Below are 53,027 nucleotides of genomic sequence, written 5' to 3'. Positions count from 1 at the left end.
GGGCGGCCACCAGGGCGGTGTCGGAGCCGTTCTGGCCGTAGAAGCCGCCCGCGAGGGTGCCGCCGGTCCAGGTGAAGGTGTCGTTGTCAGCGCCAGCATCGATGTTGCCGGCGACAGAACCTGCGACCAGGTTGATCGAGTCGTTCCCGGCGTTGGTCAGGATGTTGCCCATCAGGGTTCCGGCCGTCGTGACGGTGACTGCCCCCGTCTCATCCAGGATTGCAGTGCCGGAGCGGGTGCCGTCGAGCACGGCGCTGCCTGCGATATCGATCGTGCCGCCGCCGGCGCCGGAAGTGTGTACTGCTGCGGCCGTGCTCCCCGAGCCGCCGATTGCAGTTCCAGCCGCCGATACGACATAGCGGCCGGTTCCGCCCGACTTGGCAGATATGCCGTTGCTGTTGGTGCCAGTTGCCGAAGCCGCGAGGCCCGCAGCTTGAACAACCGTTGCCGTGCCCGCGCCGGCCGTGCCGGCCGCGAGCCCGACTGCGTCGTTTCCGTTGGCTGTCGTGCTGCCGCCGCTCTGTTCCACCGTGGCATTGCCGCTGCCGCTCGCAACGGCGCTGACAGCCCCGCCGGGACCGTTGGTGACGATCGTGCCGCCGCTTTGCACGGCACGGGCATCACCGCTACCTAAGGTTTGGGCGACGATGCCGGCGTTGACGAAGGTCGTTGATAACGCGGCGGCCGTGCCGCCGGTCTGCGTTGCCGTAGCGCTGCCATTGCCGCGGGCTAAGGCATAGACGACGTGCGATCCGTTCGTGGTGATGGACCCGCCATTTTGGGTGGCAATGGCGGCACCGGTGCTGTAAGTTTCGGCGAACAGCGCGACGCCGTCTCCTCCGGTCCCGCCCGTCGAAATCGAACCGGCGTTCTGGATCGCGGTTGCGCTGCCGCCACCGTCGGCGCGGGCGACCACGCCGAAGGAGCCCTGTCCGACACCGGTGATCGTGCCACCGTTTTGAACTGCCAAAGCGTTGCCGCCTGCCTGCTGATAGGCTTGAACCGCGGAGATCGGAACACCTGCAGAGCTTGCCTGAACCGTGATGTGCACATCTCCATTGATCTGGACTTCACGTGTTCCGACACCTGCGCCGCCTCTGTTGGCGACACCGATCAGCCCGACTGTCGGCTGAACCGTCACTGTGCCCGCGGTCCCGTCGACGATGAGCTTCACGTCTTGGGCCGAGTAGAAAATGCCGCTGGAAAAAGGGCTGGCATCCGTCGCCGGCGTCGCGTCGCCATTGCAGGTGACGGTTCCTCCCGCCGCAACGGTTCCGCACTCGCTGGCGGCCCAGGCGGACGACGCGCCGCCGAAGGCCGCTGTGGCCAAGACAACTGCGCCGAGCGTGGCGCTTGAGGACTTCTTGCCGCGCGCGGCGCAAACCTCGCTGGCTGCCACCCAGGCGCCAAGCGCCTCATTCCAAATGCTTCTAAATGACCTGTTCATGTAATGACCCTCGCTCCAAATTAGTCCAAGCGATGCGGTCGATCCGGAAACCATTTCCGGCAACCCACTGCTGTGGCACGCCGACTTTTGCGGCAGGCGTGGAGACTATTGGCTGGGTCGAATAACCTGAAGGTATTAGTTCACAAATGCCAGGTTTTAATTAACAATTCGGAGCATCGGGTTTTCCATTAGGAAATACTTCACGGCCCAGCCAATAACCGGCGCGGCCATAAATTGCCTTTTGGCCCCAAGATGTCAACAACTTCGTTAATATTTAAGTAGCAATGACAGTAAATTCAGATATGTAAATATTCACAGGACAGTAACTTGTGCAGCCTGGTTGGTGGTTAGCCGATTCGTGTAGTCCAGCGCCGGTGAGAGGCCTTGGAGCGGCTGCAAACACCGGCGGGCGAGCGGTAGCGGCGTTGTTGCAAAAAAGCTACCGCATCACGTACTTGCCGAAGTCCTCGTGTGGGGGCCGCAATTGCCGCCGAGCCCACCATGCATGCCTCTCCAAGGTCAATGTGACCGCACGAAAACGAAAGATGGGTTATCTAGGTACGGTGCACAACAACGCCCCTAGAAAAAAAGACGCCCGGGAACACCCGGGCGCCGGCTGTCATTCATGATCCGAATTTGTCAAAAATCCGTCAGACCCTCCGTTTATTAAATTTTTTACATTGAATAATTAATTAGATGATACCTAGAAGAATTAATTAATATTGCGGGATCAGTGCCCGCGAATGCTGAATAAGACCCGCCTCTACGGCATGCGCATTGGCCGCCGCCCACCCCAGCCGCCCTGCATCATTCGCGCGACCCGTGCCAGCCCGCCGGTTCCGCTGGCCGCGCGGCCAACCAGGGCACCGCCTGCCGCGCCCGCCAACACCCGGCGCACGAGCGACCGGCTGCGCCCGGCCGTCAACAGCAGCAGAACGCCCGCGCCCAGCACCGCGAGGTGCTCGCCTGGAAAGTCCGGTCGCTGCGCATCCATCTTCTTGACTGCTTCGATCTTGGATCCGATGTTCATTGGAAGCTCCTTTTCTGTACGAACTTCTTCATATCAAGCAAGGCGATGCACCGGTGTAGGCGCCGGTCACGTGCAACGCGCCGAATCGGGCGTACGGCGTTGTTTGTCAGGGTTTTCACATAGAGGAAGACCACAAACGCCCGCGCGGCCCGTCATACAGGCGTCACGAGCTATTAAAACAATAGCGTTCACTACTTTCGCGAGGATCGTTCCTCGTAAACGCTATATCTAGCCCGACTCTTGCTAAGCAAAATCCTCGACGGATTCACGTCACCCATGATCGAGGACATCGAAGCAATGAACCTTTTGCGTCTCCGGCAGCCGATGGCTGCGTTGGTGTTGGGCGGCACAGCAGCATTCTTCGGGGCGATGACCACGTCGGCCCATGCGTTCTCGAACCCGCCCATCCAAATGGCGCAAGGCGTCGAATACATGTGCGGGGGCACGAGCAAGGCCGAGGCTTCGTTCATGCAGATGGTGTCGCCGCGCTGGGCCGCGACCATCGAGTTCGGCATCAACGACAGCACGCAGAAGAGCAACTTCCCGGTGCGGGCCGCGGTTCAGGTGCGCGAAAAGTACACGGGCCGCCCCATCATGGAGGCGCAGTCGAACGGCCCTTACATGCTTGCCCGGCTCGATCCCGGTGCATACGACGTGAACGTGACGCTCGGCGGCCTGACGATCACGCAGACGCTGACCGTGATTGCCGGCGTGCCGGCCCGCGCGGTCTTCATGTGGCCGTCGAATTTCGACATGGCCTCGGTGCTGCCGCCCGCGCCGCAAACGCAGGCGTTCGCGCAGACCTCCGCCGCGCGCTAGGCGCGTTTACTCCCCGGCCTCGGTCGGGGCAGACGCCGGTCCTTCCCGTTAAGCCTTGTCTAAGCCGTGCGCCGCACAGTGGCGCCGTGGCCTTCCGCCACGCAGACAAGGAAGAAAGGATTCAGACCATGACCACCCTGATTTCATTTCGCAGGCGGCCCCTTGCGGCCGCCGCGCTGTGCGGTGCCGTTCTTTTCGCGGCGCTTTCTTCGGCGCATGCGGCAGTCAACCCGCCGATCTACATGACGCACGGCGTCGAATACATGAGCGGCGGCATCGGCAGCGACGAGGCCAAGCTGATGGAGACCGTGGCGCCGCGTTGGCCGGCCACTTTCGAATTCGCCATCAAGGACCACAAGGGCGCCGAGTTCGCGGCGGACGTCCACGTCACGGTGCGCGACAGCCGGGGTACGGCGCTGATCGACAACGTGGTGTCGGGCGGCCCGTTCATGGTGGCCCGGCTCGACCCGGGCACCTATGAAGTGGAGGCTCGCTTGCTTGGAAACACGCTCAAGCAAACGCTGCACGTCTTGCCGGGTACGCCCGCCAAGGTGGCATTTGTGTGGCCGGCGGGCACCGACATGGCATCTGCCGGCACGCGCACGGTGCAGTAGAACGCGGGGCGGGCTCCCAGGCCCGCTGCCGGAGCATGCATTCCTGCGCCGGTTTCGTCCGCAACGCCTGCTATCCGGGTGAAACACGCTATAGAAAAAATAGCGCGCCGCGGACCAGCCGGCGTCTTGAATGCACGGCATGCGCCTTGCAGATGTTGCCTCCCGGGCAGTGCCCGTTCCCATTGCCCCCATGCCGATACGTCCCCTGAGCGTTCTGACCGCGCTCCTGCATGTCTACATTGCGCTGCGCCTGGTGCCCGCGCTGGCCATGCTCACCCCGGCCTGGCCGCTGGCACTCGTCGCGCTTGCCGTTTCAGCCTTCACGATTCCGCTGCCGTTCATCTCCCGCCGTTCCGAGCGCAACGCCTCCCTGAAGGACGCGCTCAAATGGACCGGGCTGATCAGCATGGGCTGGTTCTCCTCGATGTTCGTGCTGACGCTGGTGCGCGATGCGGGCCTGCTGCTCACGTGGCTGGCAAGCGCCCTGGGGCGCGTGCAGGTGCCCTGGAGCGCAGTGCTGCCGTGGAGCGCCATGGCCGTGCTGGTGATCGCCACGCTGGCCTCTTTTGTCGGTTTTCTCAACGCGCGCCGCACGGCGGCCGTCAAGCGTGTCGAGGTTCCCATTCAAGGGCTGCCTTCCGCGCTCGAGGGCTTCACGATTGCGCAGCTCAGCGACATCCACGTGGGGCCGACGATCCGGAGCGACTACATCCAGCGCATCGTCGATGCGGTGAACCGGCTCGGCGCCGATGCCATTGCGATCACCGGCGACCTGGTGGACGGCACCGTGGCCGAGCTGCGCGAGCACATCGCGCCCTTGGCCGGGCTGCGCGCGCGGCACGGTACTTTTGTGGTGACGGGCAACCACGAGTACTACGCCGGCGCGCATGCATGGATCGATGAACTGCGCCGGCTCGGGCTGAAGGTGCTGCTCAACGAGCACGTGGTGCTGCAGACGCGCAATGTGCGCGGCGCGCAGAACGACGAAGAACTGTTCGAAAGCCAGTTGGTGCTGGCCGGGGTGACCGACTTCACCGCCGGCCATTTCGATCCCTCGCACCAAAGCGATCCGCATCTTGCGCTGTACGACGCGCCGCCACTGGTGCACACGCGCGTGCTGCTTGCCCACCAGCCGCGCAGCGCGCCGCTCGCGGCACGGGCCGGCTACCAGCTGCAGCTGTCGGGCCACACGCACGGCGGGCAGTTCTTTCCGTGGAACCTGTTCGTGCCGATGCAGCAGCCCTTCACCGCGGGCTTGCACCGGCTGCACGACATGTGGATCTACGTGAGCCGCGGCACGGGCTATTGGGGGCCGCCCAAGCGCTTTGGCGCGCCGTCTGAAATCACGCTGGTCACGCTGGTGCCGGCGCGCGGCTGACGGGCGCGCTGCCCAGTCAGGCGCGCAACTCGGCCAGGCGCCGGGCGTTCGACGTGGCCGTCGCGTGGATCGGCTTCAGCCCTTCGCGCGCAATGCGAACCGCCGCACCCGAGAGCTGGCCGGCCGAGCTGACCGCGAGGGTCGTGGCCTTGATGAAGGCGTCGCCTCGCACCGCCGCCTGTGCGGGCGTGATGCTGCCGGCCATCGAAAGAAAAGCTCCCGCGCTCAAAAACCATTGCTGCAGCACACGGCTGGGCAGCGACACATGGCTGCTGTGCCACTGCCTGACCATGGCGGCGCCTGCCTTGCCCGCGGCGGCGAGCTTTTCGTCGCCCATGAGCTGGAACTCGGCCAGATCTGCCGCGCTGGGGGCGAGCCCCGCCTTGGCCATGCGTTCGGTGCGCATGTGAATCACCGAGCCGGAAGACAGCAGCATTTCCTGGGTCTTCAAGGCCACGTCGGCCCACAACATCAGCGGGCTGGCCAAACGGGCAGCAGAGGTAAGAGACGACATGGGGCGAAGACCGATCTATGGGGGGATGAACGAACACCCACTATAGGCTTCGACGGCGTAATTTGTTGCAGTGCAACAAATTCAACTCTGCAGGAATGTTGAACAAGTCCTACCTTTTGACATGGCAATAGCCTCGCGCGGCGGCGCGGAACGGGGCGGAAAGTAATTATTTCCTTCCTTTCCATCATTTGCTTTCAAAACCCACATCATGAAAGTACAACCGTCCGCGTCCCTCGGGGCTGCCGTGTTCGCAGGCATTCTCTGCCTGCTGGGCACCGAGGCTCATGCGTTCGAAGACAGCGCACGCGGCATCTATTTCGAGGGCGGCCGTGCACCGCATGGCGACAAAGGGGCCACCAATTCAGCCACCGTGGGCGTCACGTTGCCCTGGTCGTTGCGCCAGCCGGTGCACGAAGGCGCGCTGACTTCCTATTGGGACCTGTTCATCAGCCAGTGGCATGCGCCGGCGCTCGGCAGCGGCTCGCGCAACTACACGCAGATTGGCGCCATCTACACCTGGCGCTACCGCTTCGGCGGCGGCAGTTCCCCCTGGTTCGCCGAAGGCGGCGTGGGCGGCACGGTCATGGACCACCTCTACAAGACGCCCGACCGCACCTTCAGCACCGCATTCCAGTTCACCGAGGTGCTGGGCGTGGGACGCAGCTTTGGCGAGAACGGCCGGCATGAACTCACGCTGCGGCTGCAGCACTTTTCGAACGCCGGCATCAAGAAGCCGAACCCGGGCGAAAACTTTGTCCGGCTGCGCTACACCTATCACTTCTAGAAAAAGAACAAGAACGCTCAGCGCGTGGTCGCGCGCAAGCGCCGGGTGCGCAGTTCGGTCACGAAGTAGGCCACGGTGGCAACGGCCAGCGGCAAGAGGTAATAAAGCCCCCGGTACACCAGCAGCACGCCCAGCAGCTTGCCCTGCGGCACCTGGTGCGAGAGCAGGGCGATGAACACCGCTTCCAGCACGCCAAGGCCCGCCGGCACGTGCGTGACCACGCCCGCCACCGCGGCGACCAGCAGCACCGCGAGCACCTGGTGGTAAGCCACCTCGCCCTGCAGCAGCACCCAGATCACGCCGCCGATGAGCGACCAGTTCAGGCACGACATGGCCAGTTGCAGCAAGGCCATGCGCAGCTTCGGCACCTTGAACAGATATCGGTGGATGCGAAAGACGCGCCCGCTGGCCACCGCGCACAGCACCAGATAGGCCGCCGCCAGCAACAACAGCACCGCGCCAAGAATGCGCAGGCCGCCGTTGTCGATCTTCCATTCGTCCGGCAACGCCATCGGCCAGAAACAGAAGGCCGCGCCCGCCACCACCAGGTAGCCGAGCCAGTTGGTCAGCATGCTGAAGCCGAGCACGCGCGTGATGGTGTCGTTGGAAAGCCCCAGGCGCGAATAGAGCCGGTAGCGAAACGCGACGCCGCCCACCAGCGAACCCAGGTTCAAGTTGAAGGCATAGCTGATGAAGGTGACCCCCATCACGCTTGATGCGCGGAGCCGGTGGCGGGTGAGATACCGCCCCAGCAGGTCGTACGTGCTGTAGGTGGCAAAGCTGCCGGCCGCCAGCGCGCCCGCCAGCAGCAGCGTTGAAGCAGGCAGCGCGCGCATGGCGTCGAACACTTCTTGCCAGTCGATGGCGCGCGCCTGGTTTACGAGCAGCCACGCAATCAGGCCGAAGAAACCCCACACCGCGATGCGGCGCACCCAGGGCCACCACGGGCGGTGCGCGAGGCTCATGGTGCTCATGGGAAAGCCGCCGCGCAGTTCGCAGCCTGGTTCGCCCGGTGATCAGCCCGCCGGGTCATGCCGCTTCCGTCGTCTGGGTGGCACCGTTGTCGCCGGTCTTCTCGCGCTGGTCGCGCTTTTCGGCAAGGTCGGTGGCCTGGGCCAGCGTGAGGCGCGGCACCTGGCGCGGCAACCAGCCCAGCCACGAGGGATACCAGCGCAAGAAGTGGAAGATGAAGAAGCTGCGCACCAGCCGCCAGCCGCTCCATTCGCTCTCCAGGTCGTCCTCGCGAATCAGCTTGCAGCTCTCGCGCATGAGCGTGTCCATGCGCTGCCACAGCAACTCGTTGAACGCCTTGTCGCGCGCGATCACGTTGGCTTCCAGGTTGAGCGAGAGGCTCAGAGGATCGAGGTTGCTCGAACCCACGGTGCTCCAGTCGTCGTCGATCAGCGCGATCTTCGCGTGCAGCGGTCGGTCGCAGTATTCGAAGATGCGTACGCCCGAATGCAGCAGGTGGTGATAGAGCATGCTCGCCGCCGTCTTGACGATCGGCATGTCGGGCTCGCCCTGGAGGATGAGCCGCACATCCACGCCGCGGCGCGCGGCGCGTCGCAGTTCCTTGATGAGCCGGTAGCCCGGAAAGAAATACGCATTGGCAATCACGATGCGCCGTCGCGCGGCGCGGATGGCGGCCAGGTACTGGCGTTCGATGTCGTTGGTATGGCGGCGGTTGTCGCGCGTGACGAACATCGCCTCCACTTCGCCCACGTGCTCCCGCGCCACAGGCGGCGCCTGCTTGAGGCGGCGCCGAAACCAGCGCGGCCCCTTGTCGCCGAGTGCAATGGCACGCAGCACGAACTGGTGGATCTGCGCCACGATCGGCCCGCGGAGCTCGACCGAGTAGTCCTGCTTGGCCTTGGGGCCGAAGTCGAGCAGATGGTCGGCCGAATAGTTGATGCCGCCGACGAACGCCAGCTCGCCGTCGACCACCACGATCTTGCGGTGCATGCGGCGAAACACGTTGAGCCGCTGACCCAGGATGCGCTTGCCCGGATCGAACACCCGCATCTTCACGCCGACCGAGCTCAGGCCTTCGATGTACTCGCGCGAAAGATCCGGCGAGCCGAAGCCGTCGACCAGCACATCGACCTTCACGCCGCGCTGGGCCGCCGCGCGCATGGCGGCATGCAGCGCCATGCCAACCTTGTCCTCGAAGAGGATGAAGGTCTCGATGATCACCTCGCGCCTGGCCTGGCGAATAGCGTCGAACACGCGCGGAAAGAACTCCTCGCCGTTCTCCAGCAATGAAATGCTGTTGCCACCGACCCAGCGGGCTCTCTGGTCCATGTCGGCCACCATCTTCAAAGGTCGATGTTCGCCACCAGCGGCGCATGGTCCGACAGGTGCGACCAGGGCTTGCGCGGCAGCACCACCGGCGCATGAACGCCCGCGTTGCGAACATAGATGCGGTCGAGCGACAGCAGCGGAAAGCGCGACGGAAAAGTCTTGGCGGCCGCGCCGTTCGCACTCACGAACACTTCGCGCAGTGCGGCGCCTTCTTCGAGCACCCGGTGGGCGCGCCCGCGCCAGTCGTTGAAGTCGCCCGCCACGATCAGCGGCGCATCGGCGGGCACTTCGTCGCGCACGATATGGCACAGCAGCTCCAGCTGCTGCTGGCGGTGCGCCTCGGCCAAGCCCAGGTGGGCGCAGATGGCATGCACATCGATGGGCCGGCCGGGCAGCCGCAGAACGCAATGCAGCAGGCCGCGCTTTTCAGGGCCGGCCACCGACACGTCGTGGTTGCGGTAGTGCACGATCGGAAACTTGGACAGCACCGCATTGCCGTGATGCCCGCGCGGGTACACGGCATTGCGCCCGTAGGCGAACTGCGGCCACATGGTGTCGGCTAGAAATTCGTAGTGCGGCGCCTCGGGCCAGTTGTTCACCTTGCGCGAGTGGCGCGAATGGGTGCCGAGCACTTCCTGCAGAAACACCACGTCGGCGCCCACCGTGCGCACCGCATCCCGCAGTTCCGGAAGGATGAACTTGCGGTTGAGTGCGGTGAAGCCCTTGTGGGTGTTCACGGTCATCACCTTGAGCGAGGTCGGCGCGGCGGCGGCGAGTGGAATCGGGGAGGAAGACATCTGTTCTGCGGTTGTACGTTGCCGCGCCGCCCGCGCCTGTAGGAACGCGCCACCTTCTTGCCGCCTTTGCCTCCGGCCTTCGCGACAGGGGGGCCGGCTCCTACAGGCAGGCCTGCCGCACCCCGACACAGGCGCCATGACGGGCCTCCTACGGTGAATTCAGGGCCGGGTAACGGCCCGTCTTCTTTCTACTTCGTTCATCCGCAGAGACAAGCAAAGGAACACACCATGAAGCACGCAGTCTTTCACGCCACGGTGCTGGCCGGCCTGATGGCCGCCGCCGGCGCCGCCATGGCGCAAGCCACGTCGATACCCGCGCAGCCCGATCCGGCCGTGGGCGGCCAGGCCAGCACGCAAACGCCCTCCGGCGTGCCCAATCCGCCGCAACGGCCCGATGCGAGCATGCCCAATTCGCGCGAAGCGGTGAAGGCCGAGGCCCGCGCCCACAACCGCAACAACATCAACAACCCGGTGCCCAAGGGCGAGGCCAGCACCACGGTGAATGCGCAGCCCAACGCCATGCCGCAACCCACGGGTGCGATGTCGCGCGCCGAGGTCAGCCAGCAGGCCCGCAAGACCAAGCCGCAGTTCGGCCAGAAGGGTGAAAGGCCCGATGTGCCGACCAACCCGACCGAGAAGACCGGCACGCCGCAATAAGCGCCTGTGTACGAAGAAAGCCCGCCATGCACTGCTGCATGGCGGGCTTTTTCATGCGTGCGCCTTGTCAGGCGCCTTCAGGCGCGGCGTTCAGCTCTTGGCAGGTGCCGCGGTGTGGCCGGCGTCGCCATGGCCGTGATGACCGCGGTGGCCGCGATGCCCGTGCATGCCGGCATGCACCGTTTCCGCGTCGAAGGTCTTCTGCTGCTCGGGCGTCAGCGCGGCATAGAAGGTCTTGGTGGCTTCGGCGCGCTTGGCGAACCTTGCGCTGCGCTCGGCCTGGCGGGCCTGCATGCGCTCCAGCCGCTCGGGCGTGGTCAGCTTGGCAAATTCCGCGCGGTCCATGCGCTGCGGGCGGGCACCGGCCGGCGGCTGGGTGGCCGTCGTGAAGCTGGCCCATGCGCTTTCTTGTGCGGAGGTCAGCTTGAGCTTTTCCTTCAGCGCGGCCAGGCGCTTGGCGCGGTGCTCTTGCATGCGCTCCATGCGCTGGGCGGGGTCCATGCGCTTGTGCTGCGCCTTGGGTGCCGCGCCGTCGGCTTGCGCAACGGCGGCGGGCGGGGTGGCGGAGGTCGCGGGCGCAGCCGGGGCCTGTGCAAAGGCGCCCGAAGAGGCGAGGGCGGCCGAGCCGAGAAGGCTGGCCCAGACGATGCGTTGGCGAAGAGAGATCATGAGAAGTGCTTCCTTTCGAAGAAGCCCGCCGCCAATGGGCAGCAGGTGAAGCGAAGTGTGGAAGACCTCTGTATCTCCCAGGTGAGCCGAAAGTGAGCGTGCGCAAAGAATCATGAACCGAACGGGCTCCACCGCTCGAAGCGTGATTTATTTGGGCCTTGGAGGCTTCAATCCACGGTCGGGCGACTGCAGCTTGCCGGTGCGCATCTCGCCCACCGCCAACGCCACGGCGCGCGCCACGTTGCGCACCTCTTCCTGCACGTCTTCGTCGGCGTCCAGGGCGTCGTGGCTGGTGGCATAGGGCTCGTAGTAGCCGATGTAGCGGTCGAAGCGGGCCTGCGAGCCGGCATCGATCAGCCCCATCCAGTCGAGCCAGTCCGACAGGTTGCGGCGCACGCTCTCCACGCCGGCCACGTCGCCGTGCACCACCACGCCGTAGACGCGGCCTTCAAGATGCTTGGGATAGCCCCAGCCCTCGAGTTCGAGCGCCTTCGCTTCTTCGGGCTTCTTGCCGTGGGTGCTGGTGGGATCGGGATTGCCGCCGTCGGCGCACACCAGCCGGTCGATCATGAGCTTGAGCGGGCTGGCCGACTGGTACCAGTGCGTGGGCGTGAACACGATCACCCCGTGCGCGGCCACCCAGCGTTCGTAGATCTCGTTCATCCAGTCGCCGGTCTGGCGCATCGAGTGGTTGGGATAGCAGCTGCAGGGCCAGTGGCACAGCGGCATGGCGGTGGAAACGCAGCCTTTGCACGGATGAATGTGGCGCCCGTAGTCGGAGGTGAGCAGGCTCAGGTCGAGCACGTCGGCCTCTATGCCGCAGCCCTCGAGCACCTCGCGCGCGAGCTGCACCAGCCGCCACGTCTTCGAAATTTCGCCGGGGCAGGTGCCGTCGTTGCGCGGCGAGCCGTTGACCAGCAGCACGCGCGACCGCGTCTGCGGACTGCGCCAGGACGCCTGGGCCGCATCGATGCGCGCCTTGGCTTCGAGCCAGTCGACGGAGAGGTCGTAGTCAGGGTCGGCATAGCCCGGGCCGGCCTTGCGAGTGACGGGCGCCTTGCGGCCCTCCTGGTAGGCCTCCCAAGCGACGAGTTCGATGCGCTGCAGTGCTTCTTTCTCGGCTTCGAAGGCGGGGTCGCGAAACGGCTGCATGAAGCGCTCGTGAAACTGCTCGCGCTTCAATGTCTCGGGTGCCTGTCCCTTGCGGACTTTGGGGGCTTTGGTCGCGGCTGTCGGAGGGGGCGTGCTGGAGGGCATGACGGCAATCTATGCCGAGCCCGCGCGCCTGTGACCTGCGGACGGTGCCGATTTTCGGTAGGCCTGCGACTACAGCGTCATCCGAATTTGCCGTTCTGAAAATCGTGCACCGCTTCTTTCACCTGCTCCTGCGTGTTCATCACGAAGGGGCCGTATTGGGCAATGGGCTCGTTCAGCGGCTTGCCGGCAATCAGCAGCACGCGCGCAGGGCTGTGGTTGGTGGCACCCGCGCGCAGCACCACGCCGTCGCTGCCCGGGTCGTTCGCCAGAATAGCCATGCGGCGCGTCGGCACCTCGCTGCCCGCAATCCACACCGACTCGCGGTACACATACACCAGCGCGTTGTGGTCGTCGGGCAAGGGCTGCGCAAACTCGGCTCCGGGCGGCAGGCTGAGGTCGAGGTACAGCGGCTCGGTTTGCTCGCGCCGCACCGCGCCTTCGATGCCGTGGCTTTCGCCCGCGATCACGCGCACGTGCACGCCCGCGGCGGTGGTGTATTCAGGAATTTCCTCGCTCTGGATGTCGCGGTACCAGGGCTCTCGCATCTTGTCCCTGGCCGGCAGGTTGAGCCAGAGCTGAAAGCCTTCCATCAGGCCTTCTTCCTGCTCGGGCAGCTCGCTGTGCACCAGCCCGCGGCCGGCCGTCATCCATTGCACGCCGCCGTTTTGCAGCAGCCCCTCGTGGCCTGCGCTGTCGCGGTGGCGCATGCGGCCCGCAATCATGTAGGTCACGGTTTCGAAGCCCCGGTGCGGATGGTTGGGAAAGCCGCCGATGTAGTCGCCCGGGTTGTCGCTGCCGAAGGCGTCGAGCATCAGGTAGGGGTCGAGCCGCTTCTGCAGCGGCTGCTGCAGCACGCGGGTGAGTTTGACGCCGTCGCCATCGCTGGTGGAAACACCGGCCACGATGTGGTCGATGCCGCGCGGCGTGGCCACGGGATCGGTGGGGTGGTTTGCGTTCTTCATGCGGCCATGGTGGCACTAACGCCCCGACCGCGCCACCCGTGGGGGTGCCGGTTTCAGGCTACGAAATCAGCGCGGCCACTGCTGCCGCTGCCAGTAGCGGTACTGCCACTGCGTGGAAAAACCGGCGCGCCGGTAGAGCGCATGGGCCGGCATGTTGTGCGCATCGACCTGCAGGAACACGCGTTCGAAGCCGCGTTCGAGCGCGGCCTGCGCCAGCCCGGCCAGCACGCGTCCGGCCAGGCCCCGGCCGCGCTGCGACTGCTCGGTGCGCATGCCATGGACGCTGGCCCATCCGTGGCCGAAGGCCATGGCGCCCGCCGCGACGGTGCGGCGCCCCTCGCGCACGCTGGCGTAGAGCGAGCCCTTGGCGCGGGACAGCGCCCGCACGCGATGCGCGCCATCGACCGGATCGAAGCCCTCGCCGAGAAACAGCGTGGCCCAGGCATCGTCGGGTGCGGCATCGACGTCGGCCAGCGCCGCGTCGGCCGGGGCCACCTGCCGCATGCGCCTTGCCGAGCCGATTTGCACGCAGGTGGGCGAATCGCCCACGTAATGCCGCTGCTCCAGTTCGGCCCGCAATGGGTCGAAGCAGGCGGTGTCGGCCAGGCGGAACGCGGGCACGAACTGGTGGCTGTCGTAGCGGGCCTCGATGCGGTCGAGCGTGCTGTCGCTCACGGCCCCCCGGTGCAGCGGAACGGCCGACCTCGCGCGCTTGACGGTGCCATCGTCGAACGGCAACAACCAGCCGTCGAGCTCTTCGACCGCAAGGGGCGACACGGCGGCGACGGTGGCGCGCTCGATGGCTTCGACCTCGTCAGTCTCTCCGAAGGTGCTGGTGTCGTTCATGGGGTTGCCTCGGGTGCCGCGAACTTGGCGGCCGCCACGCTCTTGAGCAACGCCTCGCGCTGGTTGCGGCTGATGCCGCGCACGCTCTCGGCCACCCACTTGGTGCGGTCGGGGTCGATGCGGCCGTCGCGCCGCCATTGTTCGAGCACCGCATGCGGCTTGTGCAGCATGGCCGCGAGCCACACGGCCTGCGCAGGCTCCAGGTTGCGAGCCGGACGCTTGAAGTAGCGCCGCGCGGCGGCTTCGGCGCCGCACAGGTTGCCGCCCCAGGGCGCGTTGTCCAGGTACAGCTGCAGGATGCGCGCCTTGCCCAGCGTCTGCTCCATTTCGACCGCATAGAGCAGTTCGCGCAGCTTGCGTTCCGCCGTGCGGTCGCTGCCCGTCACCAGCAGCTTGGCCAGCTGCTGCGTGAGCGTGCTGCCGCCGCGCTTGGTCTGGCCGTCCTTCTGGTTGTTGTCGAGCGAGGCGACGATTTCCGCCAGGTCGTAGCCGGCATGGGTGAAAAAGCGCTGGTCTTCGGCCGCGATGACGGAGCGCGCCAGCCAGCTGTCGTTGGCCAGCTTCGACGGCGCGCCGCAGCCGGTGCGTGCGCCGAGCATGGCTTCGGTGCCCAGCCCTTCGACAGTGAACTGGCTGACGACGGGAACCACCGCGAACGTGCCCTCGGGCAACGCGACCTGCCCGCGAAGCGCCAGCGTGCCGCCGATGCGCGCGCGCTGCAGTTCAGGCAGGTTGGGCGCAAGCACCGCGTACCAGCGTGCAATGGGTGCGTCCTTGATGTCGGCGCTGAGCAGCAGGTTCTTGGGCGTGAGGCGGCCTTCCCACTGGCCGTGGATCACGGCCGACGCATCGGCGCTGCGGGGCGTGGCTTCGAGGATGCCCGTCAGGGTGTTGCCGTCGCGCTTGACGGTGGCAAGCAGGCCTTCGACCCGGATCGGCTGCGTGCCGAGCGCCGGAATCTCGACCGTGCAGGGCGCGCAGCGCAGTTCGAGCGCGCCGGCCTCGTTCTTCCAAGCGAAATGCACGGTGCCGAAGCGGGTGTCGAGCGCGTGTCCGTCGAGGTGCGGCGCAAGCCACGGGGAAGTGGCCAGGCGCACCGCCGTGGGCACGCCGACTTCGAAGCCCAGCGGACCGGCCTTGACCGTGCTGCGCCATTCGCCCGGTGCGGGCGCGAGGGCGAACTTCACTATCAGGAAGATAGCTATCGCTGCAGTGACTACAAGGGCCAACAGCCCGTAAATCGCAGATCTCAGGGTCTTGTTCACACAACTCTCACAAGGGTCTCGCCACCGTGACGGCTTGCCACGGACCGGTCGACTGCCCGCTGGCCGCCGCCCAGTACCAAGCTGAAGTGTCGGTGAAAGCAGTGCCTTCGGCATCGACGATGCGCTCGCAAACGCGGAACTTTTGCACGCCGTGCATTTGCGCAACAAAACAGCGCCACAAACGCTCCTGCGCATCGCGTTCCAGCCGCGCCTGCTCGATGCGATAGCCGAGCGCGCGATAGCAATCGGCGGCCGGATGAAGCATCCGCGTCGGGGTGTTCACCGCGCGCATCACGATCATTTGCGTGCCATCGGTCATGCGGCCGATGGCGCCCGGAAAGCGGTCGGCAAAGCGCTGCTCGACATCGCCCAGCGCCATCGGCCGCAGCGGAACGCCGTCCCATTCGCGCGGCCACTCATGCGATGCCGCGGCCGCCACGTGTTCTTGCGGCACACGCAGCGCCGCGGCTGTCGACCACAGCAGGCACAGCAGCATCGCGAGCGCAAAGCCCGTCTTGTGGCCGATGCGGTTGATGAAGTGATTAGCGAAAAAGCTTTCAAAGAACCGTGTCGACATGGCGGCCTCCCTGCGTGGTGATCATTCCGGGAATCGGCTGGTCGGCAAGTCCGGCAGAAGTGCGTTCCGGCACCATCAGGCGGGCGATGCCGCCGCACACGGCCGCCAGCACCACCAGGCCGAGCATGTTGTGCGCCCACGGCGCCAGCGGCTGCCCCGCGCCTTCGAAGGCAATCAGCACGCTGTTGCGCACGATGTTGCCGCCCAGCACCAGCAGGCCGACCACCGGCAGCCGGCGCAAAAAGCCGCGGTCGCTCTGCCGTGCCCAGAGCGCCACCGCGCAGGCCGTGAAGTAGCCGAGCCACACCATCTGCACGCCGGAGCACGGTGCATCCACGATGACCAGCCGCCCGTCGACCACGAGGCTGCTGCCCTCGCGCGCCACGCTGAAGCCAGGGGCCAGCAGCCAGCGGCTCGCCTCGGCCGTGACCACGCGCAGCGGATAGCCGGCATAGAACTGCAGCGACGACAAAAGCGGCAAGGCCAGCACCGCCAGCCCCACGACCGGCAGCGCGGCCACGCGGCGCGGAAGAAAGGCCAGCAACCCGCACGCCAGCGCCAGCACCGCCATCAGGCTTGCCGCGAGCGGCGGCAAGGCGGGCAGGGCGCCGGCGCCGGTGCGCAGCAGCGTGGCCAGCAAGGTGCCGGTGGCCGCCAGGGCCAGCCAGCCCAGCCGCGGCGCGGCGCGCAGCTCGCGCCGGCGCTGCCATGCCAGCGCCGCCAAGGCGGCCAATGCCAGCAGGCCCAGCGGATCGTCGGAGCCGTCGCGCATGCGCCGGACCATCCAGGCCCAGGTCGGCGCGAGCGCTGCGAATTGCAGCGCCAGCCAGAAGGCGGCCGGTGCGCGGTCGATCTGAATGCCCCAATCCACGATGCGCGGATGGCGGTGGGCAAGTGCGGCCAATGACATTTCTTTTTTCCCTTTCTGCCGAGCTCAGGCCGTGAAGCGGCGCGGATCGTTGCGGCGCGCACGGCGGCGCAGCATGGCAAGCATCGACAGCACGACGGCAATCGCGCCCAGGGTTTCGGGTTCGGGCGTGCTCGGCACTTCGGCGCCGAGTGCGAGCTCGCTCACGCCTTGGGGCAGGGGCAGCGGCTGGTTCACGTCGACGCTGTTCTGCGGCGCAACGTTGCGAACTACCTTGTCGACCGCAATGAAGCTGGTGTACTGCGTCAGCAGGCTGTACTTCAGGCCCAGCTCGGTAATGCGCTCCTTGAAGGCGGCGCCGCCTTCGAGCGTTTCCTGGTCACTCAGGCTCTGGATGCGGTGGCGCGCCCACAGCGTGCGCAGCGCGGCCGTGTCCTGGCGCAGTTGCGGGTCGATGCGCAGTTCCTGGCGGTACGGGCCATTGGCGCCCTGGCCTTCGACGATCACGCGGCCACGGGCCTTGCCTTCGGCATCGGCGCGCCACTTGCCGAACACGATCACCGGGCGTTCGCCCAGCACGTCGGGCAGCGCTTGCGGCTCCACGTCGTACACGTCCAGGCCGCCGAAAGTGACCTTCACGTTGGTGAGCACCGGCGACTCCACCATGCGGCGGAAACGCGCGGCCTGCTCCGGCGCCTGGATCGGGTCGGTGATGATGAAGGGCTCGCCCATGCCGGCACGCGCAATGCCTTCCATCAGGCTGCGGTTCACCGACGAACCGATGCCGAACGCGAACACATTGGCCTTCGAAAGGTTCTTGCGTACCAGCTCGAAGGCCTCGCGCTCCACGGTCACGTAGCCGTCCGTCACCAGCACCACGGTGCGCGAAACGTTCTCTTCCTTGGGTTCGGCATACACACGCTTGAGCGCCGGAATCAGTTCGGTGCTTCCACTGCCGCTGTAGTTCTGGATGGTGGCCAGCGCCTGCTCGATGTTGGCGCGCGTGGCGGGCACCGACTTGGGCGAGAGCATCTTGTTGCTGCCCGAGAACAGCAGCACGTTGAAGGTATCGCTCGGGCGCAGCCCGCCGATCAGGCGCTCCAGCACCGTCTTGGCGGTGTCCAGCGGAAAGCCGTGCATCGAACCCGAAATGTCGACCACGAAGATGTAGTCGCGCGGGGAGATGGCGCTGGCGGCCACAGCCTTGGGCGGCTCGACCATCGCGAGGAAGAAGTTTTCTGCGCTTCCATCGGCGTTCTGCCCCTGGCCCTTGAAGAGCATCAGGCCCGATTCGATCTTTTCACCTGCAAGCCGATAGTCGAGCACGAAGTCGCGGTTGTCCGCGGGCCGGCCGTCGGCCGCGAGCGCGACTTCGGCGTGCCGGTCTTCATCGCTCTTCTTCACCTCGATGGTGTGCGACGACGAGCGCACTTCCTTCAGGCCCATCGGCGTGTCGATGCTGGCCTTGAGCGTGAAGCGGGTGCTGGGCGCCACGCCCGCACGCAGCGTGGGCTGCGCCACCCATTGGGCCTGCGCGTTCTCCGACTGCGGGCTGTTGTAGCGCGGGCCCACCACGGTGGGAAACACGAAGGCGTAGTTGCCCGACTGCGGCACCAGCAGCTCGGTGTAGCGCAGTTCCACCTTCACGTCGTCGCCGGGCAGGATGTTGGCAACGTTCATCTGAAACACGTTGGGCAGGTGCTGCTCGAGCAGCGCGGCGGTCTTGCCTTCCTTCTTGGCGGTGTCGTATTCGATCTGCGCCTGCTGCTTCTCGCGGATCTGCGCAGTGATGAGCCGATCGGCCAGGCGCACGTTCAGGCCGCTCACCGCGGCCTTGGTCGAGCCCGGAAAAACATACTTGGCTTCGATCGCGCGCTGGCCTTCGTTGCGGTAGGTCTGCGTCACGGTCACGTCGGCAATGACGCCCGAGATCTTTACCGATACCTCGGTGCCTTTGAGCGGCAGGCGGTCGACCGAGGGGTCGTCGCTCTTCACGAAGAAATACGGGCTTTCGGTCTTCAGCCGCGGGCCGGGTGCTTCCTGCGCATGCACCGGGTGCACGCTGAGCGCGACGAAGCCAGCGGCGGCCAGGCTCACGGTGGCGAGCCAGAGCCAGCGGCCGGGGCGGGTGGAGATTTGGGCGTCCATGGCGGTGTGGAGTGGTGTCCGTGCGAACTTGCACAGCCGCAACTTTCGACGCCGCGCGAGAAGGAAATTGGAAGGCTGCTTGAAGTGCGGCAGCCGGTTGCCGCCTTGTGTGAAGCCTGTGTGAAGTCAGCCGGCGGGCGTGCTTCACACAGCCTTCGGGTTGCACCGCGAGCATCGCCGCTTCGTTATCGAAGAGGAGAAAAAAACATGTTCCAGTTGTTCAAGGCCTTGCAGAGTTCCATGCTGGTCAAGGTGGCCGGCCTGCTCTTGCTCACGCTCCTGCTGTGCATTCCGCTCGCCGAAATAAATTCGATCAACCGAGAGCGCGGCCGCAGCCAGCGCGAAGCGGCCGAGGAGCTTGCCGCCACCTACGCAAGCGCGCAGACCATGGTCGGCCCAGTGCTGCTGGTGCCTTATGTAGAGCGATGGGTGGAACCGCTGCGCGATGCGCAAGGCAAGGTGATCGGCCAGGAGGCGCGCAGCAAGGAAATGGCCCACGCGGTGTTTCCCGACAAGCTGCACATCGAAGGTTCGATGACGCCGCAAGAGCGCTATCGCGGGATTTTCAAGATTCCGTTCTACACCCTCAACGCCACGCTCGGTGGAGGTTTTGCGGCCTTCGATCCCAAATCGGTGGCGCACAGCGAAGCCGATTCCCGCATCGAGTTCAAGGCACCTTTCGTCGTCTTCTATGTGAGCGACCTGCGCGGGCTCGACGGTTCGCCTTCCATCGCGATGAGCGGCGAGGGCCTGCGCTTCAGGCAGCGCGTTCCCGGCCTGGCGGACAACAGCTGGCTGGCCGATGGAGTCCACGCGCCGCTCACCGGCGCTGCGCTCGCCGCCTGGGAATCGAAGGCACCGCTGCCCTTCGAGATGAAGCTCAGCCTCGTCGGGCAAGACACGCTCTCGATGGTGCCGATTGCCGAAGAGACCACCGCCCACCTGAGCTCGCCATGGGCTCATCCGAGCTTCGGCGGCCGCTTTCTCGCGGCGAAGCGCGACGTGACCCCGCAAGGCTTCGATGCGCACTGGCGCGTGTCGTCGCTGGTGACCTCGGCGCGCGAGCAGGTGCGCGCCGGACTGTCTGACCGAGACGATCGCAGCGCCGCTGCCGTCGTCGCCACGGCCGCCGCAGCAACAGCCGCCCACGCGCCGCGCAACCTCGGCCCGCTGCAAACCTTCGACGTGTCGCTCGCACAACCCATCAACGTGTACTCGATGAGCACGCGCGCCGGCAAGTACGGTGCGCTCTTCATCGGCCTGGTGATCATGGCCGCCTTCATGTTCGAGCTGTTCCGCAGGCAGCGCATGCACCCGGTGCAATACGGGCTTGTGGGCCTTTCGATTGCGCTGTTCTTCCTGCTGCTGCTGGCGCTTTCCGAGAAGCTGGCGTTCTGGCTGGCCTATGCCAGCGCGGCCGGCGCCAGCGTGCTGCTGCTCGGCATTTATTTCAGCGCGGTTTTGCAAAGCTGGAAACGCGGCGCGGGCTTCGGAGCCTATGTCGCGGTACTCTATGGCGCGCTCTACGGCCTGCTGGCATCGGAAAGCAATGCCCTGCTGCTCGGCGCCCTGCTGACATTCGGCATGCTGACGGTGCTGATGCTCGCCACGCGCAAGGTCGACTGGTATGCGTTGTCCGCCGGGAACCCCCGACCGCCCGAGCCAGTCGTACCTGAAGTGGCTCCGTCCGTGTAACTGACGCTACCGACTGTTTTTCCTTTAACTACTGAATTTCCATGGACGATTCCTCTCCTTCCACCGAACCGGCGCGCTCCGAACGCTCGATGCGGCTGCGGCGCATCGCGCGGTGGAGCGCCATCGTGGGCGGTTCGGCCGCGCTGGTTCTGGTGGTGGCCGCCGGCGTGGCGGTGGCCGTCATCTCGCCCCGGCTGCCCGACATCTCGGAGCTTGCCGACTACCGCCCCAAGCTGCCTTTGCGCGTGTATTCGGTCGAAGGCACGCTCATCGGCGAATTCGGCGAGGAGCGCCGCACGCTCACGCCCTTTGCCAACGTTCCGAAGGTAATGAAAGACGCCGTGCTGGCGGTAGAAGACGCGCGCTTCTACGACCACGGCGGTGTCGACTACAAGGGCTTTGCGCGTGCGGCCGTGGCCAGCCTGAAGGGTGGCCGCAAGCAGGGCGCCTCGACCATCACCATGCAGGTGGCGCGCAATGTGTACCTCAGCTCCGAGCGCACGCTGAGCCGCAAGACCTACGAGATCTTGCTGGCCCTGCGGCTCGAGCAGCAGCTCACCAAGGACCAGATTCTCGAGATCTACCTGAACCAGATCTACCTGGGCAATCGCGCCTATGGCTTTGCGGCGGCCTCCGAGGCGTATTTCGGCAAACCGCTGCAGAACATCACCACGGCCGAAGCCGCCATGCTGGCCGGCCTGCCGAAGGCGCCCGGCGCCAACAACCCGGTGGCCAACCCGCGGCGCGCCCGCGCGAGGCAGCTCTATGTGATCGACCGCATGCAGGAGACCGGCTTCATCACCGCCGAGCAGGCGGCCGAAGCCAAGAAGGAAGAACTGCACCTGCGCGATGCCGCCGATCCGAACCGGCTGCATGCCGAGTACGTGGCCGAGACGGTGCGCCAGATGATGTACGCGCAATACGGCGACAGCATCTACACCAGCGGCATGAAGGTCTACACGTCGCTGGTTGCGGCCGACCAGGCGGCGGCCTACAAGTCGCTGCGCAAGGGCATCATGGACTACGAGCGCCGCCAGCCCTACCGCGGGCCCGAGCGCTTCATCGACCTGCCGGACGACGCCAAGGAAGCCGACGAGGCAGTGGACGACGCGCTGGCCGAGCACCCCGACAACGGCGACGTGATGGCGGCAGTGGTGCTGGAGGCCGGCCCCAAGGAAATCAAGGCCGTGCGCGCCAACGGCGAAACCGTGCAGATCACAGGCGAAGGCCTGCGGCCCGCGCAATCGGGCCTTGCGGCCAAGGCGCCACCCAACATCAAGATCCGCCGCGGCGCGGTGATCCGCGTGGCGAAGACGCCCAAGAACACCTGGGAGATCACCCAGCTGCCCGAGGTCGAAGGTGCGTTCATTGCCATGGACCCGCGCACCGGTGCCATCAAGTCGCTGGTGGGCGGCTTCGACTTCGGCAAGAACAAGTTCAATCACGTCACACAGGCCTGGCGCCAGCCGGGTTCGAGCTTCAAGCCGTTCATCTACTCGGCCGCGCTCGAGAAGGGCTTTACGCCGGCCACCATCGTGAACGATGCGCCGCTGTACTTCGAGCCGAGCACCCCCGGCGGCCAGCCCTGGGAACCGAAGAACTTCGACGGCGGGTTCGAAGGCCCGATGCCGCTGCGCACCGCGCTCATGAAGTCGAAGAACCTCGTGACGATCCGCCTGCTGCAGTCCATCGGTGCGCCGTATGCGCAAGACTGGATCACCAAGTTCGGCTTCGACAAGGACAAGCACCCGGCCTACCTGCCGATGGCGCTCGGTGCGGGTTCGGTCACGCCGATGCAGATGGCCACCGCCTATTCGGTGTTTGCCAACGGCGGCTACCGCGTCAATCCGTATCTGGTCACGCGCGTGACCGATCTGCGCGACAAGGTGCTGCTCGAAACCGAACCGCCGGTGCTCGACGAATCGCGCCGCGCCATCCCCGAGCGCAATGCCTTCATCATGGATTCCCTGCTGCAAAGCGTGGTGAAGGGCGGCACCGCCGCACGCGCCTACCAGGCGCTCAAGCGCGACGACTTGTTCGGCAAGACCGGCACCACCAACGATTCGTTCGACACCTGGTTTGCGGGCTTCCAGCCCACCACCGTGGGCATTGCATGGATCGGCTACGACACGCCGCGCCAGCTGGGTGTGCGCGGCGAAACCGGCGGCAGCCTGAGCCTGCCGATCTGGATCGGCTACATGCAGACGGCGCTGAAGGGCGTGCCGGTAAGCAAGATCGCCGAGCCCGCGGGCGTCGTCAACATCGACGGCGAGTGGTACTTCGACGACTTCGCGCCGGGCCGTGGCGTGGCGAGCCTGGGCGTCGAAAACACCGAAGCACCGGCGCCGCCGGCCGAAGAACTCTCGGGCGTGCCGCTGGGCCCACCGCCGCCGCCCGAAGAACGCAACCGCATCCTCGAATTCTTCCGGTAAGCACAAGCGCGGGACGGGCGGGCAAAGGAGAGGGCGGTTCCGGGTCTCTACACTCGGTGCTGCCTTCCGCTCCAACTTCCCACGCTCTCATGGAAATTCTTACCCTGGTGACGTTGTTCGTCATCGGCGCCTACATCCTCAGGTCCCGCGAACAGCGACAGCGCATCGCGCTGCTCGGAAGCCATCTGGGCAGATACCAGATCGAAAGGCTCATGGAAACCCTCACCGAGGGTTACCTGCGCTGCCTGGGCGAAGACGACGCCGACCGGCGCCAGCAGATCTGGAGCCTGCTCGATTCCACCGAGGAAAAACTCTCGGGCCAGTTCGACAGCTTTGCCGCTGCGTTCGCACGGGTCGACGCGGCGGATGCACGCGTGAGCAAGCTGCCGTTGGCCATTCCCTTCGCGCACAAGCTCTTCCCGGCCGCCACCTTCGACCTGCGCGAAGCGCTCGTGATCCATGCGCGCGGCATTTCTGAGGTGATGCGCAACGAAGCGGGCCGCACGCCGAAGGCGAAAGCCTTCACCATGTCGGCCGAGCTGTTCCTGATGCAGCACACCTGCCACTGGTTCTGCAAGTCGAAAACCGTCGCGTCCGCACGCATGCTGGCGCGGCACAAGACCTCGTACGAGCAACTGCTGGAAGCAGTGAGCCCGGCCACGCGCCGTGCCTACGGCACGCTCATCGGCCGGTGAACCTTGCCAAAGCCTTCAGTGATGCGAAGAGTGGTGCGATGAAGGCAAAAGCGGCAAGGTGAGCGTGGCCACCGCGCCGCCACGCGCCGCATTGCCGAGCTCGATGCGCCCGCGGTGCAGTGCGGCAATCTCTTTCACGAAGGCCAGGCCAAGTCCAGTGCTTTTTTTCTGGTTGTGCGGCCGCGCCAGCGAATAGAACTTCTGGAAGACTTTTTCCTGCGCGTAGTCTGGAATGCCCGGGCCGCGGTCGCGCACGGTCACGCGCGCGAGCTTCGAGGTGGTCTCCAGCGTGAGCAGCACCTCGCTGCCCTGCGGTGAAAAATCGATGGCGTTGTCCAGCAGGTTGCTGACGGCGCGGCGCAGCAGGAACGGATCGCCTTCGGTACTGGCATCGGTGCGAATGTTCACGCGCACGCCGATGTTTCGCTTGGCCGCGGCAGGCTGTGCGCTGAGGGCAACGTCCTCGATCAGCGAAGCCAGCGCCACCGGCTCGGTGCGGTCGAGGCCGCGCCGCGTTTCGAGCGCGGTGAGCTCCATCATGCGGTCGACGATTTCCTGGATGCGCTGCGTTTCGCGTTCGATGTTCTTCAGGAAGCGCTCGCGCTCCGCATGCGGCATCGACGGCTCCTGCAGCAGCTCGGCCGCGCCGCGAATCGCCGAAAGCGGGCTCTTCACTTCATGCGTGAAGGTCTGCACGTAGTCGGCCACATAGTTGCGGCCCGTGAGCGCATCGCGCATTTCGCTGAAGCCGGTGCGCACCGCATCGACCGCGCGCCGCGCCATGCGCGAAACGCTCAATTTTTTCTGTGCGCGTACCCAGGTCCAATAGTCCGATATCAAGCCGAACGGCCGCACCAGCCAGACCGAGACGATGATCGCCAGCAGCAACAGCGCCAGGCCCGAACCCACACCCACCCACAGCGTGCGGGCGCGCGCGTCTTCCACAAACTGGCCGAAGCTCTGCACCGGCTTGCCGACGCTGACCATGCCGACGATCTCGTTGTTCCAGCGGATCGGCGCGCCAACGTACATCACCGACGTGCGCGGGTCGCCATCGACGTCGCGCGAGGTGCGCGCGCCGTACAGCCCGGCGAGCGTGCGGTTCACGTCGCTCCACTGCGAGTAGTCGGCGCCCAGATGCCTGCCGAGCGAATCGAACATCACACGGCCGCTGCGGTCGGTCACGTACACGCGCAGCTCGACGCGGTTCTTGTGCAGGTTGTAGATCTGGGCCGAAAACTCGCGTGCGTACACGGAGCGGAACAGCGGCTCGAGCCGCGCGGTGTTGATGGCGCCCGCGATCACTTCCTGCTCGACCAGGCTGGCGATGAGTTGCGAGGTTTCGACCAGCGACTCTTCGGCCGATTCGCGGTAGCGCGGATCGATGTCCGACACCACGCGGTAAAGCAGGAACGCGATGCCCGCCGTGTAGATCAGCAGGATGCCGATAAAAATTCGTGTGCGCCTGCTCACGACGCGCTGAGAGGCAATTCTTCGTTCAGCGCATAGCCGGTACCGCGCAGCGTGCGGATCGGCTCGACGTCGGGTGCCACGGCCTTGAGCTTGGCGCGCAGGGTTTTCACGTGCGCATCGACGGTGCGGTCGAAGCTGTCGCTCGCGTCGTCCCAGACCAGTTGCAGCAGCTCGTCGCGCGTGAAAACGCGGCCCGGCCGCTGCACCAGCAGCCGGAGCAGCCCGTATTCGTAGCGCGAGAGCTCGAGCAGCCGTCCGTAGTAGCGGATCTGCATGCGCTCGTTGTCCAGCGCAAACGGCATTGCGGGGGGTTGAGAGCTCGCTGGAGCCGCCGCACCCGAATTTTGAGGGGGTACCCCGTTGTTCGTCCCCACGGGACCTCCAGGGGCCGCTCGTGCGCTGCGCCGCAGGATGGTGCGCACCCGCGCCACCAGTTCGCGTGGAGAAAAGGGCTTGGCGATGTAGTCGTCGGCACCGAGCTCCAGCCCCACCACGCGGTCGATTTCGTCGCTTCTCGCGGTGAGAAACAGCATCGGTACCTCGGCGCCGCCTTGCGACTGGTTCAGCGCGCGCAGGCGCTTGAAGAGCTCGAATCCATTGAGGTCGGGCAGGCCGACGTCCAGTATGGCCAGTGCCGGCGGCTCCTGTGCGAACTGCGCGATGGCTTCCTCGGCCGTTGCGCACCAGACCGGCGTGAAGCCATCGCTCTTCAGGACGTATTGCAGCGTGTCGGCAATGCCCGATTCGTCTTCGGCGATCAGGATCCGGGGTTTGAAACTCATCCCCGGATGTTAGCGAGGGGGCGCCGTCCGGCGAGGCTGGTTTTGCTGCGTGGCGCCGAGGACACGGCGCGGCCTTTCGAGGTCTTTTTTTCCGGCGCGGCGTTGGCTCTGTATCTTCTTCTTATCTCTCTTATTCAAATTAGTAGTAGTAGATAAGGGTCGCACCTGTCTGTGGACATGCCGCTTTTTTCCTTGTGTGACAGTCACTTGTCATACCTCTGTCACTGTGCGCAGCCGCGCTTCCGTGCTGTCGCGCCAAAAGGAACAACATTGCCGGGCGCGTCCGCCCTGTGGATAACCGCCTGCTTGTGCCAGAACTCTCCCCAGAGTTGTCCTTTGACAGGGTTCCGGAATTCTGCGAAAGACGGTTTCCAGCGCAAGAAATTCATTGCCGCTTATTTAGGCAGACTGTAGATTTGCCTTGTAAATCAAACACTTAGCTTTCTCCTACAAAGAAGTGCGAGTGTTATCCACAGAGTTGCCCAAGCTTTGTGGGGAGAACCGCAGCGGAACCTTCGCGCGCGGCGCCGAACGAACTTTGTCCTTCAACCAGCGGAATTTCCAACGTGACACCTACCGAAACCAAGGCCATCGTGACCCTCAGCCTCCTGGCTGCCTTTGTCGACGGCGAAAAGCACGAGCGCGAACGCGCGGAAATCAAGCGCATTGCCGAAGGCCTTTCGCAGGCGGATGGCGTGAACCTGCCCACGCTCTACCAGGACGTGCTGATGAAGCGGGTGTCGCTGGCCTCTGTGGCCGGCGAGCTGCAAAGCACCGAATCGAAGCAGCTGGCCTATGAAATGGCCGTGTGCGTGTGCGATGCGGACGGCACGCAATCGGAAGCGGAGCGCATGTTCCTGGCCGATGTGCGCACCTCGCTCGGGCTCGATGCATCGGCCGCGCAGTTCTCGCGCCAGGCAGAAGAAATTGCCGCGGTTCCGGTGGCCGCGACCGGTGCCGCAGCGGCAGCGGCGCCTGTGCCCACGGCCGGAGCCGTCGCTGCGCAATTGCCCGACAGCGCCGAGCTCGACAAATCGATTCTCAACGCGGCCATCCTCAACGGTGCGCTCGAGCTGCTGCCGGAAACGCTCTCGACCATGGCGATCATTCCGCTGCAGATGAAACTGGTCTACCGCATCGGCAAGGCTCATGGCTATGAGCTCGACAGCGGCCACATCAAGGATTTTCTGGCGACGGTCGGCGTGGGCCTGACGTCGCAGTACCTGGAGCAGGCCGGGCGCAAGCTGCTCGGCGGCCTGCTCGGCAAGATGGGCGGCGGCATGTTGCGCGGCCTTGGCAACCAGGCGGTGAGCTCGGGCATGAGCTTCGCTTCGACCTATGCGCTGGGGCACGTGGCCAAGCGCTACTACGCCGGCGGCCGCACGCTTTCCACGCAGATGCTGAAGGACGCCTTCGCCGGCGTGATGCAGGAAGGCAAGGGCCTGCAGACCCAATACCTGCCAGCTATCCAGGAAAAAGCCCGCACGCTCGATGCCGGCAAGGTGCTGTCGCTCGTAAGAGGAGCCTGAGTATTTTCCAGGAACACCGTGGAACCGGCTTTGCCGGGCCACTGGTGTTGCCCCCGGCGAGGGGGGTGGCGCAGCGACACGAAGTGCGCGAAGCCTGGGGGAGAGCCTATTTCGCGAGGTCGTCCAGGATGGGGCAGTCGGGGCGCGCGTCGCCATGGCAGCAATGCACCAGGTGCGCGAGCGTGCTGCGCATCGACTGCATGTCGGCAATGCGCTGCTCCAGTTCGTCCAGGTGCTTTTGCGCCACGCGCTTCACGCTCGAGCTGGTACGCCGTCGGTTGTGCCACAGCCCGACGAGCTCGGCAATTTCTTCCATCGAAAAACCAAGATCGCGCGAACGCTTGATGAAACGCAGCGTGTGGATGTCGGCATCGCCGTACTGCCGATAGCCGCTTTCGGTGCGCGGCACCGCGGGCAGGAGGCCCAGGCCTTCGTAGTGCCGCACCATGCGCGCGGAAACGCCCGAAAGCCTTGCGGCCTCGCCAATGGAAACGGTTCCGAAGCTGTTGCTCATTGCACCTTGTACCCGGCATTCTCGATCGCGGCGACGATGTCCTGCCGCGGCTGCGTGCTCAGCACGTCGACGTGGCCCGTTTCAAGATCCACCGTTACCTGCGCCTTGGGGTCGATGGTTTGCACCGCGTTCTGCACCGCGCTCACGCAATGGCCGCAGCTCATGCCCGATACCTGGAATTTCTGGCTCATCTTTCTTGCTCCTGTTTGGAAGTTGAATCAAGGAAGTCGCCAGTTTGAACCCTCTCACGATGTCAATGTCCAGTGCAGGGGCACTGTGCTTTAGTCTTGACCTTGCCATGATGTGAGACTTTACCTTCGGTGCATGGACAATCAGCAGCACTACCCCTTGAACCCCATGAGCACCCTGGATCTTTCTGTTGGCGGCATGACCTGCGCATCGTGCGTGATGCGCGTGGAGCGCGCGCTCAAGAGCGTGCCCGGCGTGCAGGACGTGAGCGTGAACCTGGCCACCGAATCGGCCCGCGTGGTGGCGGCCGATGGCGAAGACATGGATGCGCGCCTGCGCCGCGCCGTGCGTGCCGCGGGCTACGAGCCGCGTGCGGCCGGCAATGCGGCCGACGAAGCCGCGGCGGTATCGCCCTGGCACGGCTTCGGGCCCGTGGGCATCGGCCTCCTGCTCTCGGCTCCGTTGCTGGCGCCCATGCTGGGGGAACCCTTCGGGCAGGACCGGATGCTTCCGCCGTGGGTGCAACTGCTGCTGGCGGCGCCGGTGCAGTTCTGGCTTGGCGCGCGGTTCTACCGTGCAGGCTGGCATGCCGCAAAGGCCCGCACCGGCAACATGGACCTGCTGGTGGCGCTCGGCACCAGCGCGGCCTTCGGGCTGTCGCTCTGGCTCTGGTGGCGCGCGGCCACGGGCGACCATGCGGGGCATGGCTCCGCTGTGCCGCACCTCTACTTCGAGGCATCGGCCGTGGTGATCACGCTGGTGCTGCTCGGAAAATGGCTGGAGACGCGCGCCAAGCGGCAGGCCACATCCGCCATTCGCGCGTTGCAGCAACTGCGGCCCGAAATTGCGCACCTTGTCGGCCAGCGCGGTGAAACCGATGTACCGCTGGCCGAGGTGATGGTGGGCGACCGGCTTGCAGTGCGGCCAGGCGAACGCGTGCCGGCCGATGCGCGCGTGGTCGAAGGGCGCTCCGAAGTCGATGAATCGATGCTCACCGGCGAGCCGCTGCCGGTGGCCAAAGGCCCGGGCGATGCGCTGACGGGTGGCGCCGTCAACGGCGACGGCCGCATGGTCGTCGAAGTGAGCGCGGTGGGTGCCGAAAGCGTGCTGGCGCGCATCATCCGCCTGGTCGAAGACGCGCAGGCCGCGAAGGCGCCGATCCAGCGGCTGGTGGACCAGGTCGCGGCGGTGTTCGTGCCCGTGGTGCTGTTGATTGCGCTCGCCACGCTGGTGGGCTGGCTGCTCGCGGGCGCCGGCATCGAGATTGCAATGATCCACGCGGTGGCGGTGCTGGTCATCGCGTGTCCTTGTGCGCTGGGCCTCGCGACGCCTGTCGCGGTAATGGCCGGAACCGGTGTCGCAGCGCGTCGCGGCATTCTCATCAAGGATGCGCGTGCGCTGGAGCTCGCGCACAAAGTCGACACCGTGGCGTTCGACAAGACCGGCACGCTGACCCTTGGCCGGCCGGTGCTGACCGCGCTGATTCCCGCGGGAGACCTTGGCGACGAAGCCGGACTGCTGGCAACGGCGGCCAGCTTGCAAGGCGGCAGCGAACATCCGCTTGCGCGTGCCGTATCGGCGGCTGCGGCGCAGCGCGGCTTGCAGGTGCCGGCCCTGGGCGCCATGCAGGCAATGCCGGGCCGCGGCGTGCGCGGTGAAGTGAATGGCGAGAGCTGGGCCATTGCAAGCCTGCGCTGGTGCGCCGAACTAGGCGTTGTTCCCGATGCGGCGCAAGTCGAACGCCTGCATGCGCAGGGTGCCACCGTGTCGGCGCTGCTGCGCTTCGATGCGGCGGGCGCTGCGCAGGTACAGGCGCTGCTGGCCTTTGCCGACGAGCCGAAGCCAGAGGCTGCGCAAGCGGTTCGCACCTTGCGCGCGCGGGGCCTGCGCGTGGTGATGATCTCGGGCGACAACCAGCGTGCGGCGCAAGCCATGGCCGCACGGCTGGGCATTGCCGCCGCGGATGTGCGTGCCGACGTGCTGCCGGCCGACAAGGCGGCACAGGTCAGTGCACTGCGCAACGACGGCCACGTGGTCGCGATGGTCGGCGACGGCGCCAACGACGCACCCGCATTGGCCGCGGCCGATGTGGGCATTGCAATGGCGCCTTCGGGCGGCGGTACCGACGTGGCCATGGAGGCCGCGGGCATCACGCTGATGCGCGGCGACCTGGCGCTGGTGGCCCAGGCGCTCGACCTTTCGGCGCGCACGGTGGCAAAGATCAGGCAGAACCTCTTCTGGGCCTTTGCCTACAACGTGGCCGGCATTCCGCTCGCGGCCTTCGGACTGCTGAGCCCCGTGGTGGCGGGTGCGGCCATGGCGCTGTCGAGCGTCAGCGTGATGGCCAACGCGCTGCTGCTGCGGCGCTGGAAGCCTTGAGGCTCCGACGCTTGCTGCTGGTGCTTCAGTCGATCAGCAGCGCGAGCAGCTGGTCGTCGATGTAGTCGGCTTCGTTGGCACGCTTGTAGAACTTGCGCAGAGTGCCTTCGTATTCGAAGCCCAGCTTCTTGTAGAAGCGCAGCCCCGGCGTGTTGTCGCTTTCTACATAAAGCTCGATGCGCTTCACGCCGTCGGCCTTCAGGTGCTCGATGGCATCGCTCACCATCGCGTGGGCGATGCCTTTGCCGTGCAGCGCCGGATCGACCGCGAGCGTACCGAAGCAGGCCACGTGCCGCACGCGACCGGGATAGCGGCTCGCCCGGTAGAAGCCCGCCACGCGTCCGTCGTGTTCATAGATGTAGAAGCTGCGGCTGTCGACCAGCTCTTTGTAGATGCCACGAAATTCATCAAGCGGCATCGGGTCGTAGCCGAGGAAAGGCACGACACGCTCGTGCATGTAGATGGTGAAGACCGCCTCGAGATCGTGAGGTGTTGCGAGCCTGCGCATGGTGACGGGGTTGCCTGCGGATGCGGATGAGGTCGCCAGCATACCGAGTCCGCGCCCGGGCCCGAGTTCCGCGTTGAAACGGCTGGCGCTTCAGCGATGCGCGCGGCGGGAAGCAATCAGTACGGCGTTGGTGCCGCCGAACGCGAATGAGTTGGAAAGTACATGGCGCAGGTTTCCGGCGTCGCGCGCATCGCCTCGCACCAGGTCGAGATCGAAGGCCGCATCGGGCACGCGCAGGTTGGCAGTGGGTGGAAGCATGCCGCGCGACAAGGCGCGCAATGCCGCCACGAGTTCGATTGCACCTCCGCCGCCGAGCACATGGCCATGGATGGCCTTGGTGGCGCTCACCGGCGTGGCGTTGCCGAACACTTCGCGGATGGAAGCGGCTTCCGCGGCGTCGCCTGCCCGGGTGGCGGTGCCGTGCGCATTGATGTGGCCGACCTGCGAAGCGTCGATTCCCGCGTCGTGCAATGCCGCCCGCATGGCGCGCACCTGGCCAGCGACGTTGGGGTTGGTGATGTGCGTGGCGTCGCAGTTGGTTGCATAGCCGGTCAGCGTGAGCGCCGTGCGGTCGGCAATGCCGCGTGCCAATGCGTGCGCTTCTGACTCGAGCACCAGCGCGGCGGCTCCCTCGCCCAGCGCAAAGCCCGCGCGGTCGCCCGAAAACGGCCTGCAGGCACTTTCGGGCGCACCGGGCGGCAAGGGGGCGGTCACGCGCATCGCATGCCAGCTGGCCATCACGCCCGGCGTGAGCATCGCGTCGTGTCCGCCCGCAATGGCCACGTCGATCCAGCCGCCGCGGATGGCGCGCATCGCTTCACCGATGGCCACCGCCGAAGAGGCGCAGGCGCAGGCGTATGCAATGGCGGCGCCTTGCGCGCCGAACTGCAATGCGAGCTCTGCCACTGCCGCATTGGGCATGACGGTGAGCACCGTCGTCGGCCGCATGCGACGCTGCTCGGCGTAGAGCGCCTGCGTGGTGTCGTCGAAGGTGCCTGCGCCGGCCAGGCCGCTGCCCCAAAAGATGCCGAGGCGCGTGGGGTCGACGCTGCCGGTGTCCAGGCCGGCCTCTGCAGCGGCGTCGTGCGCGGCCGCGAGCGCCATTGCAGTGCCGCGGTCGAGCGGCAGGCGCGAGTTGCTTCGCATCTCTTCCGCGTTGAACTCGCAGGCGGCCGCGGCAAGCTCGATGGGGTCGAGGCCTTCGATGCAAAGCGTTTGCGCGCGCACCGCCGAGCGTGCATTGAAGAGCGCATCGTCGAAGGTGTCGGCGGTGCGCCCGAGCGGCGTGACAAAGCCCAGACCCGTCACGAACACCGGCGCACCGGCCGGTTGCATCGAACGGGGCCTTTCGTTGCTCACGCGTGCACGGCCGCCGACGACTCGGCGTCGCACCTGATCTGCTCTTCGATCGCCTCGCACAGGCTCTGGAGCGTGATGCCCGCTTCGCGCGGATCGAGCCGGTCTTCGGGAAGGCGCAGATGGAAAGCGTCTTCCACCGCGAAGACGAATTCCATCAGCCCGAGCGAGTCGAGGCCGAGCTCGGACAAGGCCGTGGCGGGCGCGATGGCCGCTCGCTCGACTTCGAACTTGCCCACCAGGATGGCCGTGATGTTGTTGAAGATCAGTGAAGACAGGGAAGAGGACATGAAACGTTTCTTTCAGGCGAAAAAGCTGCTGCGGGTGAACGAGGCGGCGGAAGCAACCGACATGCCTGGGATGCCCGACGTGCTCGGCATGCCATGTGCCACGGCATCGGCAAAGGCCACTGTTTCGCGCGCCACCTGGTGGCGGTCGTTGTCGATCGTGATCATGTGATAGCTGTCGGGCAGCACCACGCTGCGAAATGCCTTGCAGCGCAGGCCTCGCGCAAGGATGTCGAGGTTGGCCACGCTGGCCACTTCGTCCTGCCGTGCATGCAGCGCGAGCACGCTGGCGCACTGCACGCGGCGAAGGTTGCGCCTCACATGGCGGATCAGCCGGTCATGCTCGCGCAGGTGACCGACGCCGATCAGCGCGCTGCCGGCACTCGATACCTTGCGCTGGCGCAGTTCGCGCTCGATCCAGGCGCGCACGCGTTCGTTCTTCACACCGTAGGGTGGGCGCTCCCGGTACTGCCAGAGCCGGCCGAGCGGGGTGTACAGCGCGAGCGGCAGCAGCATGTGCGTGCGCGGAATGGCCCAGCCGTCGAAGCGCAGCGTGGTCGACATCAGCACCAGCGCGTCGACATCGCTGCCGCAGCGGATGGCAGCGCCGAGCGCAAGCGACGAACCGGCCGAAATGCCGACCAGCAGCACACGGTCATGCTGCGCGCGCAGCATTCTGACCTGCGCTTCGATGGCGTCGAGCCAGCGCTCGTACGGTGCGGCGTGCTGCACCGGCGCGGCGGCATCGAACGAGTAGCCGTCGACGCGCATCGGATGCACCGGATACCCGCTGCCGCGCAGGGCCGATTGCACGGTCAGGAGCTCGTCAGGTGTGCTGCATAAACCATGCAGCAGCACGATGGCCGTGCGGCGCGCTGCGGGTTGCTGTCGTATGCTCATGCCGCGTTTATCGCCGCTGGGCACTGACGGGCCGCTGACCCTCCTTCGCGCAAGAATAGGCTTCTCAACCCACTACACACACCATGCGAATCCTGCTTGTCGAAGACGATGCCGTACTGCGCGACGTGATGCTGCGCAGCCTTGCGGATGCCGGCCATCGGGTCGACGTGTCTGCCAATGTCGAGGACGCCGACCACCTCTGGCGCGTGCAGCCCTTCGATGCGGTGCTGCTCGACCTGAACCTGCCGGCCACCGCAAGCCCCACGAGCGGCCTGGCCAGCGGCCTGACCGCCCTGCGCCAGGCACGCGCGCGAGGCGACCGCACGCCGGTGCTGGTGCTCACGGCGCGCGGCCGCACCGAAGAACGCATAGCGGGCCTCGACGCCGGCGCCGACGACTACCTGGGCAAGCCCTTCGATCTTGCCGAGGTCGAGGCACGCCTGCGCGCGCTCGTGCGCCGCGCCAAGGGCACCGAGGACATCGTGCTGCTCGGGCACCTCAAGCTCGACCGCAAGGCGCGCCGATTTTCAACCGCGAACGGGCCGCTCGACCTGCCGGCGCGCGAGTTCGAAGTGCTGTGGGAGCTGATGAGCCCGCCGGGCCGCACGGTGAGCAAGCGGGCGCTGTCCGACAAGCTGTCGAGCTTCGACGAATCGCTGGGCGACAACGCACTGGAGGCCTTCATCTCGCGGCTGCGCAAGAAGCTGGTCGGCTCGGGCGCGGGCATTCGCACGCTGCGCGGCATCGGCTACCTGCTCGAAGCCGAAGTGTGAGCCGCACCGCACCCGCCGTGCCGCGCCGGCAGAAGGCCGCGCCTTCGCTCACGCGCCGCGTGCTGCGCAACGTGCTGGTGCCGTTGGCGCTCACCTGGATGCTGGGCGCGGTGATTGCGCTGGTCATTGCCAACTACTTTGCCGAGCAGGCCTTCGACCGCAGCATGCTCGACGACGCCTATGCGCTCTCGGCCAACGTGCAGGCGGGCGAGCGCGGCATCGAGCTGCTGCTGTCGCCGCGGGAAGTGGCCACGGTGCTGTTCGACCAGGTGGACCAGGTGTATTTCGCGGTGCAGCGGCTCGACGGCACATTGATCTCGGGGCAGGCCGGCCTGAACGCGCCGCTGCCGGCGGAGGGCGCACGCTTTCGCTTCTCGGACGTGAACCATGACGGCAAGGTCTTGCGCGCCGTGGTGCTCGATCACGACGCCGATCCCGGCCTGCTCATGCCCTACCGCGTGATCATTGCGCAGACCACGCTCAGCCGCGCGGCGCTGGTGCGGCAGCTGCTCGGTTTTGCGCTCACGCCGCAGGCGCTGCTGCTGGTGCTGCTTGCCGTGTGGCTCTGGCGTGGCATCCGGCGCGATTTGCGCCCGCTCGGCGAACTCCAGCAGGCGCTCGACCGCCGCGACGTGTACGACCTTTCACCGGTGGCGGTGGTCGAAACCTCGCGCGAAGTGCAGCGGCTGGGCAATGCGGTCAACGCGCTGTTCGAGCGGTTGAACCACAGCGTGCGAGCGCAGCGCGAGTTCGTGGGCAACGTGGCGCACGAGTTGCGCACGCCGCTCGCCGGCATTCGCGCGCTGGCCGAATACGGCCTTGCGCAGCACGATTCCAAAGTGTGGCGCGAGCAGCTTGCGCGCGTGGCCGAAAGGCAGGCCCGCGCAAGCCATCTCATCGACCAGCTGCTGGCGCTGGCCCTGGCCGACGAAGCACGCACCGGCCTTGCGCGAGAACCGGTGCGGCTCGACGTGCTCGCAGAACAAACCGTGCTGCGGCACCTGGCCCGCGCCGACACGCGCGGTGTCGACCTGGGGGCGCGAGGCCTCGACGAACGGGTGACGGTGCTGGCGAACGAAGCCCTGGTCGAGGGCATTCTCGACAACCTGATCGACAACGCGCTGCGCTACGGCGGGCACACCATCACCGTCGAGCTGGCAGGCCGCACCCTGAGCGTGATCGACGACGGCCCGGGCATTCCGCTCGAGGCGCAGCGCGACCTGATGCAGCGCTGGGCGCAAGGCCCGGCGGGCCAGAAGCTGGGGCAGGGCTCGGGGCTGGGCCTGTCGATTGTGGCGCGCTACGCGGAGCTGCTCGGCGCCGAGCTGCGGCTCGATGCGGCCGAGCCCTCGGGGTTGCGGGTGAGCGTGACCTTCGCGGAGATTCATCACCGTCCTCTGCAGGACGACTACGAGGGCACTGCGCCAGGCGGTGTGCCCGGTTCGGCCTCGTAGAGTTCCAGCGGCAGGCCGTCGGGGTCCGCAAAGAACGTGAAGCGACGACCCGTGTATTCATCGATGCGCAGCGGCTCCACTGCAACGCCTTGCGCGGCCAGTGCTTCGGCCGCGGCCTGCACGTCGGGCACTTCGAAAGCCAGGTGTCGCAGGCCTTGCGCTTCGGGCCGGGTGAGGCGCGGCGGTGCGTTCGGAAAAGAGAACAGCTCGATCTGCGAACCGTCGGGCAGCGCGAGATCGAGCTTGTACGAACTGCGCGCCGCGCGGTAGTTTTCGGCCACCACGCGCAGGCCCAGCACTTCGGTATAGAAGCGCTTGGACACCTCGTAATCGCCGCAGATGACGGCGACGTGATGCAGTCTTCCGAGTTGCATGGCGCTCAAGCCTCGAGCTCCACTTCGCCTTCGATCTCGACCGGGATATTGAACGGCAGCTCCGCCATGCCCACGGCGCTGCGCGCATGGGCACCGACGTCGGGCCCGAAGAGTTCAAGCACGAGGTCCGAGAAGCCGTTGATGATGGCCGGCTGTTTGTCGAAGCCCGGTGCCGAGGCCACCATGCCGAACACGCGCGTCCATGCGGTGATGCGGTCCAGGTCGCCGAGCGTGCGCTGCAGGCTGCCCAGCATCGCCAGCGCCGTCAGCCGTGCCGATGCGTAGCCTTGTTCGACAGTGAGTTCGCGGCCCAGCTTGCCGAGCGGCGCGGCAATGGTGCCGTCGGCGTTGAGCGGGCCGTGGCCGGAGATGAGCGCGCGGCTTCCGACGATGCGCACGAAGCTGAAAGGCAGCACCACGCCGGGCGGCGGCGAGACCGGCGGCGGCAGCACGAGGCCGAGGGTTGCGAGTCGCTGTTCGATGCGGGCCATGGCGTTTGTCTCCTGCGGCAGATCAATGTGCCGCCGCATCTTGCCATGGCCTCGCGCCGCGTTGCGAACTCAGGCCAGCGCGGGATAGTCCGTGTAGCCCTTGGCGCCGCCGCCGTACATCGTGGCCTTGTCCACTTCATTGAGCGGTGCGTTTTCGCGCAGGCGGCGCACCAGGTCGGGGTTGGCGATGAAGGGCTTGCCGAAGGCCACGAGGTCGTCGCCCTCCTTGACGGCTTCATCGGCCAGCGGCTTGTCGTAGCCGTTGTTGACCATCCATGCGCCCTTGCCGCCGGCCTGGCGGTAGGCAGCCTTGAGTGCCTCGTAGTCGAACGGGCGGTCTTCGATTTCGCGCGGGCCGCCGGTGGCGCCTTCGATGATGTGGATGTACGCCAGGCCGAGCGGCGCGAGCTGCTTCACCACGTAGGTGAAGAGCGGCTGCGGATCGGAATCGTGCACGTCGTTGGCGGGCGTGACGGGCGACAGGCGAATGCCGGTCTTGCCGCCGCCGACGGCATCGACCACGGCGCGCGTGGCTTCGAGCAGCAGGCGGGCGCGGTTCTCGATGCTGCCGCCGTAGTCGTCGGTGCGCTTGTTGCTGCCGTCCTTCAGGAACTGGTCGAGCAGGTAGCCGTTGGCGCCATGCAGTTCCACGCCGTCGAAGCCGGCGGTTTCCACCGCGTTGCGCGCGGCGGCGGCGTAGGCGTGGACGATGCCGGGCAACTCTTCGGCGTCGAGCGCGCGAGGCTCGGAGGTTTCGACGAAGGTCGGCACGCCATCCTTGATGAGCACGGTCTTCGTCTTGGCGGTGATGGCCGAGGGCGCGACGGGCTTGCCGCCGTCAGGTTGGAGTTCGGTGTGCGAGACGCGGCCCACATGCCAGAGCTGGACCACGATCTTGCCGCCCTTGGCGTGCACCGCGTCGGTCACGCGCTTCCATCCGTCGAGCTGTTCGGTGCCGTAGAGGCCCGGCACGTCGGCATAGCCCTGGCCCTGGTGGCTGATGGCGGTGGCTTCGGTGATGAGCAAGCCGGCCGAGGCGCGCTGCGCGTAGTAGGTGGCGGCCATCTCGGTCGGGATGGCATTCGGCGAGCGGTTGCGCGTGAGCGGTGCCATCACGATGCGGTTGGCGAGTTGCAGGTCGCCGGCTTGTACGGGGTCGAAAAGAGAAGGCATTGCGTGAACCGGAGATTGCCGGAAAGAGTGGGACAGAGGCCGCGAGGCTAAGCCCGCGCGGCCAACCCTGCTGCGGCACGGTTGCCCGTTTGCTGCTAGGCGCCTGGTGCGGCATGGTCTGCCGGGGTGCTTGCCTCCAGCAGCGCGAGCCATTCGGCGCCCACGCGCATCGGCAGCGCGAGCAGGATCTGTCCCATGCCCTTGCCGAGTGCATCGTTGCGCAGCGATGCCATGCCCCCGCCGCCCAGCGCCTGTTCGCAGACGAAGTTGAAGGAACAGATCCCCGGCACTTCGTAGCGTGTGACGGGGCCCTTGACCAGATGCGCGAGCCATTCGGCCACGCGCCCCTCGGTCAGTTGCTCGCGCAGCAGCGGCAGCAGGGCAGGATGGCGCGCGATGACGCCGATGTTGGAGGTGTCGCCCTTGTCGCCGCTGCGCGCCCAGGCGAGTCGGATGAGCGGGACTTCGACGATGCCGGCATCGCCGTCGAAGGATGCAGCCTGCGGTTCGGCAATGCTCGGCGGCGGCGTTGGCGAGAACGTCTCTTCGCCGGCAGCCGGCCCCGCATCGCGCGGCACTTCGATGCGCTGCCCATCGATCGCCACGCGCGCTTCCACCTTCGACTTGTCGAGCAGGAACGCGTACTGGCGAATCGACGGCGACACCGGCGAGCGCCCACCGCCGGCCCCGGTGGTGCCCGGTGCCCACGAAGTGCCGGCCGGGGCCACTTCGCGCGCGAAGAGCTCCAGCGCTTCCTTGCGCGGATGCGTGACCGCAATCCGGAGCACAGCCTCGCGCGTTTGCGTTGCGCACGCGTGCGGCCCGTAGCAAGACTCCGCGCCAAGCACCTCGAGCTGCGTGCCGCTGTACGGACCGAAGCCATGCTGCGCAAACAGCGTGCTCGTGCGCGCGAGGATCGCCTCGCCCGTGCGTTGCGCCTTGGCCACCGCATCGAAGCCGACGATGGTGAGCTGCGATGCGGCCTTGAACCCATCCACATAGGTGGCGCAGACCTTGTAGCTTGCGGTGGGTGCGCGGCCGCGCGCGCCGTGCACGCGCACGCGGTGTTCGCCCGCCTGTTCGATGCGCACCTGCGTGAAGTCCGCCACCACGTCGGGCAGCAGGTAGGCCGAGGGGTCGCCGATTTCATAGAGCATCTGCTCGCCGACCACCGCCGGCGTCACCTTGCCGCCGGTGCCCGCGGGCTTGGTGACGACAAAGCGGCCGTCGGCATGGCACTCGACGATCGGGTAGCCGATGTTCGGCCAATCGGGCACAGTGTCCCAGTCGGTGTGCAGGCCACCCGTGGCCTGGCAGCCGCATTCGATGATGTGGCCGGCGAGGCTGCCGGCCGCGAGCAGGTCGTGGTCGCCGGGCTGCCAGCCGAACTCGTGCATCAGCACGCCAAGCGTCACGGCCGAGTCGACGCATCGGCCGGTGATGACCACCTGCGCACCCCCATCCAGAGCTGCCTGGATGGGCCTTGCGCCCAGATACGCGTTGGCCGTGAGCACGCGCTCGGGCAGCGGTGCGCCGCTTTGCAGTTCGCGCACCGCGGGCTGTTGCTGCCGAAGCTGCGGCAGAAGCGGCAAGACGTCGTCGCCGCTTACCACCGCGATCTTCAATGCAATGCCTTGCTCGGCGGCGAGTGCGGCAAGCGCATCGGCGCAGCCCTGCGGATTGACGCCGCCCGCGTTGCTCACCACGCGGATGCCTTGCTGCACGACGTCCTTCAGCACTGCCTTCATCGCAACCGAGACGAAGTCGGTTGCGTAGCCGAGCTCCGGCTTCTTGAGCCGCGCACCCGCGAGGATCGACATGGTGAGCTCGGCCAGGTAGTCGAACACCAGGTAGTCGATCTGCCCGCTGGCCACGAGCTGCGGCGCCCCCACGCTGCTGTCGCCCCAGAAGCCCGATGCACCGCCGATGCGCACGACGCGGTTCATCGGCCGCTCCACTGCGGCTTGCGCTTTTCGCGAAAGGCAAGCTGGCCCTCCGCCGCGTCTTCGGTCAGTGCAAAGAGGCCGATCTGGCTTTCGGTGAACGCCATCGATTCCTCGAAAGCCATCGCTTCGATTTTCTTCATGGTGTACAGGCCGCGCCGTATGGCGGCCGGCGACTTGTCGAGCAGGCGGCCGAGCAGCCAGTCGACCGTTGCATCGAGGTCGTCGCTCACGTGGTTGACCAGCCGGTACTCGAGCGCCTGTGCGGCGGTGATCGGTTCGCCGGTGATGCACATCTCGGCCAGCACGCGACGCGGCAGCAGGTTGCCGAGCACGCTGAGCACCTGCGCGGGAAAGAGGCCGACCTTGACCTCGGGAAGCCCGAACACGGCCTGGCTGCTGGCCACGGCCATGTCGCACATGCCCATGATCCCCATGCCGCCCGCCATGCAGGCGCCGTTGACGCGCGCGATCAGGGGCACAGTCGATTGGCGTGCCTGGCGAAAGAGGTTCGCAAAGCCCTGGTGAGGCTCCGCATAGTCGAACTTGAAGGAGGTGCCGCTCTGCAGGTCGGCGCCGGCGCAGAAGGCGCGCGTGCCGCTGCCGGTAATGACGACGGCGCGCACCGCGCGGTCCTGGTTGGCGCGCGCCAGTGCGTTCGACATTGCCGAGAGCACGCCCGCGCTGATGGCGTTGCGGCGCTCTTCGCGGTCGATGGTGAGCCACATCACGGGCCCGCGCATCTCCTCGCGCAGTTCCTCGCGCAGTTTTGGGGCTGAAGGGGCTTCGGCCATCGTTTGGGTCCTTCGTTGCAAGGTCTGGAATTCGACCCCCTAGCGTGGCCCGAAAAAAAAGCCGCAACATGCGGCTTGTGGCTGAAGCGGCCCGGGTTTTCCCTAGAAGGCCGAACCGCTTTCAGGTGCGTTCTGAGCGCTTCTTCTTACTTCAGCAGGCCTTCGGCCTTCATTGCCTCCTGAACGGCGGGGCGGGCAGCAACGCGCGCGTGCCATGCCTGCACATTGGCGAAGTCCGAAATGTCGACGCCGGTGGGCTTGGTCCAGTTGGTTACGGTGAACAGGTAGCCGTCGGCCACGCTGAAGTGGTCGCCCATCAGGTACTGCTTGTCGGCGAGCTGGCCGTCGAGCCACTGGTAGCGCGACTTGAGCTTGTCCTTGAAGATGGTCTTGGCTTCTTCGGGCATGGCCGGGTTGAACAGCGGGCTGTAGCCCTTGTGCATTTCGGTGCCGATGAAGGTGAGCCACTCTTGCAGGCGATAGCGCTGCAGCGTGCCGGCGGCCGGCGCGAGGTTCTTGGTGGGCGCGAGATCGGCAATGTACTGGACGATGGCCGGGCCTTCGCGCAGGCGCGTGCCGTCGTCGAGCTCGAGCAGCGGCACATAGCCGAGCGGGTTGATGCCGTAGTAGTCGGTGCCGTCCTGCAGCTTGTGGCTCTTGGTGCTGGCCAGCACAGGTTCGAAGGCAAGGCCGGCTTCGTGCAGCGCGATGTGGGGCGAAAGCGAACAGGCGCCGGGCGAGTAATACAGCTTCATGCGAGGAATCTCCGAAGGATGTGGATAGCGAAAAATCTTTGGACCGCCTGCATGCTAGCGGGTTTCACGATGCGCGTTTTGTCCTACGGCTGCTCGCGCGCGCCGACTATCGGTGCGGCGGCGGGCCCTTTCTAAGCTCGCCGCAACGGTGGGGTGGCCCACCACAAGGAGTTTCAGATGTTGAAGTACGCGATCATCTTTGCGGTCATCTCGCTGGTGGCCGGTGTCCTGGGCTTCGGCGGCGTTGCTGCCGGCGCGGCCGGTATTGCCAAGCTGCTGTTCGGCCTGTTCCTGGTGCTGGCGGTGATCTTCGTGGTTCTTGCGGCGCTGGGAATCGGGGCAGTCAAAAAGGCAATCGATTGATGCACGGCCTTCTTCCGCGGTGGCCGCGTGCGCGTCCGTTGGGCGTGCTGCTGCAGAGCCCGGCCCACCGCGTGATGCGGGTGCTGCTGGTGACGCAAACGCACTGGCAGCTTCCTGAGCACCGCTCGCGCCGCCGGCGCGCCTGAACCCCGATCGACAACAACAAACCACCCAAGGCGCGCATGCACATCTCCCATATCGAGGCGGAACTCGGCTACGAAGTCAGCGCGCCCGCGCACATGCAGCTCAACATCGAGGCTGCGCAGGCAGGCTCGCAGGCGGTGATCAGCGAAGCGTTGACCATCGAGCCGCCGACGGAGGTGCAGGTGTATTGCGACGAGTCGAGCGGCAATCGCTTCGTGCGCTTCGATGCACGGCCTGGCCCGCTGAAGATCCGCTACAAGGCGACCGTGCAGCGCAGGCAGGTCGACGTGCCGCTCGATCTGCAGGAGGTGCCGGTCAACGAGGTGCCGAACGAAATACTCCACTACATGATGCCGTCGCGTTACTGCGAGTCGGACCTGATGTCGCGCTGCGCACAGCAGCTCTTTGGCGATCTCGCGCCGGGCATCGGCCGGGTGCAGGCCATCGTCGATTGGATTCACGACAGCATCACTTATGAGCCGGGCAGCAGCGACTCGACGACCACCGCACGCGAAGTGTTTGTGGAACGCGCGGGCGTGTGCCGCGACTTTGCGCACCTGGGCATTACCTTCTGCCGCGCACTGAACATTCCGGCGCGGCTGGTGGTGGGCTACGTGTGGTTCGACGAACCGCCGCAGGATTTCCACGCCGTCTTCGAAGCCTGGCTCGGCGGTCGATGGGTGCTGTTCGACCCGACTCGCATGGCGCCGGTCGACCGGCTGGTGCGGGTGGGCACCGGGCGCGATGCCAAGGATGTGGCCTTCTGCACGATATTCGGCGCCGTAGCGATGACGGGCAAGACGCTGGTCATTCGCGAGCTGCAGGACGAGAGCGTGGCGCCGCCGGCCGAGCCCGAGCCCACGGGTGCGCTGGTGGGCATCGAAAAGCCGGTGCCTGTGGTGGAACTGGCGGCCGCTGCCGATTAGGCCTTGTGCAGCCTTGTTTGTTTGCTATCAAATATATAGCACAAGCAAGATGATGAGCATGGGTCCGAGGCTTTTACAAAGCAATTAACCACGTTGCCCCCATTCCAGGCGCAAAGCAGCACCCCCGATTAAAATTGGTGCCCCCTTTGCGCAGCGCACGCGTCAGTGCGCCCCTCTCTCATGCTGTATCCCGAAGAATTCGATGTCATCGTCGTTGGCGGTGGCCATGCCGGCACTGAAGCCGCGCTTGCTGCTGCCCGCATGGGCGCCAAGACGCTGCTGCTCTCCCACAACATCGAGACGCTGGGGCAGATGAGCTGCAATCCATCCATCGGCGGCATCGGCAAGGGCCACCTGGTGAAAGAGGTCGATGCGCTGGGCGGCGCGATGGCCATTGCAACCGACGAGGCTGGTATCCAGTTTCGCATTCTCAATTCAAGCAAGGGCCCGGCCGTTCGCGCGACCCGCGCGCAGGCCGACCGTGTCTTGTACAAGGCAGCGATTCGCCGCCGCCTGGAGAACCAGCCGAACCTGAGCCTGTTCCAGCAAGCAGTAGACGACCTGATGGTGGAGGGCGACCGCGTGGTGGGTGCCGTCACGCAGGTGGGCATTGCCTTTCGCGCGCGCACCGTGGTGCTTACCGCCGGGACTTTTCTCGATGGCCGCATTCACGTCGGCCTCGACAACTACCAGGCCGGGCGCGCGGGCGACCCGCCGGCCATCAGCCTGTCGGCGCGGCTCAAGGAACTGAAGCTGCCCCAGGGCCGCCTCAAGACCGGCACGCCGCCGCGGCTCGACGGCCGCACCATCAACTTTTCGAAGTGCACCGAACAACCGGGCGACGGCATGCCAGGCGGGGCAGGGCCGATGCCGGTGTTCAGCTTCATGGGCCGTGTCGACATGCACCCGCAGCAAATGGCCTGCTGGATCACACACACCAATGAGCGCACGCACGACATCATTCGCTCCGGCTTCGACCGCAGCCCGATGTTCACCGGCAAGATCGATGGCGTCGGTCCGCGCTACTGCCCGAGCGTGGAAGACAAGATCAACCGCTTTGCCGACAAGGAAAGCCATCAGATCTTTCTGGAGCCCGAAGGCCTGACGACCAACGAGTACTACCCGAACGGGATTTCGACCAGCCTGCCGTTCGACATCCAGTACCAGCTCGTTCGCTCGATGCCCGGGCTGGAGAACGCGCACATCCTGCGGCCGGGCTATGCCATCGAGTACGACTACTTCGATCCGCGCGAGCTCAAGAGCAGCTTCGAGACCCGTGCAATCAAGGGCCTGTTTTTTGCCGGCCAGATCAACGGCACCACCGGCTATGAAGAGGCCGCGGCCCAAGGTTTGTTTGCCGGCATCAATGCCGCGCTTCAATGCCGGGGCGAAGAGGCTTGGCTGCCGCGCCGCGATGAAGCGTACTTGGGCGTGCTGGTCGACGACCTCATTACAAAGGGCGTGACTGAGCCGTATCGCATGTTCACCAGCCGCGCGGAGTTCCGGCTGCAGCTGCGCGAAGACAACGCCGACATGCGCTTGACCGAAGCGGGGCGCAAGCTCGGCTTGGTCGGCGACGAGCAATGGGATGCTTTCAGCCGCAAGCGCGATGCTGTTTCACGTGAAACACAACGGCTCAAGTCGATCTGGGTGAATCCGCGCAACTTGCCAGCGGCGGAGTCAGAGCGCGTGCTGGGCAAGGCCATTGAGCATGAGTACAACCTGGCCGATCTGCTGCGCCGTCCCGATGTGAGCTACCAAACATTGATGTCGCTCGACGGTGGAAAGTACAGCGCGGCCTCGGCGCTCAGCGAAACGGAGATCGAGCAGATCGAAATCTCGGCCAAGTATTCCGGCTACATCGAGCGGCAGCACGACGAAGTAGAGCGCGCTGCGCACTTCGAGAACCTGCGGCTGCCGGCGGATTTCGACTACAGCCAAGTCAAGGCTCTGAGCTTCGAGGTTCGCCAGAAGCTCGACAAGCACCGGCCCGAAACGCTGGGCTTGGCTTCGCGCATCTCGGGCGTAACGCCCGCTGCAATTTCGCTGTTGATGATCCATCTGCGAAAGGGCGGCCACAAGGCGTTCAACCGCGACGCCGCCACGGAAGCGACTGCAGAATCGCAGCCCACCCAATGAGCGCGCCCATCGAAACGCTGCGCCAAGGCGCGGCAGCCTTGGGCACCGCTTTGTCCGACAAGCAGGCGGAACAGCTGCTGGCTTACGGCACGCTCATGCTCAAGTGGAACAAGGTCTACAACCTGACGGCCCTGCGTGACCCGGCCAGCGTGCTGACTCACCATCTGCTCGACAGTCTGGCGGCGGTAATGCCGCTGCAGCGTGAGTGGGCAGGGAAGGGGAAGCTGCTCGACGTCGGATCGGGCGGCGGGTTGCCGGGCGTGGTGATCGCCATCATGCGGCCGGATCTCGATGTGAGCTGTCTCGACGCCGTCGCCAAGAAGGCGGCCTTCGTTCAACAGGTGGCTGCCGAGCTTGAGCTGCCCAATCTGCGCGGCCTTCATGCGCGGGTCGAGTCGCTCACCGGCAGCTACGAAATCATCAGCTCCCGCGCCTTTGCTTCGCTTCCGGATTTCTTCAACGGATCGAAACACCTGCTGGCGTCCGGCGGCGTTTGGCTGGCCATGAAAGGCAAGGTACCAAGCGACGAACTTGCCGTGCTGCCCCAAGGCACTGCAGTGTTTCACGTGGAACAACTGACCGTTCCGGGCCTGGATGCGGAGCGCTGCATCGTCTGGGCGCGCAAAGAAACGGCCTGATCCGGCAAAAAAGAAGCGGCGGCGCTGGTGAAAGCCGGCACCGAACGCTCCTTGCGGCACCTGCCTCGCTTAGACTCGACGCCTCCCCCTGGCTCTCTTTTTCGAGGCAAATCCCATGTTCGGCATTGCTGACTACGGCGCATTCGTTGTTGCCATCGTCCTCTTTCTCCTGATTCCCGGTCCGGGCAACCTGGCGCTGATTACCTCGACCAGCAAAGGCGGAATCCGCGGCGGACTGGCGGCCACCTTCGGCGTGATCATTGGCGACCAGTTCCTCATGTGGGCGGCGGTGGCGGGCGTGTCGGCTGTGCTGGCTGCTTACCCGACCGCCTTTGCGGCCGTGCAGTGGCTGGGTGCGGCCTACCTTGCCTGGCTCGGCTTCAAGATGCTGCTCGCCAAGCCCGGCGCAGCGCCGATTCTCAACATTCGCCCCAGCCACTTCTTGCGTCAGGCGCTGATGATCACCTTGCTCAACCCCAAGGCAATCGTGTTCTACATGGCCTTCTTTCCGCTCTTCGTCGATCCGGCGCGCCACCAGGGCGTGGTCACTTTCGGCGCCATGGCGGTAACCATTGCAGTGCTCACCTTTCTGTACGGCCTCACGTCCACGCTGCTCACGCACTTTCTGGCCGAACGCATCCGTGCCAATCCGCGTATTTCAGGCGCCCTTGAAAAGCTCGCGGGTGTCTTTCTGATTGCCTTCGGCGTCAAGCTCGCCATTTCCCGCTGATCTCCACATGGCCAAGATTTTCTGTATTGCCAACCAGAAGGGCGGCGTCGGCAAGACCACCACCACCGTCAACCTTGCCGCCGGCTTGGCCAAGGTCGGCCAGCGGGTGCTGATGATCGACCTCGATCCCCAGGGCAATGCAACCATGGGTTCGGGCATCGACAAGCGCCAACTGGAAATGACGGTGTACGACGTGCTGCTCGAATCGGCCTCCGTGGCCGAGGCGCGCGTCAAGGCCGACAAGCTGGTGGAGGGCGGCTGCGGCTATGACGTGCTGGGCGCCAACCGCGAACTGGCGGGCGCCGAGGTGGAAATGGTGGCACTCGACCGCCGCGAGAAGCGTCTGCGCACCGCGCTGGCCGCCGTTGGCGCCGAGTACGACTTCGTGCTGATCGACTGTCCGCCGAGCCTGAGCCTGCTCACGCTCAACGGCCTGTGCGCCGCCCATGGCGTGATCGTGCCGATGCAGTGCGAGTACTTTGCGCTCGAAGGGCTGACCGACCTGGTCAACACCATCAAGCAGGTGCACGCCAACCTCAACAAGAACCTGCAGATCATCGGCCTGCTGCGCGTGATGTTCGATCCACGCATCACGCTGCAGCAGCAGGTGAGCGAGCAGCTCAAGTCCCACTTCGGCGACAAGGTGTTCGATACGGTCATTCCGCGCAACGTGCGGCTTGCCGAGGCGCCGAGCTACGGACTGCCCGGCGTGGTGTTCGATCCGGCCGCCCGCGGCAGCCAGGCCTTCATCGCCTTTGCCAAAGAACTGGTCGAGAAGATGCCGCCCGCCAGCGCATTCGCCTCGGGCGCGGTGGCGCCTCCTATCGCAGAGGTGGCGCCGGTCGCCCCGGCCGCGCCCAACTTGGCGATTCCCGACGACGTGCTGGCTCCGGCGGCCACGCCCGATTCCGAAAAAAGCATCTGACGCCGTCCGCGATGGACGTGTGCATTCCCATTCGTAGCAAATGACAATCCCCCGCATCCTGTTGCTGCCGGGCTGGCAGAACAGCGGCCCCGGCCATTGGCAAACCCGTTGGGAGTCGCTGTATGGCGACCACCGTGTCGAGCAGCATGAGTGGATGCACCCCCTGCGCGGCGACTGGTCCGCACGGCTCGAGGAAGAAGTGCTGGCGGCTCCCGGCCCGGTGGCCTTTGCGGCGCACAGCCTTGGCTGCATCCTGGTGGCCGCCTGGGCTGCGCACTCGCGCAACACGCACAAGGTGCGCGGCGCATTGCTGGTCGCGCCCGGCGACCTCGAACGCGACGACCTGCGCCAGCTGATTCCCGGCTGGGCGCCCATCGTGCGCAAGCCGCTGCCGTTTCCGGCGGTGCTGACCGCCGCCAACGACGATCCGTACTGCGACGCCAAGCGCTCCCGCCAGATGGCGGCCGACTGGGGCGCGCGCTTTGTCGACGCCGGCGCGGGCGGCCACCTGAACGCCGAGTCCGGCCTGGGCGACTGGCCCGAAGGCCGGCAACTATTGAACGAAATCTCGAAAGACAAGCACTGATGGCGACCAAGAAACCCAAGGGTCTGGGGCGCGGCCTCGAAGCGCTGCTCGGCCCCACGGCCGCACCCGCCGCCGACAACAGCAACGGAACGGAAGAGGGCGCCGCGGCGCAGAACCCGAACACGCTGATGCTCGACCAGATGGTGGCCGGCGTTTACCAGCCGCGCACCCGCATGGACGAAGGTGCGCTGTACGAACTGGCCGAGAGCATCAAGGCGCAGGGCATCATGCAGCCGATCCTGGTGCGCCGACTCGACGAGACATCTGCCGCCGCCAAGAACGCCGAGTACGAAATCATTGCCGGCGAGCGCCGCTTCCGGGCCGCCAGGCTGGCGGGCCTCGACCGGGTGCCGGTGCTGGTGCGCGACGTGCCCAATGAGGCCGCGGCGGCCATGTCGCTCATCGAGAACATCCAGCGCGAAGACCTCAACCCGCTCGAAGAAGCCCAAGGCCTGCAACGCCTGGTCTCGGAGTTTGGGCTCACTCACGAAGCTGCCGCACAGGCAGTGGGCCGCTCGCGCAGCGCCGCCAGCAATCTGCTGCGCCTGCTGAACCTGGCGGAGCCTGCGCAGCAGATGCTGATGGCCGGCGACATCGATATGGGCCACGCCCGTGCCCTGCTGTCGCTGGACCGCGGCACGCAGATCACCGCCGCCAACCAGATTGCCGCCAAGAAAATGTCGGTGCGCGAGGCCGAGTCGCTGGTGAAGCGGCTTGCCGCCGAGTTCACGCTGACCCCATCGCGCCGCGGCAACGACGGCGAAAAGTCGCGCGACCTTCAGCGCGTGGAAGAAGAGCTGGCCGACCTGCTCACCGCCGAGGTCGAGGTCCGCATCAAGAAGCGCAGCAAGCGCGGCGGCAAGGTCGAGGAGAGCGGGGAACTCGCCATTCACTTCGGCTCCATCGAGGCGCTCAACGGCCTGATCGAACGCATCCGCCGAACGGCCTAGCCAGCGGGCTGCGGCTCGGACTTTTGCGCAATTGTTTCTTGCAATCTTTTACGCGTATCCTCTCCGCTGATTTTCAAATCGCAAATCTCGAGGAGAGGGAGTCCTTCATGAAATTCAACAAGTTTCCGGTCGCGGCCGTGGCCGTGGGCGCGCTGCTGCTGACCGGCTGCGTGACCACCGACATGCAGATGGGCAGCCAGTCTGCCAAGACCACGGCGACCGGCAGCGCTGCCGGTTCGGCAACCGCAGGCGAGAGCAGCCAGCTCGAGCGCTGCGAATCGCCGCTCGGCACCGTCTCGCTCATCGAGAACGTGAACTCGGGCTGGTACACCATCCTCACCGGCGAATACCGCCTGCCGCCCACGGCCAACCTGCTGCGCCTCTTGGTGCAGCAATCGAACTGCTTCGTGGTGGTCGAGCGCGGCGCAGCGGGCATGAACGCCATGAACCGCGAACGCGCGCTCATGCAATCGGGCGAAATGCGCGGCGGCAGCAACTTCGGCCGCGGCCAGATGGTGGCTTCCGACTACGGCCTTTCGCCCGAGATCGTGTTCAGCAACAGCGACGCGGGCGGTATCGGCGGCGCCCTGGGCGGCCTGGTCGGCGGCAACCGTGGGCGCGCCCTGGCTGCGGTCGGCGGCAGCATGCAGACCAAGGAAGCCAGTGCGCTCCTGACGCTCATCGACAACCGCTCCGGCGTGCAGGTTGCGGCCTCGGAAGGCAGCGCCTCCAAGACCGATTTCGGCGCCTTCGGCTCGGTATTCGGCGGCCGTGCCGGCGGCGGCCTCGGCGGCTACACCAACACGGCGCAAGGCAAGGTAATTGCCGCGGCCTTCATGGACGCGTTCAACCAGATGGTTCGTTCGCTGCGCAACTACAAGGCGCAGACGGTGCGCGGCCAAGGCCTCGGCGGCGGTGGTCGCCTGGGCGTGGACGGCGGCGCTGCGCCGTCGCAGACCTCGGCGCCGGCGGAGCAATCCGCGCCGGCCCGCCGCCGCAGGTAACGCACGGCCATCGGTCGACAAAAAGCCCGGCGCTCTTGCGAGTCGCCGGGCTTTTTTCTTGTTCTTGAACTGATCAGAGCGCGAAGATCTTGCCTGGATTCATGATGTTCTTGGGATCGAGCGCGCGCTTGATCGTGCGCATCATGTCGATGGCGCCCACACCCGCTTCCGTCACCAGAAAGTCCATCTTGTGCAGCCCCACGCCGTGCTCGCCGGTGCAGGTGCCTTCGAGTGCCAGCGCGCGGCTCACCAGGTCGTGGTTGAGCTTCTCGGCCTTCACGCGCTCTTCGGGAATGTTCGGGTCGAGCAGGTAGCCGAAGTGGAAGTTGCCGTCGCCGACGTGGCCGACCAGGAAGTAGGGGATGCCGCTGGCATCGGCCTCGGCCACCGAGTCGAGCAGGCAATCAGCCAGGCGCGAGATCGGCACGCAGGTGTCGGTGGAGATCACGCGGCAGCCGGGGCGCGACTGCACGGCCGCAAAGTAGCTGTTGTGCCGCGCGGTCCACAGGCGGGTGCGTTCTTCCGGCGTGCTGGCCCATTCGAAGGCGTTGCCGCCGTGGCCGCTGGCGAGCTCCTGCACGGTCTCGGCCTGTTCCTTCACGCCGGCCGGCGAGCCGTGGAATTCCATCAGCAGCATCGGCTCTTCGCGCAGGTTGAGCTTGGCGTAGGCGTTCACCATGCGCACCGTGTTCACATCGATGAGTTCCACGCGGGCAATCGGCACGCCGAGCTGAATGGTTTCGATGGTGGTGCGCACCGCGGCCTCGATGCTCGGAAACGAGCAGATCGCGGCCGACACGGCTTCGGGCAGCGGGTAGATGCGCAGCGTAACTTCGGTGACCACGCCCAGCGTGCCTTCGCTGCCCACCATGAGGCGCGTGAGGTCGTAGCCGGCGGAAGATTTCTTCGCGCGCGTGCCGGTGCGAATGACGTCGCCGCTGGCCGTGACCACCTCGAGCGCGAGCACGTTCTCGCGCATGGTGCCGTAGCGCACCGCATTCGTGCCGCTCGCGCGCGTGGCCGTCATGCCGCCGATGGAAGCGTCCGCACCCGGATCGATGGGAAAGAACAGGCCCGTGCTCTTGATCTCTTCATTGAGCTGCTTGCGCGTGACGCCTGGCTGCACCGTGACCGTGAGGTCGTCTGCGTTGACCGACAGCACCTTGTTCATGCGCGACACGTCGATGCTGATGCCGCCCTGCACCGCCAGCAGATGGCCTTCGAGCGATGAACCCACGCCGAAGGGGATGACCGGCACGCTGTGCTCGCTCGCGAGCTTCACGGCGTCGGCCACGTCCTGCGTGCTTTCGGCAAACACCACGGCCGAAGGGGGCGGGGCGTCGAACGACGACTCGTCGCGGCCATGCTGCGTGCGCACCGCCATGGCCGTGGAACAGTTGGCGCCGAAGCGGGCCTTCAGCCCCTCGATGAGGGCGGCGGGCACGTCGCGCAGATGAAGCTCCGGCAGCAGGTGCGAGGTTTGGGTCGGGGCGTTCATCGGGTGTCTCCTGAATGATGTGGATGCGGGGGCTCTGTTCGGTCATTTTACGGAGCGAGCACCATAATGCGCTTCGGAAAAAGCCATGAACCCTACGACGCTCGCTGCCCTTGCAGCATTTCCCTCACTGCTCGAAGCCCATTACGCGATCATTCCGGAGGCGCACCGCCACTGGGCCCCGCGCTCATGGGACGGCGTGCCCAGCGAGGCGTTCACGGCGATCGAGCAGCTGTGCCATGTGCGGGACATCGAGATCGAGGGCTACCACGAGCGCTTTCGCCGCACGCTGCAAGAAGACAACCCCACGCTGGCGTCGATCGACAGCGAACCGCTTGCCATCGAACGGGCCTACGGCAAGGCCGACGCGGCACAGGTGCTGGCCGAGTTCCGCATTGCACGCGCGCGGACCATGGAAATCATCTCGCAGCTGAGCGACGCGCAACTCGCACGCCCGGCCGTGTTCGAGGGCTACGGACCGCTCACCATGCGCAGCCTCATTCATTACCTTTGCAGCCACGACCAGCAGCATCTTGCGGGCCTGCAGTGGCTGCTCGGCAAGATCGACGCGTCCAGGGTCGGGCCGTAGAAAAACACAAGAACAGGAGCGCCCATGGGCAACCGACTTTCGCAGATTGCGACCCGCACCGGCGACGATGGCACCACAGGCCTCGGCGACAACACCCGCGTGCCCAAGGATCACTTGCGCGTGCATGCCATGGGCGACGTGGACGAACTCAACTCGCAGATCGGCCTGCTGCTGTGCGAACCCATGCCAGAGCCCGTGCGCGAGCTGCTGGTCGACGTGCAGCACCAGCTCTTCAACCTGGGCGGCGAGCTTTCGATGCCGGGCTACACACTGCTGAAGGCCGATGCGCTGCTGCAACTGGACAACGCCCTTGCCGAGCACAACGCCGCCTTGCCGCGCCTGGCGGAATTCATCTTGCCCGCAGGCACGCGCGCGGCCTCGCTCGCGCACGTGTGCCGCACGGTGGCACGGCGTGCCGAGCGCGCGGTGGTGGCACTCGGTGCCACGGCCGAACTCAACGACGCATTGCGCCAGTACCTCAACCGGCTCAGCGACCTGCTCTTTGTGCTTGCACGTGTGCTCAACCGCATGAATGGCGGCGACGACGTGTACTGGAAGAGCGAGCGCATGGCGCGCGCAGCGGCCGCCGATGCCAACGACGAAGGAAGCCCATCATGAAGAAGATGCCCGTCCATGCCCACGCCCTGGCCATTGCGGCTGCAGCGGCCCTGCTGCTGTCCGTGCCCACCGTGCATGCGCAGAGCGCGGACAACCCGCCCAAGGCGGAGCGCGCCCACACGCTCAATCCGCCGCCGCGCGACAGCAAGGTCGTCAACAGCGTGCAGCGCGGCACCAACGCCGCGGGCCGAGGCATCGATCGCGCGGAAGACGCAACGCGGCGTGGTGTCAACAACGTATCGGAAAAAGCGAGCCGGCCTGTGCGCCGAGTGGGCGAGTCCTTCGGGCGCAAGCTGGCGCCGGGTTCCACCGGGCGCACTGCGCCGCCGCCTGTGGGGCCGCAAGGGAACGCGCCCTGATTGAAGCTCCTTCCGGGGCGGTTTCGTCTTGAGGGTGTGCGGCGCGCTTCGTTCGTGGTGCGCACCCGCCGACGGGGTACCTTTCTCCGCGAATGTCCCCCGGCCTGCGGCCTCCTCCTTTATTTCGCTGCG

Annotated in this window: 54 protein-coding genes; 25 read left to right on the top strand and 29 right to left on the bottom strand. The window is 66.1% G+C overall.

The genetic code is table 11. The features are described 5' to 3' along the window. The coding region (locus tag V9L21_RS24920; protein WP_337315472.1) for an ESPR domain-containing protein at positions 1-1,447 on the bottom strand (1,447 nt) is incomplete at its 3' end. Between the two features lie 763 nt (positions 1,448-2,210). Continuing rightward, positions 2,211-2,477, bottom strand: coding sequence for a hypothetical protein (locus V9L21_RS24915; protein ID WP_337315470.1), 267 nt, complete (start codon positions 2,475-2,477; stop codon positions 2,211-2,213). A 297-nt stretch (positions 2,478-2,774) separates the two neighbouring features. Between V9L21_RS24915 and V9L21_RS24910 the strand changes: the two genes are divergently transcribed. The 3 genes from V9L21_RS24910 (at position 2,775) to V9L21_RS24900 (ending at position 5,288) form a co-directional block, all read left to right on the top strand. Continuing rightward, positions 2,775-3,296: a hypothetical protein gene (locus V9L21_RS24910; protein WP_337315468.1), complete on the top strand. Its 522-nt coding sequence runs from the start codon at positions 2,775-2,777 to the stop codon at positions 3,294-3,296. A 128-nt stretch (positions 3,297-3,424) separates the two neighbouring features. Beyond that, positions 3,425-3,910, top strand: coding sequence for a hypothetical protein (locus V9L21_RS24905; RefSeq protein WP_337315467.1), 486 nt, complete (start codon positions 3,425-3,427; stop codon positions 3,908-3,910). Positions 3,911-4,040: 130 nt separating this feature from the next. Then, positions 4,041-5,288 carry a metallophosphoesterase gene (locus V9L21_RS24900; RefSeq protein WP_337315466.1) on the top strand — a complete coding sequence of 416 codons (1,248 nt, stop codon included), beginning with the start codon at positions 4,041-4,043 and terminating at the stop codon, positions 5,286-5,288. A 16-nt stretch (positions 5,289-5,304) separates the two neighbouring features. On the opposite strand, the gene V9L21_RS24895 is transcribed toward V9L21_RS24900, so the two are convergent. Continuing rightward, positions 5,305-5,802, bottom strand: a complete 498-nt coding sequence (locus tag V9L21_RS24895; RefSeq protein ID WP_337315465.1) for a polyhydroxyalkanoate granule-associated phasin — start codon at positions 5,800-5,802, stop codon at positions 5,305-5,307. 208 nt (positions 5,803-6,010) lie between these two features. Here V9L21_RS24895 and V9L21_RS24890 point away from each other — a divergent pair, with 208 nt between their 5' ends. Further along, on the top strand, positions 6,011-6,586 hold the full coding sequence (locus V9L21_RS24890; RefSeq protein ID WP_337315463.1) for an acyloxyacyl hydrolase: 576 nt from the start codon (positions 6,011-6,013) through the stop codon (positions 6,584-6,586). Positions 6,587-6,603: 17 nt separating this feature from the next. Here V9L21_RS24890 and V9L21_RS24885 read toward each other — a convergent pair whose 3' ends face one another. From V9L21_RS24885 to V9L21_RS24875, 3 genes are read right to left on the bottom strand one after another with little or no spacing between them, the layout of a single operon-like run. After that, positions 6,604-7,560: a lysylphosphatidylglycerol synthase domain-containing protein gene (locus V9L21_RS24885; protein ID WP_337315462.1), complete on the bottom strand. Its 957-nt coding sequence runs from the start codon at positions 7,558-7,560 to the stop codon at positions 6,604-6,606. 55 nt (positions 7,561-7,615) lie between these two features. Next, positions 7,616-8,887, bottom strand: a complete 1,272-nt coding sequence (gene clsB, locus V9L21_RS24880; protein WP_337315461.1) for a cardiolipin synthase ClsB — start codon at positions 8,885-8,887, stop codon at positions 7,616-7,618. Positions 8,888-8,901: 14 nt separating this feature from the next. Beyond that, positions 8,902-9,684 (bottom strand): endonuclease/exonuclease/phosphatase family protein, encoded by a 783-nt coding sequence (locus tag V9L21_RS24875; protein WP_337315460.1) that lies wholly within the window; start codon positions 9,682-9,684, stop codon positions 8,902-8,904. A 228-nt stretch (positions 9,685-9,912) separates the two neighbouring features. Here V9L21_RS24875 and V9L21_RS24870 point away from each other — a divergent pair, with 228 nt between their 5' ends. Next, a complete protein-coding gene (locus V9L21_RS24870) occupies positions 9,913-10,341 on the top strand; it encodes a serine/threonine protein kinase (protein WP_337315459.1) in 429 nt (142 codons plus the stop codon). A gap of 90 nt (positions 10,342-10,431) precedes the next feature. Here the strand turns inward: V9L21_RS24870 and V9L21_RS24865 are convergent, their stop codons facing one another. From V9L21_RS24865 to V9L21_RS24830, 8 genes are all read right to left on the bottom strand, one after another. Next, complete coding sequence (locus V9L21_RS24865; RefSeq protein WP_337315458.1) at positions 10,432-11,010, bottom strand: Spy/CpxP family protein refolding chaperone; 579 nt, start codon at positions 11,008-11,010, stop codon at positions 10,432-10,434. Between the two features lie 147 nt (positions 11,011-11,157). After that, the gene (locus V9L21_RS24860; RefSeq protein WP_337315457.1) at positions 11,158-12,267 is read right to left on the bottom strand and encodes a flavodoxin family protein; all 1,110 of its coding nucleotides are present in this window, start codon (positions 12,265-12,267) and stop codon (positions 11,158-11,160) included. A gap of 77 nt (positions 12,268-12,344) precedes the next feature. Next, on the bottom strand, positions 12,345-13,229 hold the full coding sequence (locus V9L21_RS24855; RefSeq protein WP_337315456.1) for a pirin family protein: 885 nt from the start codon (positions 13,227-13,229) through the stop codon (positions 12,345-12,347). 66 nt (positions 13,230-13,295) lie between these two features. Then, complete coding sequence (locus tag V9L21_RS24850; protein WP_337315455.1) at positions 13,296-14,075, bottom strand: GNAT family N-acetyltransferase; 780 nt, start codon at positions 14,073-14,075, stop codon at positions 13,296-13,298. Beyond that, entirely contained in the window at positions 14,072-15,262 is a 1,191-nt protein-coding gene (locus V9L21_RS24845; protein ID WP_337315454.1) for a biosynthetic peptidoglycan transglycosylase, read from the bottom strand. The genes V9L21_RS24850 and V9L21_RS24845 overlap by 4 nt, the downstream gene beginning before the upstream one ends. 85 nt (positions 15,263-15,347) lie before the next feature. After that, complete coding sequence (locus V9L21_RS24840) at positions 15,348-15,917, bottom strand: hypothetical protein (RefSeq protein WP_337315453.1); 570 nt, start codon at positions 15,915-15,917, stop codon at positions 15,348-15,350. Continuing rightward, positions 15,898-16,827, bottom strand: a complete 930-nt coding sequence (gene xrtQ, locus V9L21_RS24835) for an exosortase Q (RefSeq protein ID WP_337315452.1) — start codon at positions 16,825-16,827, stop codon at positions 15,898-15,900. Before xrtQ ends, V9L21_RS24840 begins: the two co-directional genes overlap by 20 nt. A 24-nt stretch (positions 16,828-16,851) precedes the next feature. Beyond that, entirely contained in the window at positions 16,852-18,933 is a 2,082-nt protein-coding gene (locus tag V9L21_RS24830) for a VIT and vWA domain-containing protein (protein WP_337315451.1), read from the bottom strand. Between the two features lie 207 nt (positions 18,934-19,140). Here V9L21_RS24830 and creD point away from each other — a divergent pair, with 207 nt between their 5' ends. The 3 genes from creD (at position 19,141) to V9L21_RS24815 (ending at position 23,755) form a co-directional block, all read left to right on the top strand. Then, positions 19,141-20,628, top strand: coding sequence for a cell envelope integrity protein CreD (gene creD, locus V9L21_RS24825; RefSeq protein WP_337315450.1), 1,488 nt, complete (start codon positions 19,141-19,143; stop codon positions 20,626-20,628). A 41-nt stretch (positions 20,629-20,669) separates the two neighbouring features. Then, on the top strand, positions 20,670-23,060 hold the full coding sequence (locus tag V9L21_RS24820) for a penicillin-binding protein 1A (RefSeq protein ID WP_337315449.1): 2,391 nt from the start codon (positions 20,670-20,672) through the stop codon (positions 23,058-23,060). An 89-nt stretch (positions 23,061-23,149) separates the two neighbouring features. Then, the gene (locus V9L21_RS24815) at positions 23,150-23,755 is read left to right on the top strand and encodes a hypothetical protein (protein ID WP_337315448.1); all 606 of its coding nucleotides are present in this window, start codon (positions 23,150-23,152) and stop codon (positions 23,753-23,755) included. Positions 23,756-23,770: 15 nt separating this feature from the next. On the opposite strand, the gene creC is transcribed toward V9L21_RS24815, so the two are convergent. Together creC and creB are read right to left on the bottom strand one after the other, a co-directional pair. Beyond that, the gene (gene creC, locus V9L21_RS24810) at positions 23,771-25,228 is read right to left on the bottom strand and encodes a two-component system sensor histidine kinase CreC (protein WP_337315447.1); all 1,458 of its coding nucleotides are present in this window, start codon (positions 25,226-25,228) and stop codon (positions 23,771-23,773) included. Next, complete coding sequence (creB, locus tag V9L21_RS24805; protein ID WP_337315446.1) at positions 25,225-26,010, bottom strand: two-component system response regulator CreB; 786 nt, start codon at positions 26,008-26,010, stop codon at positions 25,225-25,227. The genes creC and creB overlap by 4 nt, the downstream gene beginning before the upstream one ends. 566 nt (positions 26,011-26,576) lie before the next feature. On the opposite strand from creB, the gene V9L21_RS24800 reads away from it, so the two are divergent. Then, the gene (locus V9L21_RS24800; protein WP_337315444.1) at positions 26,577-27,539 is read left to right on the top strand and encodes a YcjF family protein; all 963 of its coding nucleotides are present in this window, start codon (positions 26,577-26,579) and stop codon (positions 27,537-27,539) included. A 106-nt stretch (positions 27,540-27,645) separates the two neighbouring features. Here the strand turns inward: V9L21_RS24800 and cueR are convergent, their stop codons facing one another. Next, positions 27,646-28,053: a Cu(I)-responsive transcriptional regulator gene (gene cueR / locus V9L21_RS24795; RefSeq protein WP_126746570.1), complete on the bottom strand. Its 408-nt coding sequence runs from the start codon at positions 28,051-28,053 to the stop codon at positions 27,646-27,648. After that, entirely contained in the window at positions 28,050-28,244 is a 195-nt protein-coding gene (locus V9L21_RS24790) for a heavy-metal-associated domain-containing protein (RefSeq protein ID WP_126746571.1), read from the bottom strand. Before V9L21_RS24790 ends, cueR begins: the two co-directional genes overlap by 4 nt. 133 nt (positions 28,245-28,377) lie before the next feature. Between V9L21_RS24790 and V9L21_RS24785 the strand changes: the two genes are divergently transcribed. Beyond that, positions 28,378-30,621: a heavy metal translocating P-type ATPase gene (locus V9L21_RS24785; protein ID WP_337315443.1), complete on the top strand. Its 2,244-nt coding sequence runs from the start codon at positions 28,378-28,380 to the stop codon at positions 30,619-30,621. 25 nt (positions 30,622-30,646) lie between these two features. On the opposite strand, the gene V9L21_RS24780 is transcribed toward V9L21_RS24785, so the two are convergent. From V9L21_RS24780 to V9L21_RS24765, 4 genes are read right to left on the bottom strand one after another with little or no spacing between them, the layout of a single operon-like run. Further along, positions 30,647-31,171, bottom strand: coding sequence for a GNAT family N-acetyltransferase (locus V9L21_RS24780; protein WP_337315442.1), 525 nt, complete (start codon positions 31,169-31,171; stop codon positions 30,647-30,649). A 48-nt stretch (positions 31,172-31,219) separates the two neighbouring features. After that, on the bottom strand, positions 31,220-32,464 hold the full coding sequence (locus V9L21_RS24775; RefSeq protein WP_337315441.1) for a beta-ketoacyl-[acyl-carrier-protein] synthase family protein: 1,245 nt from the start codon (positions 32,462-32,464) through the stop codon (positions 31,220-31,222). A 20-nt stretch (positions 32,465-32,484) separates the two neighbouring features. After that, entirely contained in the window at positions 32,485-32,775 is a 291-nt protein-coding gene (locus V9L21_RS24770; RefSeq protein ID WP_337315440.1) for an acyl carrier protein, read from the bottom strand. 12 nt (positions 32,776-32,787) lie between these two features. Next, positions 32,788-33,672, bottom strand: coding sequence for an alpha/beta hydrolase (locus tag V9L21_RS24765; protein WP_337315439.1), 885 nt, complete (start codon positions 33,670-33,672; stop codon positions 32,788-32,790). 83 nt (positions 33,673-33,755) lie between these two features. On the opposite strand from V9L21_RS24765, the gene V9L21_RS24760 reads away from it, so the two are divergent. Together V9L21_RS24760 and V9L21_RS24755 are read left to right on the top strand one after the other, a co-directional pair. Next, complete coding sequence (locus V9L21_RS24760; RefSeq protein ID WP_157611156.1) at positions 33,756-34,445, top strand: response regulator transcription factor; 690 nt, start codon at positions 33,756-33,758, stop codon at positions 34,443-34,445. After that, entirely contained in the window at positions 34,442-35,899 is a 1,458-nt protein-coding gene (locus V9L21_RS24755) for a sensor histidine kinase (protein WP_337315438.1), read from the top strand. The genes V9L21_RS24760 and V9L21_RS24755 overlap by 4 nt, the downstream gene beginning before the upstream one ends. Here V9L21_RS24755 and gloA2 read toward each other — a convergent pair. The 6 genes from gloA2 to gstA all read right to left on the bottom strand — a co-directional run bounded on the left by gloA2 (position 35,854) and on the right by gstA (position 41,429). After that, a complete protein-coding gene (gloA2, locus tag V9L21_RS24750; RefSeq protein WP_337315437.1) occupies positions 35,854-36,273 on the bottom strand; it encodes an SMU1112c/YaeR family gloxylase I-like metalloprotein in 420 nt (139 codons plus the stop codon). The genes V9L21_RS24755 and gloA2 overlap by 46 nt on opposite strands. A gap of 5 nt (positions 36,274-36,278) precedes the next feature. After that, positions 36,279-36,764, bottom strand: a complete 486-nt coding sequence (locus V9L21_RS24745) for a RidA family protein (protein ID WP_337315436.1) — start codon at positions 36,762-36,764, stop codon at positions 36,279-36,281. A gap of 69 nt (positions 36,765-36,833) precedes the next feature. Next, entirely contained in the window at positions 36,834-37,937 is a 1,104-nt protein-coding gene (locus V9L21_RS24740) for an alkene reductase (protein ID WP_337315435.1), read from the bottom strand. 95 nt (positions 37,938-38,032) lie between these two features. Next, positions 38,033-39,883, bottom strand: a complete 1,851-nt coding sequence (locus V9L21_RS24735; RefSeq protein WP_337315433.1) for an acyclic terpene utilization AtuA family protein — start codon at positions 39,881-39,883, stop codon at positions 38,033-38,035. Then, positions 39,880-40,674, bottom strand: coding sequence for an enoyl-CoA hydratase-related protein (locus tag V9L21_RS24730; RefSeq protein WP_337315432.1), 795 nt, complete (start codon positions 40,672-40,674; stop codon positions 39,880-39,882). Before V9L21_RS24730 ends, V9L21_RS24735 begins: the two co-directional genes overlap by 4 nt. Before the next feature lie 146 nt (positions 40,675-40,820). Further along, positions 40,821-41,429, bottom strand: coding sequence for a glutathione transferase GstA (gene gstA, locus V9L21_RS24725; protein ID WP_337315431.1), 609 nt, complete (start codon positions 41,427-41,429; stop codon positions 40,821-40,823). 177 nt (positions 41,430-41,606) lie between these two features. Between gstA and V9L21_RS24720 the strand changes: the two genes are divergently transcribed. From V9L21_RS24720 to V9L21_RS24675, 10 genes are all read left to right on the top strand, one after another. Continuing rightward, on the top strand, positions 41,607-41,792 hold the full coding sequence (locus V9L21_RS24720; RefSeq protein WP_126746582.1) for a DUF1328 domain-containing protein: 186 nt from the start codon (positions 41,607-41,609) through the stop codon (positions 41,790-41,792). Further along, positions 41,792-41,938, top strand: a complete 147-nt coding sequence (locus tag V9L21_RS24715; protein ID WP_337315430.1) for a hypothetical protein — start codon at positions 41,792-41,794, stop codon at positions 41,936-41,938. Before V9L21_RS24720 ends, V9L21_RS24715 begins: the two co-directional genes overlap by 1 nt. Before the next feature lie 36 nt (positions 41,939-41,974). Next, complete coding sequence (locus V9L21_RS24710; RefSeq protein WP_337298671.1) at positions 41,975-42,862, top strand: transglutaminase-like domain-containing protein; 888 nt, start codon at positions 41,975-41,977, stop codon at positions 42,860-42,862. Positions 42,863-43,042: 180 nt separating this feature from the next. Next, positions 43,043-45,001: a tRNA uridine-5-carboxymethylaminomethyl(34) synthesis enzyme MnmG gene (gene mnmG, locus V9L21_RS24705; RefSeq protein WP_337315428.1), complete on the top strand. Its 1,959-nt coding sequence runs from the start codon at positions 43,043-43,045 to the stop codon at positions 44,999-45,001. Beyond that, complete coding sequence (rsmG, locus tag V9L21_RS24700; protein WP_337315427.1) at positions 44,998-45,639, top strand: 16S rRNA (guanine(527)-N(7))-methyltransferase RsmG; 642 nt, start codon at positions 44,998-45,000, stop codon at positions 45,637-45,639. The genes mnmG and rsmG overlap by 4 nt, the downstream gene beginning before the upstream one ends. A gap of 115 nt (positions 45,640-45,754) precedes the next feature. Next, positions 45,755-46,369, top strand: coding sequence for a LysE family transporter (locus V9L21_RS24695; protein ID WP_258503178.1), 615 nt, complete (start codon positions 45,755-45,757; stop codon positions 46,367-46,369). 7 nt (positions 46,370-46,376) lie between these two features. Further along, entirely contained in the window at positions 46,377-47,294 is a 918-nt protein-coding gene (locus tag V9L21_RS24690) for a ParA family protein (RefSeq protein WP_337315426.1), read from the top strand. A gap of 40 nt (positions 47,295-47,334) precedes the next feature. Continuing rightward, on the top strand, positions 47,335-47,880 hold the full coding sequence (locus V9L21_RS24685; RefSeq protein WP_337315424.1) for an RBBP9/YdeN family alpha/beta hydrolase: 546 nt from the start codon (positions 47,335-47,337) through the stop codon (positions 47,878-47,880). Then, positions 47,880-48,830, top strand: coding sequence for a ParB/RepB/Spo0J family partition protein (locus V9L21_RS24680; RefSeq protein ID WP_337315423.1), 951 nt, complete (start codon positions 47,880-47,882; stop codon positions 48,828-48,830). Before V9L21_RS24685 ends, V9L21_RS24680 begins: the two co-directional genes overlap by 1 nt. A gap of 107 nt (positions 48,831-48,937) precedes the next feature. Beyond that, entirely contained in the window at positions 48,938-49,834 is an 897-nt protein-coding gene (locus tag V9L21_RS24675; RefSeq protein ID WP_337315421.1) for a CsgG/HfaB family protein, read from the top strand. A 73-nt stretch (positions 49,835-49,907) separates the two neighbouring features. Here the strand turns inward: V9L21_RS24675 and V9L21_RS24670 are convergent, their stop codons facing one another. Then, entirely contained in the window at positions 49,908-51,332 is a 1,425-nt protein-coding gene (locus tag V9L21_RS24670) for an FAD-binding oxidoreductase (protein WP_337315420.1), read from the bottom strand. 85 nt (positions 51,333-51,417) lie between these two features. Here V9L21_RS24670 and V9L21_RS24665 point away from each other — a divergent pair, with 85 nt between their 5' ends. Genes V9L21_RS24665 through V9L21_RS24655 form a run of 3 tightly spaced genes read left to right on the top strand, consistent with a single transcriptional unit; the run spans position 51,418 to position 52,895 of the window. Next, on the top strand, positions 51,418-51,918 hold the full coding sequence (locus V9L21_RS24665) for a DinB family protein (RefSeq protein WP_337315418.1): 501 nt from the start codon (positions 51,418-51,420) through the stop codon (positions 51,916-51,918). A gap of 24 nt (positions 51,919-51,942) precedes the next feature. Next, complete coding sequence (locus tag V9L21_RS24660) at positions 51,943-52,536, top strand: cob(I)yrinic acid a,c-diamide adenosyltransferase (protein ID WP_337315417.1); 594 nt, start codon at positions 51,943-51,945, stop codon at positions 52,534-52,536. Then, positions 52,533-52,895, top strand: coding sequence for a hypothetical protein (locus tag V9L21_RS24655; protein ID WP_337315416.1), 363 nt, complete (start codon positions 52,533-52,535; stop codon positions 52,893-52,895). The genes V9L21_RS24660 and V9L21_RS24655 overlap by 4 nt, the downstream gene beginning before the upstream one ends. Positions 52,896-53,027: the final 132 nt, after the last annotated feature.

This window comes from Variovorax sp. CCNWLW235, from assembly GCF_037204085.1.
Classification (GTDB): domain Bacteria; phylum Pseudomonadota; class Gammaproteobacteria; order Burkholderiales; family Burkholderiaceae_C; genus Variovorax.
This window is presented reverse-complemented; position numbering and strand designations above follow the sequence as displayed.

Coding starts and splice junctions, on each gene's coding strand:
- V9L21_RS24915 (WP_337315470.1), bottom strand. CDS start 2,477: ATGAACATCGGATCCAAGATCGAAGCAGTCAAGAAGATGGATGCGCAG.
- V9L21_RS24910 (WP_337315468.1), top strand. CDS start 2,775: ATGAACCTTTTGCGTCTCCGGCAGCCGATGGCTGCGTTGGTGTTGGGC.
- V9L21_RS24905 (WP_337315467.1), top strand. CDS start 3,425: ATGACCACCCTGATTTCATTTCGCAGGCGGCCCCTTGCGGCCGCCGCG.
- V9L21_RS24900 (WP_337315466.1), top strand. CDS start 4,041: ATGCACGGCATGCGCCTTGCAGATGTTGCCTCCCGGGCAGTGCCCGTT.
- V9L21_RS24895 (WP_337315465.1), bottom strand. CDS start 5,802: ATGTCGTCTCTTACCTCTGCTGCCCGTTTGGCCAGCCCGCTGATGTTG.
- V9L21_RS24890 (WP_337315463.1), top strand. CDS start 6,011: ATGAAAGTACAACCGTCCGCGTCCCTCGGGGCTGCCGTGTTCGCAGGC.
- V9L21_RS24885 (WP_337315462.1), bottom strand. CDS start 7,560: ATGAGCACCATGAGCCTCGCGCACCGCCCGTGGTGGCCCTGGGTGCGC.
- clsB (WP_337315461.1), bottom strand. CDS start 8,887: ATGGACCAGAGAGCCCGCTGGGTCGGTGGCAACAGCATTTCATTGCTG.
- V9L21_RS24875 (WP_337315460.1), bottom strand. CDS start 9,684: ATGTCTTCCTCCCCGATTCCACTCGCCGCCGCCGCGCCGACCTCGCTC.
- V9L21_RS24870 (WP_337315459.1), top strand. CDS start 9,913: ATGAAGCACGCAGTCTTTCACGCCACGGTGCTGGCCGGCCTGATGGCC.
- V9L21_RS24865 (WP_337315458.1), bottom strand. CDS start 11,010: ATGATCTCTCTTCGCCAACGCATCGTCTGGGCCAGCCTTCTCGGCTCG.
- V9L21_RS24860 (WP_337315457.1), bottom strand. CDS start 12,267: ATGCCCTCCAGCACGCCCCCTCCGACAGCCGCGACCAAAGCCCCCAAA.
- V9L21_RS24855 (WP_337315456.1), bottom strand. CDS start 13,229: ATGAAGAACGCAAACCACCCCACCGATCCCGTGGCCACGCCGCGCGGC.
- V9L21_RS24850 (WP_337315455.1), bottom strand. CDS start 14,075: ATGAACGACACCAGCACCTTCGGAGAGACTGACGAGGTCGAAGCCATC.
- V9L21_RS24840 (WP_337315453.1), bottom strand. CDS start 15,917: ATGTCGACACGGTTCTTTGAAAGCTTTTTCGCTAATCACTTCATCAAC.
- xrtQ (WP_337315452.1), bottom strand. CDS start 16,827: ATGTCATTGGCCGCACTTGCCCACCGCCATCCGCGCATCGTGGATTGG.
- V9L21_RS24830 (WP_337315451.1), bottom strand. CDS start 18,933: ATGGACGCCCAAATCTCCACCCGCCCCGGCCGCTGGCTCTGGCTCGCC.
- creD (WP_337315450.1), top strand. CDS start 19,141: ATGTTCCAGTTGTTCAAGGCCTTGCAGAGTTCCATGCTGGTCAAGGTG.
- V9L21_RS24820 (WP_337315449.1), top strand. CDS start 20,670: ATGGACGATTCCTCTCCTTCCACCGAACCGGCGCGCTCCGAACGCTCG.
- V9L21_RS24815 (WP_337315448.1), top strand. CDS start 23,150: ATGGAAATTCTTACCCTGGTGACGTTGTTCGTCATCGGCGCCTACATC.
- creB (WP_337315446.1), bottom strand. CDS start 26,010: ATGAGTTTCAAACCCCGGATCCTGATCGCCGAAGACGAATCGGGCATT.
- cueR (WP_126746570.1), bottom strand. CDS start 28,053: ATGAGCAACAGCTTCGGAACCGTTTCCATTGGCGAGGCCGCAAGGCTT.
- V9L21_RS24790 (WP_126746571.1), bottom strand. CDS start 28,244: ATGAGCCAGAAATTCCAGGTATCGGGCATGAGCTGCGGCCATTGCGTG.
- V9L21_RS24785 (WP_337315443.1), top strand. CDS start 28,378: ATGGACAATCAGCAGCACTACCCCTTGAACCCCATGAGCACCCTGGAT.
- V9L21_RS24780 (WP_337315442.1), bottom strand. CDS start 31,171: ATGCTGGCGACCTCATCCGCATCCGCAGGCAACCCCGTCACCATGCGC.
- V9L21_RS24775 (WP_337315441.1), bottom strand. CDS start 32,464: ATGCAACCGGCCGGTGCGCCGGTGTTCGTGACGGGTCTGGGCTTTGTC.
- V9L21_RS24770 (WP_337315440.1), bottom strand. CDS start 32,775: ATGTCCTCTTCCCTGTCTTCACTGATCTTCAACAACATCACGGCCATC.
- V9L21_RS24765 (WP_337315439.1), bottom strand. CDS start 33,672: ATGAGCATACGACAGCAACCCGCAGCGCGCCGCACGGCCATCGTGCTG.
- V9L21_RS24760 (WP_157611156.1), top strand. CDS start 33,756: ATGCGAATCCTGCTTGTCGAAGACGATGCCGTACTGCGCGACGTGATG.
- gloA2 (WP_337315437.1), bottom strand. CDS start 36,273: ATGCAACTCGGAAGACTGCATCACGTCGCCGTCATCTGCGGCGATTAC.
- V9L21_RS24745 (WP_337315436.1), bottom strand. CDS start 36,764: ATGGCCCGCATCGAACAGCGACTCGCAACCCTCGGCCTCGTGCTGCCG.
- V9L21_RS24740 (WP_337315435.1), bottom strand. CDS start 37,937: ATGCCTTCTCTTTTCGACCCCGTACAAGCCGGCGACCTGCAACTCGCC.
- V9L21_RS24735 (WP_337315433.1), bottom strand. CDS start 39,883: ATGAACCGCGTCGTGCGCATCGGCGGTGCATCGGGCTTCTGGGGCGAC.
- V9L21_RS24730 (WP_337315432.1), bottom strand. CDS start 40,674: ATGGCCGAAGCCCCTTCAGCCCCAAAACTGCGCGAGGAACTGCGCGAG.
- gstA (WP_337315431.1), bottom strand. CDS start 41,429: ATGAAGCTGTATTACTCGCCCGGCGCCTGTTCGCTTTCGCCCCACATC.
- V9L21_RS24720 (WP_126746582.1), top strand. CDS start 41,607: ATGTTGAAGTACGCGATCATCTTTGCGGTCATCTCGCTGGTGGCCGGT.
- V9L21_RS24715 (WP_337315430.1), top strand. CDS start 41,792: ATGCACGGCCTTCTTCCGCGGTGGCCGCGTGCGCGTCCGTTGGGCGTG.
- V9L21_RS24710 (WP_337298671.1), top strand. CDS start 41,975: ATGCACATCTCCCATATCGAGGCGGAACTCGGCTACGAAGTCAGCGCG.
- mnmG (WP_337315428.1), top strand. CDS start 43,043: ATGCTGTATCCCGAAGAATTCGATGTCATCGTCGTTGGCGGTGGCCAT.
- rsmG (WP_337315427.1), top strand. CDS start 44,998: ATGAGCGCGCCCATCGAAACGCTGCGCCAAGGCGCGGCAGCCTTGGGC.
- V9L21_RS24695 (WP_258503178.1), top strand. CDS start 45,755: ATGTTCGGCATTGCTGACTACGGCGCATTCGTTGTTGCCATCGTCCTC.
- V9L21_RS24690 (WP_337315426.1), top strand. CDS start 46,377: ATGGCCAAGATTTTCTGTATTGCCAACCAGAAGGGCGGCGTCGGCAAG.
- V9L21_RS24685 (WP_337315424.1), top strand. CDS start 47,335: ATGACAATCCCCCGCATCCTGTTGCTGCCGGGCTGGCAGAACAGCGGC.
- V9L21_RS24680 (WP_337315423.1), top strand. CDS start 47,880: ATGGCGACCAAGAAACCCAAGGGTCTGGGGCGCGGCCTCGAAGCGCTG.
- V9L21_RS24675 (WP_337315421.1), top strand. CDS start 48,938: ATGAAATTCAACAAGTTTCCGGTCGCGGCCGTGGCCGTGGGCGCGCTG.
- V9L21_RS24670 (WP_337315420.1), bottom strand. CDS start 51,332: ATGAACGCCCCGACCCAAACCTCGCACCTGCTGCCGGAGCTTCATCTG.
- V9L21_RS24665 (WP_337315418.1), top strand. CDS start 51,418: ATGAACCCTACGACGCTCGCTGCCCTTGCAGCATTTCCCTCACTGCTC.
- V9L21_RS24660 (WP_337315417.1), top strand. CDS start 51,943: ATGGGCAACCGACTTTCGCAGATTGCGACCCGCACCGGCGACGATGGC.
- V9L21_RS24655 (WP_337315416.1), top strand. CDS start 52,533: ATGAAGAAGATGCCCGTCCATGCCCACGCCCTGGCCATTGCGGCTGCA.